We start from the raw sequence: 56235 nt of genomic DNA, 5'->3' as shown, positions 1-56235 counted from the left end.
CATGACCTGCAGCTGCTCGGCGGCGGTCAGCGAAGCCAGCAGGTTCGGCTGCTGGAAGACGACGCCGATCTTCTCCCGCCGCAGGGCCGACTTCTCGGCGGGGCCGAGCCGCGTGGTGTCCTCACCCGCGACGACGACCCGGCCGCTGTCCGGGGTGACGAGGGTGGCGGCGACCGCGAGGAGGGAGGACTTGCCGGAGCCGGAGGGCCCGATCACCGCCGTGAGGGTGCCGGCGGGCACCTCCAGGCCGACCGCGTCCAGGGCGGTGAGCCGGCCCTCCCCGTCGGGGTAGGTGAGCGTGACGTCGTGGACGAGGAGGGTCATCGGGCGCTCCCGAGGGCGGTCAGCGGGTCGACGGCGGTGATCCGCCGGATGGACAGGGCCGCGCCCAGCGCACCGAGCGCGATCATGATCGCGGCCGGGACGAGCACCGTGGCGGCGTCGAGGACGAAGGGCACGTCGCCGCCACTGATGAGTGCGCCGAAGCCGGCGGCGAGCGCGGTGCCCAGCCCCGTGCCGAGGGCGAGCATCACCACGGCCTGGCCGAGGGCGTCCCGCAGGAGGTAGGGGGTGGAGGCGCCCAGGGCCTTCAGGACGGCGACGTCGCCGCTGCGCTGGATGGTCCACACCGTGAAGAAGGCGCCTATGACCAGGGCCGAGATGGCGAAGAGGAAGCCGCGCATCAGCTGGAGCGAGCCGTTCTCTGCCTGGTAGGAGCCTATGGCGCCGAGGGCCTCGTCGACGGTCTGTGCCCTGGTGCCCGCCGCCCGGTCGGCGGCGGCGAGGTCCATGCCGCTGCCGGAGACGGCGACGACGGTGGCGAGGGTGTCGATGGAGGTGCCGGGGTTGCCGATGCGCTGCCAGTCGTTGAGGTCCATCCAGACGACCGGGGTGTGGCTGTGGGCGGCGGTGCCGGCGACGGCCGCCACGGTCAGCTCGAGCGGGCCGATCTTGAGCTTGGCGCCGGAGGTGAGGCCGCCGAGCTCCTTCGCCGCCTTCTCGGCGAGGACCACCCGGCCCTGCGCGAGGCCCGCGCCGCGCGGCGCGAGCCCGCCATCGGGGTCCACGCCGAAGACCGAGACCGCGGCGGTGCGCTCACCCGAGACGGCGTTGGTGGTGCGGATGCCGAGGGGCTGCGCCGTCCTCACCCCGGGCTGCTCGCTCCAGGCCCGCCAGGCAGACTCGGGCACCTGGGAATTGCTGAACGACACCTTCTGGTCCCCGGCGGGCGCGGCGAAGGCCAGGTGCGAGGCGGGCAGGCCGGTGACGGCCGAGACGTTCTCCCGGGCCAGGCCGGCGGTGAGCCCGGACAGCAGGCCGACCAGCAGCGTGATCAGCAGCACGACCGAGCCCATCAGGGCGAAGCGGCCTTTTGCGAAACGTAGATCTCTCCATGCGACGAACATGTCCCCCACCCTGGTCTTCCGCGTGGACACAAGGCATCGCGCCACAGTAGGGATCCTCGTATCGAAGGGCGCACCGGGACATCGAACTTTCGGTTGACCGGGGCCCGCCGGGACCGCTTTACGCTGGTTCGGACATGACTGCTGCCGCTCCCCCCGTCCCGCCCGGTGCCTGCCCGCCCCCGCCCGGGTCCGTGGCCACGCCCGCGACCGCCCCCACGACCGCACCCGCCACCCGGCCCCTGACGCCGGTGTCGAAGGTGCTGACGCTGTGCCTTCACGCCCTGCTCCTCGGGCTGCTCGTCCTGGCCGCCGGCCGGGCCGTCGCCGACTCCGCCCCCCGGGCCGGCTGGGTGATCGCCGCCTGCACGCTGCTCGCCGCCGTCTACGCGGCGGGCGTACGGGCACCGGCCGTGCACCGCTCGCCCCGGGCCGGCGCGGTGTGGCTGGCCGGGCTGGGGGCGGCCTGGGCGGGCCTGCTGGCGGTCTCCCCCGACGGGCTGTGGATCGCCTTCCCGCTGTACTTCCTGGAGCTGCACCTGCTGCGGCTGCGCTGGGGGGTCGCAGCCGTCGCGGTGACCGCCTGCGCCGCCATCGGCGGCTTCCTCGCACACAGCAGCGCGGCGACCCCCGGTGCCTTCCTCGGACCGCTGCTGGGCGGTGCCGTGGCCGTGGCGACCGTACTGGGCTACCAGGCGCTGTACCGCGAGAGCGAACGGCGGCGGGAGCTGATCGAGGAGCTGATCACGACGCGGGCCGAGCTGGCCGCGGCCGAACGCAGCGCCGGGATCCTGGCCGAGCGCGAACGCCTGGCCCGGGAGATCCACGACACCCTCGCGCAGGGCCTGTCCTCCATCCAGCTGCTCCTGCGGGCCGCCGAGCGGGCGCTGCCGGAAGGGGCCCCGGCCCTGCCGCACATCGCGCAGGCGCGGGAGGCCGCCCAGGAGAACCTCGCCGAGGCGCGCCGCTTCGTACGCGCCCTCACGCCGCCGGACCTGGAGCACGGCTCACTGGCGGCGGCGCTGGAGCGGCTGTGCGCCGGGGTGCCGGGGCCGCGGGTGCGGTTCTCGCTGAGCGGCCGGCCGCGGGTGCTGCCCACCCCGTACGAAGTGGCGCTGCTGCGGATCGCCCAGTCGGCGCTGGCCAACGTGGTACGGCACGCCCGGGCCGGGCGCGCGGAGATCACGCTGACCTTCATGGACGCCTCGGTCACGCTGGACATCGTCGACGACGGGCACGGCTTCGACCCGTCCTCGGCCGCGACGGGCCAGGGCTCCGGCTCGGGCGACGGGGGCTTCGGGCTGCCCGCCATGCGCTCGCGCGCCGAGACCCTGGGCGGGCTGTTCACCGTGGAGTCCGACCCGGGCCAGGGCACCGCCGTGGCCGTCACCCTGCCGCTGCCCCTGGAACCACTGGACGCCATGGACCCCGTGGAGGCGCCGTGACCATCCGTCTTCTGCTCGCCGACGACCACCCCGTGGTCCGGGCGGGCCTGCGCGCGGTGCTGGACACCGAGGCGGACTTCGCGGTGGTGGCCGAGGCGGCGACCGCCGAGCGGGCGGTGGAGCTGGCCGCCCGCGAACCGGTGGACGTGGTGCTCATGGACCTGCAGTTCGGGCCGGGCATGCACGGCTCAGAGGCGACGGCCCTGATCACGGCGCGCCCGGCCGCCCCCCGGGTGCTGGTGCTGACCACGTACGACACGGACGCGGACATCCTGGCGGCGGTGGAGGCGGGCGCCTCGGGCTACCTGCTCAAGGACGCCCCGCCGGAGGAACTGGCGGCGGCCGTACGCACGGCCGCCGCGGGCCAGTCGGCACTGGCCCCGGCGGTCGCGCTGCGCCTGATGGACCGGATGCGGACGCCGGCGGAGGCGCTGACGAAGCGGGAGCTGGAGGTGCTCCAGCTGGTGGCGGACGGCCTGTCGAACCAGCAGATCTCCAAGCAGCTCTTCCTCAGCCAGGCCACGGTCAAGTCCCACCTGGTCCACGTGTACGCGAAGCTCGGCGTCGAATCCCGCACGGCGGCGGTCGCCGCAGCCGCCACCCGCCGCCTGATCCGCACCCCGTAGTCCGGACCCGCAGGGGCCGGCGTGCGGGGGCCGTCCCCCGGGCGGACCGGCGGGGAGGCGGGCGGGCGCCGGGAGCGCCCGGTTCCGGCGGGCCGGGCAGGCGGGCCCGGCAGGCGGGCCGGGCGGGCCGCACGGTCACGCCACCCAGTGCGGCCGGTTCACCGACGGGGGCAGGGGTACGCCGTCGTGGAAGGCGGCCGCCAGGCGGCGTACGCCCTCGTCCAGGCGGTCGGCGGGAAGGGTGTACGGGATGCGGAGGCGGTGTTCGAAGGTGCCCGGGTCGACCCCGAAGCGGGCGCCGCGGCCGATGTGGACGCCGGCGGCCGCGGCCCGCTCGGCCAGGGCCGAACTCACCGGCTCGCCGAGGTCGACCCAGAGCGAGAGGCCGCCCGGCGGCACCTGCCAGGACCACTCCGGGGTGTGCCGCTGGAGGGAGTCCACCAGGGCCGCGCGTCGGCCCCGCAGTTCGGCGAGCCGTGCGGGCAGGGACCGTTCCATGCCGGCCAGCAGCGGGAGTGCGACGAGCTGGTCGAGGACGGAGCCGGTCATGTCGGCGGAGACCCGGACGGCCGTCAGCTCGGTGATCATCTTCGCGGTCGCCCGGACCCAGCCGACGCGCAGGCCGCCCCAGTGGGTCTTGCTGAGCGAGCCGATGGTCACCACGTGGTCCGCGCCGCCGCGCGGGGCCAGGGAGGCAAGCGGCGCGGGGGCCGGCACGTCCAGGGCGATGTCGGCGATGGTCTCGTCGACCACCAGCCAGGTACCGGTGCGCCGGGTCGCCGCGAGCAGCCGCAGCCGCTGCTCCTCGGGCATGAGGGCGCCCGTGGGGTTGTGGAAGTCGGGGATCACGTAGGCCAGCCGGGGCACGGTCTGGCGCAGCGTGGACTCGGCGATCTCCATGTCCCAGCCGGCGTCGGAAACGGCGATCGATCCGGTGCGCAGGCGGGCGTGGCGCAGGGCGTCGAGGGCGTTGGCGTAGGTGGGGTTCTCGGTGACGACCCGGTCGCCGGCCCGGCAGAGCAGGCTGACGACGAGGCTGAAGGCCTGCTGGGCGCCGGAGGTGACGAGGATCTGCCCGGGGCGGGTGGGCAGGCCGCGTCGGGTGAAGCGCTCGGCGACGGCCTCCCGCAGGTCGGGCAGGCCGAAGGGGTGGTAGCCGGGGGTGCGGGCGGCCTCGGGCAGCCGGGGGGCGGCCCGGGCGACGGCGTCGGCGAGGAGGCCCTCGGGGGCGCCCATGGCGGCGATGGCCAGGTCGATGCCGGTCTCGCCGTCGGCGGCGTGGCCGTCGGCGCCGACGAGGGCGTGGGCTCCGACGGGTCGGTGGCCGTCGGGGAGCTCGGTCCAGGTGCCGGATCCGCGCCGGCTGCGGACGTAGCCGCTCTCGCGCAGCAGGTCGTAGGCGCCGGTGACGGTGGCCCGGCTCGCGCCGACGGCTTCGGCGAGCTCGCGTTCGGCCGGCAGCCGGACGTGGAGGGCGATGCGGCCATCGAGGATCAGGGTGCGCAGGGCGTCGGCGAGCGACCGGTAGCCGGGGCGGGCCAGTACCCCGGCGGGAAGCAGGGCCGCGAGCTGGCGGCTGCCGATGGTTCTGTCCGCTGTCTGGACCACTCGCCCGTTCGCCATGCCAACCTCCCTCGATTGGCTCTGACGGCCAGGCCAATCCAGGTCCACACTCGCGGTATTGGCCCCTGATTGGCAAGGAGACGCCGCAATGCTGACCGACCGTGACGAACGCGCCCTGCTGGCCGCCGCCGAGAACCGGCTCTCCCGTCCGCTGCGGATCGGGGCCGTGCTGGCCTCCGTACGGCGCGCCTTCGCACGGCGGCCGCAGGACCGGGACCGCACGCAGGAGCGAGAATCGGTGGCATGTCAGCCACCACGCACTCCGATGCGCCCGTGATCGCGGGACTGCTCCTGGCCGCAGGCGGCGGCCGCCGCCTGGGCGGCCGCCCCAAGGCCCTGCTGCCGTACCGCGGCCGACCGCTGGTCGAGAACGCCGTACGGGTCCTGCGGGAGGCGGGCTGCGGTCCGGTGCACGTGGTCATCGGCGCCTCGGCGGCCGAGGTCCGCGCGCGCGCCGACCTGAGCGGGTGCGTGGTCGTGGACAACCCGGACTGGGCGGAGGGGATGGGTTCCTCGCTGCGGGTGGGCCTGGCCTCCCTGGCCGGTACGGACGCCCGTGCCGCCCTGGTGTCGCTGGTCGACCAGCCGGGCATCGGCCCGGCGGCCGTGGCGCGGGTCCGGGAGGCCTACCGGTCCCCCGCGAGCCTGGCGGCGGCGGCGTACGGCGGGGAGCGCGGACACCCGGTGCTGTTCGGCGCGGACCGCTGGGCGGACATCGCGGCGACGGCCACGGGTGACAAGGGCGCCCGGGTCCACCTGGCGCGCCACGCCGGGGAGCTCATGCTGGTGGAGTGCTCCGACGTCGCCGAGGCCTTCGACATCGACACGCCGCCCGACCTGGCCCGACTCCTCTGAGCACCGCGTGACGACAGTGGCACTGAGGGCCACCGGAAAGTGGAATCTGTCGACTCAGAGAATCTCGACATCAACAAACCATTGAACTTCCACCATGAGGAAATTACTATCCACTGGTCAGAAGCGCCCTGAACCCACAGACGGCGCCCGCGACCGTATTTCGGAGCTCTCCACACCCGACGGCACTGCGTGCCGTCTCGCGCGAGCATTCCCCGCGGCCGCCAGGCACCGCCGCTGAAGGAGTGACAGATATGTCCGCACCAGCGCCGTCCCCGCTGGCCATCGTCGACGCCGAGCCCCTGCCCCGGCAGGACGAAGTCCTCACCGAAGCGGCCCTCGCCTTCGTGGCCGAGCTCCACCGGCGGTTCGCCCCCCGCCGAGCCGAGCTCCTCGCCCGCCGCGCCGAGCGCCGCGCCGAGATCGCCCGCACCTCCACCCTCGACTTCCTCCCGGACACCGCACAGGTCCGCGAGGGCGACTGGAAGGTGGCGCCGGCCCCGGCCGCACTGAACGACCGCCGTGTGGAGATCACCGGTCCGACGGACCGCAAGATGACCATCAACGCCCTGAACTCGGGCGCCAAGGTCTGGCTCGCCGACTTCGAGGACGCCTCGGCCCCCACCTGGGAGAACGTCGTCCTCGGCCAGCTCAACCTGATCGACGCCTACGAGCGCCGCATCGACTTCACCGACGCCCGCACGGGCAAGGCCTACGCCCTCAAGCCGGCCGCCGAGCTCGCGACCGTCGTCATGCGGCCGCGCGGCTGGCACCTGCAGGAACGCCACCTGCAGTTCGAGGGCGACCCGGCCTCCGGCTCGCTCGTGGACTTCGGCCTGTACTTCTTCCACAACGCCAAGCGTCTGATCGACCTCGGCAAGGGCCCGTACTTCTACCTGCCGAAGACGGAGTCGCACCTGGAGGCGCGCCTCTGGAACGACATCTTCGTCTTCTCCCAGGACTACGTCGGCATCCCGCAGGGCACCGTCCGCGCGACCGTCCTGATCGAGACGATCACCGCCGCGTACGAGATGGACGAGATCCTCTACGAGCTGCGCGACCACGCGGCGGGCCTGAACGCGGGCCGCTGGGACTACCTCTTCTCCATCGTGAAGAACTTCCGCGACGGCGGCGAGAAGTTCGTCCTGCCGGACCGCAACGCGGTGACGATGACCGCCCCCTTCATGCGGGCCTACACCGAACTGCTCGTCCGGACCTGCCACAAGCGCGGCGCACACGCCATCGGCGGCATGGCGGCCTTCATCCCGTCCCGCAAGGACGCCGAGATCAACAAGATCGCCTTCGCGAAGGTCAAGGCCGACAAGGACCGCGAGGCGGGCGACGGCTTCGACGGCTCCTGGGTCGCCCACCCCGACCTGGTCCCGATCGCCATGGCCTCCTTCGACGCCGTCCTCGGCGACAAGCCCAACCAGAAGGACCGCCTGCGCGAGGACGTCTCGGTGGCCCCGGGCGAGCTCATCGCGATCGACTCGCTGGACGCGAAGCCGACGTACGAGGGCCTGCGCAACGCGGTCCAGGTCGGCATCCGCTACATCGAGGCCTGGCTGCGCGGCCTCGGCGCCGTCGGGATCTTCGGCCTGATGGAGGACGCGGCCACCGCCGAGATCTCCCGCTCGCAGGTCTGGCAGTGGATCAACGCCGGGGTCGTCTTCGAGAACGGCGAGAGGGCCACGGCCGAGCTGACCCGCAAGCTGGCGGCGGAGGAACTGGCCGCCCTGCGCGCCGAGGTCGGCGAGGAGGCCTTCGCGGCCGGCAAGTGGCAGCAGGCCCACGACCTCTTCCTCCAGGTCTCCCTGGACGCGGACTACGCGGACTTCCTCACGCTCCCCGCGTACGACCAGCTCATCGGCTGACACCCCGGATCCGGCCGACACGCACAGCGGCCCGAACCTCAGGCTCCGCCCCCGCTGCCGACGGCAGCGGGGGCGGAGCCGTGTGATCACCGGACAGGGCGTCAGCCGGTCCGCGCAGAAGAGGAGCCGGGAGGAAGCGGAACGGGCCGACCCGAACGACCGATCGGTCGTTACCGGTTCGTAACGTGACTGTACCTAGCGGTAACAAGCGGCCCCGTGTCACCTTTCCGGTGCCACCGGCCGGCGGTAACCCCCACTTCCCAGCCACGTCACGGGCGACGCGTTCGTCGCCCTGCTTCGGCGTGGCCGAGCGCAGGAGTTCCGCAGTGATCGGATTCCGCAACGTCAGCAAGGACCGGGACCCCAGTCGGGTGCGACGACTGGCCCGTGCCGCCGTGACCGTGCCGCTCGCCGCCGGCGCACTGCTGGCCGGCGGCGCCGGAACCGCCGGGGCCGCCCCCGGGACCGGACCCACGGCCGTGGTGTCCATGGGCGACAGCTACATCTCCGGCGAGGCGGGGCGCTGGAAGGGCAACAGCCTGACCAACACCGGCAACCGCAACGGCACCGACCGGGGCTGGGTCAGCGGCAGCACCTACGACCCGGCCAAGGTGTACGGGGCCACGGCCGGCGGCTGCCACCGCTCCGACTCGGCCGAGGTGCACAGCGCCGGGGCGATCGCCGACGTCGCCGTGAACCTCGCCTGTTCCGGGGCCGTCTCGCAGAACGTGTTCCGGGCCTCCAACGGCGGGGTCTCCTACAGGGGCGAGGCTCCGCAGGCCGATCAGCTGGCCGCGGTGGCCGCGAGGAACGACGTCAAGGTCATCGCGCTGTCCATCGGCGGCAACGACCTGGGCTTCGCGGACATCATCAAGGACTGTGCGCTCGACTTCGTCATCTGGAACTCGTACTGCTACGACGACCAGCAGTACGGCGTCGACCAGAAGATCGACGCCGTCATGGCCGACGTCGGCAAGTCGGTCGACGAGATCCGGGCCGTCATGCGCACGGCCGGGTACGCCGACTCCTCCTACCGGATCGTGCTCCAGTCCTACCCGTCACCGATCCCGCGCGGCGCGGAGAACCGGTACACCCAGAGCGACTGGAGCCGGCTCAACACCGGTGGCTGCCCCTTCTGGAACCGGGACTCCGACTGGGCGCGCGACTCGCTCGTCCCGCAGATCGCGAACCGCCTCAAGGGCGTGGCCGCGGCCAAGGGCGTGCAGTTCCTGGACCTGCGGGACATGCTCCAGGGACGCGAGGTGTGCGCGAAGGCGAGCAAGCAGGTGAGCTCCACGGTCCCGGCATCGGGCCGGACGAGCGAGTGGGCGCGCTGGATCGACAACAACGAGTCACAGGGCCTCATCCAGGAGTCCATGCACCCCAACCACTACGGCCAGCTGGCCGCCGGCCGCTGCCTGGCCCTGGCCGTGGCGCAGCCCGCGAACTCCGCCTCCGGCTGCCGGAACACGGCGGGGGGCGACCACACCGGGATGTTCCTGACGCCCGCGCCACAGGGGTGAAAACCGGATGATCGACAGCGGTGGGGGCTGGCATGCTCTCGCGCATGGCAGCCCGCACCGCACGACCCAGTCTGTACATCTCCGTCGACATCGAGGCCGACGGACCCATTCCAGGACCGTATTCGATGATCAGCTTCGGGGCCGCCGTCGCGGGCCGGCAGGAGGGTGACTCGTATACGGCCGCCGACCCGGAACGGCGGACCTTCTACCGGGAGTTGCGGCCGATCAGCGAGGCGTGGGTGCCCGAGGCGCTGGCCGTCAGCGGGCTCGACCGTGACCGGCTGGTCCGGGAGGGCACCGATCCTGCGGCCGCGATGGCCGCCTTCCGCGCCTGGGTGCGGAAGGTGTCCGAGGGCGCCCAGCCGGTCATGTGCGGCTACCCGGCGTCCTTCGACTGGACGTTCCTGTACTGGTACCTGATGCGGTTCGGCGGCGACAGCCCCTTCGGCCACTCCGGATGCCTCGACATGAAGACCCTCTACGCGACGAAGGCGCGGGTGCCACTGCGGGCCGCGGTCAAGGGGCGGATGCCCCGTGAACTGCTGTCCCGGCGGCGCCACACGCACCACGCACTCGACGACGCGATCGAGCAGGCCGAGCTGATGAGCAACCTGATGCTCTGGCGGCCCTGACCCGACGCGCCGTCACCAGCCGTACGGGCGCACGGCGGTTCGCCCGTACCGGACGCGGCGGTGCGCTCGCCACACCCGCAGTGGGTGGCGAGCGCACCGCCGTCGTTCCTCCCGTCAGTGGACCGGGACCGGTTCGGGTGCGGCCCCCGAGGCCGCGCCCTTCCTGGCGCCGAGGTGGTTGAAGGCCAGGTTCAGCACGATGGCCACCACGCAGCCGGTGCTGATGCCGGAGTCCAGGACGACCAGCAGGTCCTTGGGGAAGGCGTGGTAGAAGTCCGGCGCCGCGATCGGGATCAGGCCGATGCCCACGGAGGCGGCGACGATCAGGGCGTTCTCCCCCTTCTCCATGGCCGCGCCGGCCAGGGTCTGGATGCCGCTGGCGGCCACCGAGCCGAACAGGACGATGCCGGCGCCGCCGAGCACGGGCAGCGGGACCACTCCGATGACGGAGGCCGCCATCGGGCAGAGGCCCAGCAGGATCAGGATGCCGCCGCCCGCGGCGACGACGAAGCGGCTGCGCACCTTGGTCATGGCGACCAGGCCGATGTTCTGGGCGAAGGCGCTGCACATGAACCCGTTGAAGAGCGGGCTGATCGCGCTGCCGAGGGTGTCGGCACGCAGGCCTCCCGCGATGGCCTTCTCGTCCGCCGGCCGTCCGACGATCTTGCCCAGCGCCAGGATGTCGGCGGTGGACTCGGTCATGCAGACGAGCATCACGATGCACATCGAGACAATCGCGGCGACCTGGAACTGCGGGGCGCCGAAGTGGAAGGGGGTGGGGAAGCCGATCACCGAGGCGTTCGCGACGGCGTCGAAGCTGGTCATCCCCAGCGGAAGGGCGATCAGGGTGCCGGCGACCAGGCCGAGCAGGATGGAGATCTGCTGGAGGAAGCCGCGCAGGAACTTGCGCAGCAGCAGGACGATCACCAGGGTGGCGGCGGCCATGCCGATGTTCTGCATCGAGCCGTAGTCGGTGGCGGTGCGGTTGCCGCCCTGTGACCAGTTGAAGGCGACGGGCAGGAGCGAGACGCCGATCAGGGTGATGACCGTGCCGGTGACGACGGGCGGGAAGAAGCGGACGAGCTTGCCGAAGTAGGGGGCGGCGACGAGGCCGATGGCTCCGGCGACGATGATCGCGCCGAAGATGACGGGGAGGGCGTCCGCGCCCTGCCCCTTGCCTATGGCGATCATCGGGGTCACGCCGGCGAAGGAGACGCCGTTGACGAAGGGGAGTTTGGCGCCGATCTTCCAGAAACCGAGGGTCTGCAGGAGGGTGGCGAGGCCCGCGGTGAAGAGCGAGGCGCCCATCAGGAAGGCGGTCTCGGTGGCGGAGAGGCCGACCGCCGGGCCGACGATCATGGGCGGGGCCACGACACCCGCGTACATGGCGGCCACGTGCTGAAGGCCGCTGGTGAACATCTTCAGAGGAGGCAGGGTCTCGTCGACCGGGTGCTTCTCCTCCGGAACTGCGACTGCGTCTTTGCGAAACCTGGGCGGGTTGGCCACGGCTTCCTCCGGTCGGGTAACACGTCGGCAGGGACGTGGGTGTCATGGAGGTGGTGCGAAAGCGGTGCGAGTCGAGCGCTGTATGAAGTTGTGGGTGGAGCGACTACTGGTCCCAAGGGGTGCAGAAACGATTCGCCCAATCGCCGCTTCCGCGCTGCGCCGTGGCGCAGGTGGCACGAGTCACCGCTCCCGGGGACGCCTTCGGATCTCCTCGGGCGCCACCCGGGAACGGCTGCCCACGGACCCCGCTCGGGTCCGCGGCCGCCGGCCGGGGGCCGTCCCCCCCGGCCGGACTCCGGGGGATCAGGCCTGCGCGATCCGCGCGAGGCGCTGGGCCTCTTCCCGCGTGGACACCGCGATGGCGTCCTCGTCGGCGAAGAGCAGCCGGTTGTTCTCGACGATCTGCTTGCCGTTGACGAACGAGGCCGTCACCGGGGCGGCCGCACCGAAGACCAGGGCGGTCACCGGGTCGGCGATCGAGGAGTGCAGGAAGGTGTTCAGGTTCCACAGGACCAAGTCGGCGCACTTGCCGACCTCCAGCGAACCGATGTTGTCGGCGCGGCCGAGGACCTGGGCGCCGCCGTACGTACCGAGGCGCAGGGCCTGGCGGGCGTTGAGCGCGGCCTCGCGGTGCACCGGGTTCAGACGGTTGATCAGCAGCGCGTTGCGCAGCTCGGTGTGCAGCTCACCGGACTCGTTGGAGGCGGTGCCGTCCACGCCGAGGCCGACCGGTACGCCGGCGGCGAGCATGTCCGGGACGCGGGCGATGCCGGCGGCCAGACGGGCGTTGGAGGACGGGCAGTGCGCGACACCGGTCCGGGTACGGGCGAACGCGGCGATGTCGGAGTCGTTCATGTGGACGCTGTGCGCCATCCACACGTCCTCACCGAGCCAGCCGGTCGACTCGAAGTAGTCGGTCGGGCCCATGCCGAAGAGCTCGTGGCAGAACTTCTCCTCCTCGACCGTCTCGCTGCCGTGCGTGTGCATGCGCACGCCGAGGCGGCGGGCCAGCTCGGCGCCCTGCTTCAGCAGCTCGGTGGAGACGGAGAAGGGGGAGCAGGGGGCGACGGCGACCTGGGTCATCGAGTCGAAGGAGGCGTCGTGGAACTTCTTGACGGTCGCCTCGGTGTCGGCCAGCGCGCCTTCGAGGGTCTCGACGGCGTGGTCCGGGGGCAGGCCGCCGTCCTTCTCGCTGCGGTCCATGGAGCCGCGGGCGAGGGTGAAGCGGACGCCCATCTCGGACGCGGCCCGGATGATCGAGCCGGACAGGTCGCCGGAGCCCTTGGGGAAGACGTAGTGGTGGTCCATCGCGGTGGTCACACCGCCCCTGGCCATCGCGGCGAGGGATCCCTGCGCGGCCGTGTACGTCATCTGCTCGTCGATGCGCGCCCACGTCGGGTACAGCGCGACGAGCCAGTTGAAGAGGTTGTGGTCGGTGGCCAGGCCACGCGTGATCCACTGGTAGAAGTGGTGGTGCGTGTTGACCAGACCGGGGGTCACGAGGTGCCCGGTGCCGTCGATCCGGCGGACCACGTTGTCGAGGTTCTCGGGGGCCTTGCCCGCACCGATGAACTCGATCTTGTTGCCCGCGACGACGATGTGGCCCGAGGCGTACTCGGTGTCATGGGCGTCAACGGTCGCGATCGCACAGTTCTCGATGACGATGCGCGGGGCGGCGCTGTCAGGGGCTGCCGATGCTGCCATGGGACTTCCTCGTGCTTTCAGTGGCGGTGCGGGCACGGCAAGACCCAGGGGATTTGAGTGCCGGAGCCGGGGTCCAGGCAGCTGACAGTACTGCCGCCCCATGGGGTGCGTCCGGGTGCCGATTCAGGAAGTGGGGCCGTGTCGCACGGTCCCGGGGCCACTGCGGTGCCCCGGGCCGCGCGTGCCGCGCTCAGAGGTTGGTCATGTCCACCGGGATGCGCGCGTCGGCGCCGTCCCGCAGGATCGTGGCCTCGATCAGACCGTAGGGACGGTCCGCGGCGAAGTACACCTCGTTGTCGTTCTTGAGGCCGAAGGGCTCCAGGTCGACGAGGAAGTGGTGCTTGTTCGGGAGCGAGAAGCGGACCTCGTCGATCTCCGAACGGTGGTTGATGATGCGCGAACCCATCTGGTACAGGGTCTGCTGCAGCGACAGGGAGTAGGTCTCCGCGAAGGCCTGCAGCATGTGCTTGCGGGTCTCGGCGTAGGACTTCTCCCAGTTGGGCATCCGCTGCTCGTCGTCCGACCAGTTGAAGCGCCAGCGGCTCGACACCTGGGTGGCCAGGATGCGGTCGTACGCCTCCTGGAGGGTCGTGTACTTGTCCTTCACGTAACCCCAGAACTCGGAGTTCGTGGAGTTCATGACGACCAGGTCCTTGAGGCCGGAGATGACCTCCCAGTTCTGGCCGTCGTAGGTGATCTGGGTGACGCGGGTCTCCTGGCCCTGGCGGACGAAGGAGTGCTTCACCTCGTCGGCGCCGATGAACTTGGAGTTGGCGTCGGACGTGGCGATCCGGTCCCAGCCGTACTCCTCGATACGGATGCGCGCGCGCTGGATCGGCTCCTGGCTGTTCACGAACCAGCGGGCCAGGTGGATGCCGAACTGCTCGGCGGACTCGATGCCGTACTCCTTGGCGAACGCGTACACCGTGTTCTTGGTGGTGTCCGTCGGCAGGACGTTGGCGTTCGAGCCGGAGTAGTGGACGTCGTCCATGTCGCCGGAGAGGGCGACCGAGACGTTCAGGTCCTTGATGTGGTGGGTGTCGCCGTCCCGCGTGATCTTGACGACGCGGTTCTCTGCCTTGCCGTACTGGTTCTGGCCCAGAATCGTGGCCATGCTAGCTCCCTCGGTAAACGGAGTAGCCGAACGGGTTGAGCAGCAGCGGTACGTGGTAGTGCTCGCCCGGGTTCACCGCGAACGTGATGGTGACCTCGGGGAAGAACGTAGCGCTGTCCCTTACGCGGGGGGCGTCCTGCTGCGCCTCGGCTTGCTTCTTCGAAAAGTACGTCTCGGTCTCGAAGTCGAGACGTACGTGGGTGGTGCCCTCCGGCAGCGCCGGCAGGTCCTTGCAGCGCCCGTCCGCATCGGTGGCGGATCCGCCCAGGGCCGCCCACTCGCCGTCGAGCCCCGTACGGGCCGACAGCGCGATGGCGACACCCTCGGCGGGCCTGCCGATGCTGGTGTCCAGGATGTGCGTGGACACCGACGCGGTGGTCTCGGTGCTCATGGCGGGGCTCACTCTCCTTCTACGAGGCGGGTCAGGCGGATCCGGTTGATCTTGACGAGCTCGCCGCGGGCGATCTCCCGTTCCTGCTCCGGCGAGTTGTCGATCCGGACCTTGACCGCGTCCCGCATGAACTCACCGGTCGCACCGGTGGCGCAGATGAGGAAGACGTGGCCGAACTTCTCCTGGTAGGCCAGGTTCAGTTCGAGGAGTTCGTTCCTGAGCTCCTCGGAGGCACCGGCCATACCGCGCTGCTCGCGGGCGGAGGTCGGGTCTCCCGGCTTCGGCCGGCCGATCGGCGCGTGGCCTCCCATCGCCTCGGCCAGGTCCTCCGCGGTGAGCTCCGCCATGGCGGCCTCGTTCGCGGCGAACAGGGAGTCGGCGGTGGTGAAGGGGCGCTGGGCGAGCATCTTGCTCCCCCACGCCGAACTGGCGCACACCTCGTGCAGCTCGGCCGCGGCCGCACTGTCGTCCAAGGTGTTGATCCGGGTGAGACCCGGGTTCGGACTCGAAGTCACGGTAGGCCTCCGTGGCCTGTTGTTGCTTTGACGGGCTGCGCATAGCTAACGCTCTCCACAACACGGCGTCAACACTTTGTTGAAACTTCGCGTACACAAAAGCCGCCGCCCGGGTGAATCGGGCGGCGGCTCGTCACTGTGAGTCAGAATCTGCTCACGCTTGGCTGCTCTTACCGGGGTTTTCCCTGTTCAAGTAGTTGTAGACCGTGAAGCGGCTCACGCCCAGCGCCCCCGCGACCGTCTCCACACCGTGCCGTACGGAGAAGGCGCCCCGCGCCTCCAGTATCCGCACCACGTCCTGCTTGGACTTCCGGTCGAGCTGGGCCAGCGGGACGCCGTGCCGGCGCTCCAGCGCGGCCAGGATGTGGTCCAGCGAGTCCGAGAGCTGGGGCAGGCGCACCGCGAGCAGGTCCTGGCCCTCCCAGGTGAGCACGACGTCGTCGGGCGTGGCCTGGGCCGGGTCCATCAGCTCGCCGCCCATGGCGTCCACGAGCGGCTTGACCGCCGTGACGAACGGGTGGTCGCGGGGCTCGGTCATGGCGTCTCCTCGCCGATCACGTTGACCTGGAGGGTGACGCGCGTGGCCCCGGCCTCCAGGGAGTCGCGCAGCAGGGCGCCCACGGCGGACAGCACCCGGTCGGCCTCACCCTCCGCGGTGTTGCCGAACGGGCCGACGTCCACCGCCTCCAGCTGGGCCTTCTGGATGACCTCGCGGGCCGCCACGGCATGGTCGGGGGCCTCTTCGAGGTCGAAGGGCTCGGTCGTGAACTCCACTCTCAATCGCACGCCGTCAAGCTACCGCGCGGTCTCGATTTTTCGGCAGTCCGCACTTGACATCCGCGCGGAACCCCATGCAGTCTTCCATCAAGCAGAAAATAACTTCCGCAATACGGAAGGAGCGCACACCCCTCATGGGATACACGGACCAGCGCTTCGATGTGAACCTGTCGATCCTCTTCACGGAACTCCCGCTCCTGGAGCGCCCCGCGGCCGCCGCCGCGGCGGGCTTCACGGCGGTCGAGCTGTGGTGGCCCTGGATCGAGACCCCCACCCCCGCCCAGGAGGAGCTCGACGCGCTCAAGAAGGCTCTTGAGGACGCGGGCACCCAGCTGGTGGGCCTGAACTTCTACGCCGGCCGGCTGCCGGGCCCGGACCGCGGCGCGGTCTCGGTACCCGGGGAGGAGTCGGACCGCTTCAACGCCAACATCAACGTGGCCGCGGACTTCGCCGCCTCGGTCGGCTGCAAGGCGCTCAACGCCCTGTACGGCAACCGCGTCGAAGGCGTGGACCCGGCCGTCCAGGACGAGCTGGCCCTGAAGAACCTGGTCGTCGCGGCGCAGGCCGCGGACCGCGTGGGTGCGATCCTCCTGATCGAGACCCTCAACAAGCCCGAGTCGCCGCTCTACCCGCTGGTGAGCGCCCCGGCCGGCATCGAGGTGGTGGACAAGGTGAACGAGGCCACCGGCCTCGGCAACGCCAAGTTCCTGCTCGACCTGTACCACCTGGCGATGAACGATGAGGACCTCTCCGAGGCCATCGAAAAGTACGCCGCCAAGACCGGACACGTCCAGATCGCGGACAAGCCGGGACGCGGTGCTCCGGGCACCGGCGAGCTGCCCCTCGAGGAGCTGCTCGACCAGCTGAAGAAGGCCGGATACGAGGGCTACGTAGGCCTCGAGTACAAGGCCGCCGACGCTGCCGCCTCCTTCGCTTGGCTGCCGGCCGAGGCCCGCGCCGCCAAGTAGGAGGACGAAGTCCGGGCGATCCGCCAGGCACCTCACGCACTTTTCGTACGAAGCATTAAGAGAAGGACCCTCATCATGAGCAACCCCGCTGCGCTCCCGTCGATCGCCTGGATCGGCCTCGGAATCATGGGCTCCCCCATGGCCGAGAACCTGCTGAAGGCCGGCTACTCGGTCACCGGCTTCACCCTGGAGCAGGACAAGCTGGACCGCCTCGCCGCCGCCGGCGGCACCGCGGCCGGCTCGATCGCCGAGGCCGTCAAGGACGCCGACGTCATCATCACGATGGTGCCCGCCTCTCCGCAGGTCGAGGCCATCAGCTACGGCCCCGAGGGCATCCTCGAGAACGCCAAGTCCGGCGCGCTGATCATCGACATGTCGTCGATCACCCCGCAGACCTCGATCGACCTGGCGAAGAACGCCGCCGAGAAGGGCATCCGCGTCATCGACGCCCCGGTGTCCGGCGGCGAGGCCGGCGCCATCGAGGCCGTGCTGTCGATCATGGTGGGTGGCGAGCAGGCCGACTTCGACGCGGCCCTGCCGATCCTCGAGGCCCTCGGCAAGGTCATCGTGCTGTGCGGCCCGCACGGCTCCGGCCAGACGGTGAAGGCCGCCAACCAGCTCATCGTCGCGGTGAACATCCAGGCGTGCGCCGAGGCCGTCGTCTTCCTCGAGAAGTCGGGCGTGAACCTCCAGGCCGCCCTGGACGTCCTCAACGGCGGTCTGGCCGGCTCCACGGTGCTGACCCGCAAGAAGGACAACTTCCTGAACCGCGACTTCAAGCCCGGCTTCCGGATCGACCTGCACCACAAGGACATGGGCATCGTCACCGACGCCGCCCGCAACGTCGGTGCGGCCCTCCCGGTCGGCGCGGTCGTCGCCCAGCTGGTCGCCTCGCTGCGCGCCCAGGGCGACGGCGGCCTGGACCACTCGGCCCTGCTGCGCGCCGTCGAGCGCCTCTCCGGCGCCCAGGTCTGAGGTCCCCCGCCGGGCCCGCCCAGGGCCCGGACCGCCCCCTCCCGCAGGGGGCACTGAGTCTCCGGACGGTGCCGGTGCTGACACCTGTCCTGTCGCGCCCAAGCGCCGGCACCGTCCGGGTTCACCTCACCCCACAACTTCGTTCAACAAACTGTTGACGTTTAGTTCTTGCCGAATTTAGGCTGTTCCGCATGACGGAAGACGCTTTCCGTCAGCAGTTACCCGTACGGAAGGTCACCATGTCGAAGCGCACGCTGACGACCGAGTCCGGCGCCCCGGTCGCCGACAACCAGAACTCCGCCACCGCCGGCGTCGGTGGCCCGCTCCTGATCCAGGACCAGCAGCTCCTGGAGAAGCTCGCCCGCTTCAACCGCGAGCGCATCCCGGAGCGCGTGGTGCACGCCCGCGGTTCGGCCGCGTACGGCTACTTCGAGGTGACCGACGACGTCACCGCGTACACCAGCGCCGCCTTCCTGAACACGGTCGGCAAGAAGACCGAGACCTTCCTGCGGTTCTCCACCGTCGCCGACTCCCTCGGCGGCGCGGACGCGGTGCGCGACCCCCGCGGCTTCGCGCTGAAGTTCTACACCGAAGAGGGCAACTACGACCTCGTCGGCAACAACACCCCGGTGTTCTTCATCAAGGACCCGATCAAGTTCCCCGACTTCATCCACTCCCAGAAGCGCGACCCCTTCACGGGCAAGCAGGAGCCGGACAACGTCTGGGACTTCTGGGCGCACGCCCCCGAGGCCACGCACCAGATCACCTGGCTGATGGGTGACCGCGGCATCCCGGCGTCGTACCGCCACATGAACGGCTACGGCTCCCACACCTACCAGTGGACGAACGAGCAGGGCGAGGCCTTCTTCGTCAAGTACCACTTCAAGACGAACCAGGGCATCCGCTGCCTGTCGAGCGAGCAGGCCGCCGAGCTCGTCGGCAAGGACGCCAACTCGCACCAGACCGACCTGCTCCAGGCGATCGAGCGCGGCGTGAACCCGAGCTGGACCCTCTACGTCCAGATCATGCCGGCCGCCGAGGCCGCGGACTACCGCTTCAACCCGTTCGACCTCACCAAGGTGTGGCCGCACGCCGACTACCCGCTGCAGCGCGTGGGCCGCCTGGTCCTCGACCGCAACCCGGACAACGTCTTCGCCGAGGTCGAGCAGTCCGCCTTCTCCCCGAACAACTTCGTCCCGGGCATCACCGCCTCGCCGGACAAGATGCTCCAGGGCCGCCTGTTCGCCTACGCCGACGCCCAGCGCTACCGCCTCGGTGTGAACCACACCCAGCTGCCGGTCAACGCCCCGAAGGCGACGAAGGCCGACAACTACGGCCGCGACGGCGTCATGGCGCTGCGCAACGGCTCGCGCCACGACAAGAACTACGAGCCCAACTCGTACCAGGGCCCGGCCGAGACCGGTCTGGCACTGGGCGCCCCCAAGGCCGTCTCCGGCTACACGGGCACCCACGAGGCCCCGGCCCACACCAAGGACGACGACTTCTTCCAGGCCGGTGAGCTCTACCGCCTGATGTCGGAGGCCGAGAAGCAGCGTCTGGTGGCGAACATCGCCGGCGGCCTGTCTCAGGTCACCCTCGAGGACGTCATCGAGAAGAACCTGGCTCACTTCCACGCCGCCGACGCCGACTACGGCCGTCGCGTCGAGGAGGCCGTCCGCGCCCTGCGGGACGCCTGAGCCGCACAGATGTACCGGGGGCCTGACGGGAGGTCAGGCCCCGGGTGCTGAGCCCGACCCGTGGACCCGGATGAGGGGTGGTACGCGGTGAGGGCAGACTGCGCCAGTCCATGCGGCTGGCGCCGCGTGAGGACCGTGGCGGGCGTGCGAGCCAGTGCGGTGGTAATGGGTTCCGAGGCCCGTCTCTTGACCTGAGGGGGACGACGCCGGAGTTCTCGTCGCCCGCCCGCCACGGTCCCAGCCGCTCCTCTTCTTACAGGGGCTACGCACAGAGCCCCTGTGAGGAGGGGAGATCTCCTCCCCACACACTCCGCCCGGCGGTGCGAACGTCCTGTCGCGCCAGCCTCGCACCGTCGGGCGGTAACAACCAGAGCGCCGAGTCACGGACGGTCCCGTGACTCGGCGCTTTGTCGTACCCGCCCTCGGCGAGCCGGCCGTACGAAGGCGGGCCGCAGGCCGGGCGGCAGGGTGGCGCCGTGGACGAAGGAAGAGCGTCACGAGGATCCCCGCGGCGACGACCGGTGCCGCGGTCGCGCGGGGGACGCTGCGGTGGGGGTTCTCGGCCTCGTCGGCCAGGTTCGGGGCCGAGTGGAGGCCCACGAGGGTCGGGAGCCCCGTGATCATCGCCGGCAGGAGCCCGCCCCCGACGGCGGAGTAGCCGGGTTCGTGGGCGGCGGCGCCGCGTGGGGCGAGGGTGGCCGCGGGGCCGTCACCGTGACCACCACGGCGGCAATGCGAGGGCGATCGCCACGACCACGACGAGTGCCCCTGTCCGGCCCACCGCAGCCGGGTTGACCCGGCCGGCCAGGCGCGCCGAGGCGACGTCGTCGCCGGGCTCCGCGGGACCGCATCACCTCGCTCTCCGCCGGCCCCCGCGGGAGCGGCGGAGCGGCGGAAGCCGGGAGCCGGGAGCCGTCCGTACCGGGGCGGAACGCGGAGCGACCCCCGCCCTCCTCGCGGAGGGGCGGGGGTCGCCTGCGGACGGCCGGGGCCTGCGATCAGACCTGCAGGGCCTTGATGGCGGTCGGGGCGTGACCGGGCTCGGTCGCGAGCTCCTCGAACTCGGTGACGTCGCTCATGTCGACGGTCTTGCTCATCGAGATGTTGGTGACGCGCTCCAGGATGGCCTCGACGACGACCGGGACCTGGAACTCCTGAGCCAGCTTCTTGGCCTGCTCGAAGGCGGCGCCCAGCTCGTTCGGGTCGGTGACGCGGATGGCCTTGACGCCCAGGCCCTCGGCGACCTTGACGTGGTCGACGCCGTAGACGCCGATCTCCGGGGTGTTGATGTTCTCGAATTCGAGGTTGACCTCGAAGTTGATGCCGAGACCGCCCTGCGCCTGACGGATCAGGCCCAGGTAGGCGTTGTTCACGAGGACGTGGACGTAGGGGACCTTGTGCTGGGCGGCGACCGCCAGCTCCTCGATCATGAACTGGAAGTCGTAGTCGCCCGAGAGCGCGACGATCGGGGTCTCCGGGTCGGCGGTGGCGGCACCGATGGCGGCCGGGATGGTCCAGCCGAGCGGGCCGGCCTGGCCGCAGTTGATCCAGTGGCGCGGCTTGTAGACGTGCAGCATCTGCGCGCCGGCGATCTGGGAGAGGCCGATGGTGGTGACGTAGCGGGTCTCGGGACCGAACGCCTTGTTCATCTCCTCGTAGACGCGCTGCGGCTTCATGGGGATGTTGTCGAAGTGCGTGCGGCGCTGCAGGGTGGCCTTGCGCTCCTGGGCGGAGGCGGCCCAGGCGGAGAAGTCCGGCAGCTTGCCCTCGGCCTTGAGCTCCTTGGCGACCTCGACGAAGAGCTCCAGCGCGGCCTTGGCGTCGGAGGCGATGCCGAAGTCCGGGGCGAAGATCTTGCCGATCTGGGTGGGCTCGATGTCGACGTGGACGAACTTGCGGTCGCCCAGGTACGCGTCCAGGTTGTAACCGGTGTGACGGTTGGCCCAGCGGTTGCCGATGCCGAGGACGACGTCCGACTCCAGGAAGGTCGCGTTGCCGTAGCGGTGCGAGGTCTGGACACCGACCATGCCGGCCGCCAGCTCGTGGTCGTCCGGGATGACGCCCCAGCCCATGAGGGTCGAGATGACCGGGATGTTGGTCAGCTCGGCGAACTCGACCAGCAGGTCGGAGGCGTCGGCGTTGATGATGCCGCCACCGGCGACGATCAGCGGGCGCTCGGACTCCAGCAGGAAGCTCAGGGCCTTCTCGGCCTGGGCGCGGCTGGCCTGCGGCTTGTAGACCGGCAGCGGCTGGTAGGTCGCCGGGTCGAACTCGATCTCGGTCAGCTGGACGTCGATGGGCAGGTCGATGAGGACCGGGCCGGGACGGCCGGAGCGCATGAGGTGGAAGGCCTGCTGGAAGACGCCGGGGACCTGCGCGGCCTCCAGGACCGTCGTGGCCGCCTTGGTGACCGGCTTTGCGATCGCGGCGATGTCGACGGCCTGGAAGTCCTCCTTGTGGAGCTTGGAGACCGGAGCCTGACCGGTGATGCACAGGATCGGGATGGAGTCCGCGATGGCGGAGTACAGGCCGGTGATCATGTCGGTGCCGGCCGGGCCCGAGGTACCGATGCAGACGCCGATGTTGCCCGCCTTGGCACGGGTGTACCCCTCCGCCATGTGCGAGGCGCCCTCGACGTGGCGGGCGAGCGTGTGGTTGATGCCGCCCACGTTCTTGAGCTCGCGGTAGAAGGGGTTGATCGCAGCACCGGGAACACCGAACGCTTGTTCGACACCCTCGAGCTTGAGGATCTCAACTGCAGCAGCGGCGGCTGTCATACGAGGCATCAGGTTCTCCTGCGGGTCTGGCGGTCAGGCACTTTCCGTCATACGGAAGTTTTGTTCTGCTATACGGAACAAGCTAAGCGGCGACTTCTCCGACGTCAAGGCGGTACGGGACCCCGGAAACCACCAAAAGCCGCATCTCGCTCGACGACTTGTACAAATCACCGATCCGCCGGCGCGAACGGGACGGAAATGGCGCGCTCGCTCCCCCCGGCGGTCGCCGGTGGTGGAGCATGGACCCACGTACGGCGACGGAGGGGGTCAGAGGTCATGGCGGAAGCGGTACCGGTGCGCTGCCCGGCATGCCTGCGCGAGAACGGCTACACCGCGCCGGTCTTCCCCTGCGCCTGCGGAAGCCCGGTCCATCCCCCACTGGACCTGTCGGCGCCACCGGTGCTGATGACCCACCGCACCTGGTCGGACAGCTGGGTGGCGGTACGGTGCACGGCCTGCGGGCGGGAGAGCGAGTGGCCGCATCCCGAGGTGGGGTGCGGATCGTGCGGCACGGTGGTGCGCCTTCCGGTGCACCCGCTGGAGCAGCCGGAGGACGGTACGGGGCCCGGTGCGGGACCGGCAGCCGCGGCGGGTCCGGCGCGCTCGGCCGACCCTGCCGACCCGGCGGGCTCTGCGGGCGCGGACTCCGCTGGTCCTGCGGGCTCTGCTGGTCCCGCGGGCTCTGCTGGTCCCGCGGGCTCTGCGGGCTCCGCGGGTCGGGAGGGCCGGAGCGGGCAGGCCGGTCCGGCGCACATCGGCGGGGACGGGCCGGCGGACCTGCGCGGGGACGGAACGGCGGCCGGGCCCGACGGGGACCCGTCACACCTGTCGGCGCCCCCGGCCACGGCCGTGCCGCGCCCCGCGTTCCGGCCGGTGACCATCCGTACGGCCCGGGACGCGGTGGCCACCGCAGCGCTGTACCTGCGCTGGCTCGGCTTCCAGGACGTACGGCAGCCCGACGGGCGGCCGATCCCCTCGGCGGCGGTGGACCTGCGGGCGCCGGGACTGGTGGCCCAGGTGGACCCGACCACGGCTCCGGCCGGGCTGCGGGCGGTGGAGTGCGTCTGGCTGAACGGGCTCACGGCCTCGGCGACCAGCGTCTACTTCTCGCTCGCCGGTTACACGGAGGACGCCCGCAGCCGGGCGGACGCGCTCGGGATACCGCTGTTCGTCATGGATCTCACCGGCATGCCGCAGCCGGTCAACGACCCTGCGGACGCGCTGGTCGGATCGGGGGCCTGGCCGCAGACCCCTTAGGCTCGTGGCGATATCCGCTGCCTGTCGAGGAGAGTCCCGTGAGCCTGTACGACATCCCGCTGACCACCCTGTCCGACGAGCCCACCAGCCTGGCGGCGCACAAGGGCAAGGCGATCCTCCTGGTGAACACCGCCTCGCAGTGCGGGCTCACCCCGCAGTACTCGGGACTGGCCCGGCTGCAGTTCGCGTACGAGGCGAAGGGCTTCACGGTCATCGGCGTGCCCTGCAACCAGTTCGGCGGGCAGGAGCCCGGCAACGCCGAGGACATCCAGACCTTCTGCGCGGCCGGCTTCGGCGTCACCTTCCCGATGCTGGAGAAGTCCGAGGTCAACGGCGAGAACCGGCACCCCCTCTACCAGGAGCTGGTGAAGACCCCCGACGCGGACGGCGAGGCCGGGGACATCCAGTGGAACTTCGAGAAGTTCCTGATCTCCCCCGCCGGTGAGGTCGTGGCGCGCTTCCGTCCGCGTACCGAGCCGGAGGCCCCCGAGGTCATCGCCGCGATCGAGGCGCACCTGCCCGCGTAAGGCCACGCGGACGGGCGCTCGCGGCCGGGACAGGTCAGGCGGACGAGCGCTCGCGGCTGGGACAGGCCAGGCGGACGCCCGAGCGGGCGCGCGGGTCCGGGCGGGGCCGGGCGGGGCCGGGCGGGCGCGCCGCATGGGCGCGCCGCATGGGCGCAGGACCGCCCCGTCGGCCCCGGCACCGGGCACCGGGCTCAGCGCAGGTCGGCCTCGCGGTACTCGGCCGCTGAACCGGCCGCCGTGAGCTCCCGCAGCTCCACCCGCCGGATCTTGCCCGACACGGTCTTCGGGAGCTCGGCGAACTCGATGCACCGGATCCTCTTGTACGGGGACAGCACGGCGCGGGAGTGCTCGAACAGCACCCGGGCGGTCTCCGGGCCGGGCTCCCACCCGCCCGCGAGGGTGACGTACGCCTTCGGGACCGCGAGCCGCAGTTCGTCCGGGGCCGGGACGACGGCGGCCTCGGCGACCGCCTCGTGCTCCAGCAGGGCGCTCTCCAGCTCGAACGGGCTGATCTTGTAGTCGGAGGCCTTGAAGACGTCGTCGGAGCGCCCGACGTAGGTGAGGTACCCGTCGGCGTCGCGCGCGGCGATGTCGCCGGTCCGGTAGAGCCCGTCCGCCATGGCCTCCGCGGTGCGCCCCGGGTCGTCGCGGTAGCCGGTCATCACCCCGGCGGGCCGTACGCGCAGGTCCACGCACAGCTCGCCCTCCTCGGGGGACTCCTTGCCCGTGACCGGGTCCAGCAGGACGATCTCGTAGCCGGGCGCCGGGCGGCCCATGGAGCCGGGCTTGACGGGGACGCCCGGGAAGTTGCCGACCTGGAGGGTGGTCTCGGTCTGGCCGAAGCCGTCGCGGATCGTGATTCCCCAGGCCTCGCGGACCTTCTCGATGACCTCCGGGTTGAGCGGTTCACCGGCGGCGACGGCCTCGCGCGGCGGCCTGGCGAGCCGGGTGAGGTCGGACTGGATCAGCATCCGCCACACGGTGGGCGGGGCGCAGAAGGTGGTCACCCCGTGCCGGTCCATCTCGTCCATCAGGCGTTCGGCGTCGAAGCGGGTGTAGTTGTGGACGAAAACGGTCGCGCCCGCGTTCCACGGGGCGAAGAGGTTGGACCAGGCGTGCTTGGCCCAGCCGGGCGAGGCGATGTTGAGGTGCACGTCGCCGGGGCGCAGGCCCAGCCAGTACATGGTGGAGAGGTGGCCGATGGGGTACGAGGCGTGGGTGTGCTCGACGAGCTTGGGGCGGTCGGTGGTGCCGGAGGTGAAGTAGAGCATCAAGGGGTCGGTGGCGAGGGTCTCCCCGTCGGGGGTGAACCCGCCCTCGGGGTCCGGGGTGTCCGCGGCGTCGGCGAGCGGCAGCCAGCCTGCGGGGACCTCTTCCCGGTCCCCGGCGGCGATCCGGGTGTAGGCGCCGGGCACCTCGTCGAACTTGGCCGTGTCCTCGGCGCGCGCGACGACGTGGCGCACGTGGCCGCGTTCGACCCGGTCACGCAGGTCGGCCGAGCCGAGCAGGGGCGTGGCGGGGATGACGACGGCGCGCAGCTTCATCGCGCCGAGCATCACCTCCCACAACTCGCGCTGGTTGCCGAGCATGACGAGGATCCGGTCGCCGGGTGCCACGCCCCGGGCGCGCAGCCAGTTGGCGGTCGCGTCGGACCGTACGGCGAGCTGCGCGAAGGAGACGGCCTCGCTGGTGCCGTCCTCCTCGACGATGCGCAGGGCGTCGGTGTCGTTGCCGGCGGCGATGTGGTCGAACCAGTCGAGGGCCCAGTTGAAGCGGTGGGGGCGGGGCCAGGTGAATCCGGTGTGGGCGGCTTCGTAGTCGCCGCGTCGCTCCAGCAGGAAGTCCCGCGCGGCGAGGAACTGGGCGGTGGCGCTGTTCCGGTCACTTTCGGTCGTCATGGCAGGTATCGTGCCGCGTCCGGCGTGCGGACCACCAGGGCCGCGTCAGCCGTGAGTTGACCGTATGCGGTGGTTCGGCTGCGGTGCGGCGACGGGTCGGGATGCGGTGTAGCGGCGGGGCCGGGATGCGGTGTAGCGGCGGGGCCGGGATGCGGTGTAGCGGCGGGGCCGGGATGCGGTGCGGCGGCAGCTCAGTCGCGGATCGGCGCGAACCGTACGGACGGGGCGGGGCGGCCGGTCCCGTCGGGCAGCGCGCCCATGTCGGCGATCAGCTTCTCCCCCTCGGCGACGATCTCCTCCTCGGCCGCCTTCGGGACCCGGTCGAACAGTTCGACGGTGAGCGTCCCGCCCTCCAGCTTCCACAGTCCGGCGAGGAACCCGTCGACGAGCAGGGTGCAGTGGGCCTGATTGCCGGTCCAGCTGCGCCCCTTGACCTCGGGGGCGACCACGCGGGTCCGGTCGGCGTGGGAGAGCAGGAGGTTGTCGAACTCCGGCAGGAAGCGGGGCGGCGCCGGGGTGTCGGCCTCGGGCCGCGGCGCGTCGGGCAGGTCGAACAGCTCCACGCCGTTCTCGTCGCGGAAGACCGCCAGGCCCGGCCGCAGCCGCTCGAACGCCTCGCGCAGCCGGGTCAGCCCGGCCCAGGTCTGCATGTCCTTGACGGAGGCGGGCCCGAAGGCGGCCAGGTAGCGCAGTACGACGTCGTCCACGGGCTGCGCGGCCCCGGCGGGCTCGCCGAGCCAGTTCTCGACGGTGGTGAGCCGCACCTGCCCGCTGCGTCCCCAGACGCCGCGGGGCGTGACCTGGACCAGCGGCAGCCGGCAGCGTGCCGCGACGGACAGGGACTGCGGGTCGGCGTCGGGCCATTCCTGGAGCAGGTCCTCGCGGATCTCCGCCATGGTGCGCGGCGCGCTGTCGACGAGGGCGCGGGCCCGGTCGGCCAGCCGGTCCAGGTCCACCCCGACGAGGCCCTGACGAAAGTAGGCCACCTCGCGGTCGCGGGCGGGCTGGACGAGCGGGCGCAGGGTGAGGGCGTCGTGGGCGGTGTGGGTGTGGATGGTGGAACGCATGGTGACCATCCGGACCACCTCGCGTGACTCCATCAGCCCGGCCAGTTCGGCGGGCTCGAAGCCGGCCAGCCGGGCGTGCAGTTGGAAGTACGGCGGCTTGACGTTCTGCGCCTGCAGCCCGAGGAGGTGGGCGACGGCGTCCCGCGCGGACATCTCGGCGCGGCTCAGCAGCAGCTGGCGGGCGAGCGTGGCACGGTTCAGTGCGCGGGTGTCGAGTACGGGATGTGTCGTCCTGGAGGCCATGGCAGCAAGCTATCCCTCCTTGCGGACAGCTTCTGTCCGCAACTCCGCCTCGTCTCTCGGCCGGAACACGGGCCGGCCACCGGCTGGATCCCGACCGCACCCCGCCCGCCTCCTTATCCCCCTATATCCTGCCCCTTGCCCGTAAACACACGTTCGACCGGGAGCTGACCTGCGATGCCGGAGCGTCCTGACCGCCGCCCCTCGCCGCCGTCCGCCGCGAAGCGTTCGGGTTGGCGCCGCACCACCTCCCCGGCCCCGGCGCCGCCGTCCGCACGGAAGTCCGTACCGCCCCCCGCTCCGGCCGCCCCGGCACCCCCGAACCACCGCAGCGTGATCGACTCGGCCCTCTACCGCGACGGGCGCCGGGTGGCCTCCCCGGCCACCCTGGCCGACACCTTCCGGCAACTGCGCGAGGAGCCGGACGGGATGGCCTGGATCGGCCTGCACCGCCCGACGGAGCCCGAACTGCATTCCCTCGCAGCCGAGTTCAACCTCCACGAACTCGCCGTCGAGGACGCCCTCGAAGCCCACCAGCGCCCCAAGCTGGAACGCTACGGCGACACCCTCTTCGTCGTCCTGCGCGCCGCCCGCTACCTCGACGCACAGGAGGAGGTCGAGTTCGCCGAGCTCCACATCTTCGTCGGCCCGGACTTCCTGATCACGGTCCGCCACGGCAGCGCCCCGGACCTCTCGGCGGTCCGCCGCCGCATGGAGGCGAACCCTGCACTCCTCTCTCTGGGCCCGGAGGCCGCCCTCTACGCCATCCTGGACGCGGTGGTCGACGGCTACGCCCCCGTCGTCGAGGGCGTCCAGACGGACATCGACGAGATCGAGACGGAGGTCTTCCGCGGAGACCCGGCGGTGTCCCGGCGCATCTACGAACTCTCCCGGGAAATGGTCGAGTTCCAGCGCGCGACCCGCCCCCTGGTCGGCATGCTGCACGCCCTGATGGCGGGCTTCGCGAAGTACGGCACGGACGAGGAACTCCAGCGCTACCTGCGCGACGTGGCGGACCACGTGACGCACACGAGCGAACGCGTCGACGGCTTCCGCCAGGCCCTGACCGAAATCCTCACGGTGAACGCCACCCTGGTCTCCCAACAACAGAACGCAGAGATGCGCGCCCTGGCCGAAGCCGGCTTCGAACAGAACGAGGAGATCAAGAAGATCTCCGCCTGGGCCGCCATCCTCTTCGCACCCACGCTGGTGGGAACGATCTACGGCATGAACTTCGACAACATGCCGGAGCTCAAGTGGGCGGCGGGGTATCCATTCGCAATCCTGCTGATGGCGGTGGTCTGCGTGAGCCTGTACGTCATCTTCAAGAAGCGCGACTGGCTGTAGACCACACATCAAAACCGCTGATCAACTCAGCTCTTGCGAACACCCGAAATTGACCCGCAGGGCCCCTGGGGAGAATCCGCAGCCCGCCCATCGGGCGCTCCCCCCGCACCTTGGGGCTGACACCATCATGGGGCTCTGCCACTGAACCCGGCGTCATCACCGGCACAACGGCCGAGATCATGGAGCGCGCCACGACCGACGAGCAGCGAACCCTGCTGCTCCGCCCGGCCTAGGTGATCCACGAGGCGGCGGCCTGGCGCTCCATCACGCCGACGGTCACCGGTCAGTGCGTCGTACGGGTACCCGTACGGGTACGAGTGCGGGTACGGCTGCGGGCGAGGCTGCCGAGGGTGACGGCGGTCAGGCCGAGGAGGATCGCGACGTAGGCACCGCCGAGGCCGTTCCCGGTGCCGAGGCCGCCTCGGGCGGTGGCTGCGACCGTGGCGCCGATGGCCACCGCTATCGGCCCCGACACCAGGGCGGTGACCGCTCCGTTCCGCCGGGCCCAGGTGAGAACGCGTCCTCTGGCGGTGCTGCGGGCCAGCGCGAGGCCGCCACCCACCGAGCCGAGGAGGCCGAGCAGGGCCGACAGGACGGCCCCGATCCGGCCGGCGCTCACGGTGTAGACGTCCGCGGCGACCGTGTGGACGGTGGTGTCGGCGACGACGGCGGCGACGGAGAGTGTGGATTGGACGGACACGGGTGGTCCTGCCTTTCGGGGAGTGGTCTGGACGGGGTGCTCGCCGTGCGGGTGGGCGTCGGCGAGCCGCGTGCGCCGCGGTTCGCCCTGCGGCTAGTGCTGTGGCCGGGAAGGTTTGCCGGGTCGCGGCGTCCGGTGCGGTGCATCGCAGGGCGGAGGGCCGCGGCTCGTACTGGACGTACGTGCGCGGTCCGACAACGCGGCGAGGTACCGTGCGGGCGTCGCGACCCGGTGAACCTTTCCGGTCACAGCACTAGGTACGGGCGGCCGGGCGCAGCACCGGGCTCGGGGCCAGCGATCCGACCAGGGCCAGGGTGCTGAGGGCGAACATCACCACGCCCAGGGGGACGTGCAGCGAGGCCACGTGCGCCACGCCGAGTGCGACCTGGGCCGAGGCGAGGACGAGGAAGCCGGTGGAGTACAGGATGGGGCGCGGGGACCCGCCGCCCGGGCGCCATGCGAGGACCGTGGCGAGGACGTACAGCAGGGCTGCCGCGTACATCACCTTCGATCCGTAGTCGTGCATCACATAGGCGCGGGACGAGGTCAGCAGCAGGCCCGCGGTGGAGGCCTGGAAGAAGAGTGCGAGGGTCTGCAGGACCGTCGCGGTCTTGAGGAGGGTGCCGCCGCGCGGCGCCGCGGTCGTCTGTCCGGTCATGGTGTGGGTCGGCCCTTCCGATCGTGTGCGGTGGTGAGGATGCCTGCGGTCGTCGGCGTCGGGCCTCGGGTCGCGGGTAGCGGGTAGCGGGTAACGGGGTCATGGGGGTCGCAGGTCAAGGGGTGGCGTCTCGCTGTGTGCGGCCTCAAGACACCGCGTCGGCCGCCCTTGTGACAGCCTGTGGCGCAGATCACCCGGAGCGACGGCGGACCCGGGAGGGGGAGGGACCCGGGAGGGGAGAGGGAGCGGGGCCAGGAGCGCGAGCGGGAGCGGTACGCCGCCACGGGAGCAGGAGCGGGTTACGCCGCTACAGGAGCGGGTCGAGGGTGACGTGCGGGGAGAGCGCGCGCAGGAAGTCGCGGGCGTCGAACATCTCGCCCGCGGCGGCGACGCCGACGGTGCGGGTGCGGCCCGTGAGGACGCGTTCGAGGGCTTCGACGACGAGCGGTGCCGTGACGGCGTAGATGTCCTGGCCGTGGGCCACCGCCCTGCGTTCGACGCCGCCGCGCCGGACGACCGCGTCGACGACGAAGGTCTGGTCGGACCGGCCGCTCTCGTCGGCGGCGGCCGGCGCGGGCGTTGCGGGGGCGGCGATGTCCTGGACGGCGTTGGCCGTCATGTAGGTCGTGACCTCCGGGACGGAGAGGTGGGTGGGCACGGTCACCACGTCGGCCATCGTGAACTCCCCGATCACGGGCCGGGTGCCCGTCGGCTGCGGGAAGCGCCATTCGAGGGTGGGCGGGGCGTCGGTGCGGTACTCCCACCGGCCCCCGGTGTAGCGCAGGCGCCGCTCGCCGCGGCGTTCCCGGGAGACCGCACCCGAGAGCCGCGTCCCCGCGGTGGGGTGCCAGTTGCTCAGACCGTAGGCGATGTGCACCTCGTCGGCCTCGTCCCAGTCGCCCATGGCAGCGGTGGCCAGCAGGTCGCCGAGGCCGCCGAAGAAGGCCATCGCGGGGACGACGACCGCGTCGGCGGCCCGTGCCCGGTCCGCGAAGTGGGCGAAGGTGTCGATGTTGGCCTCCAGTTCGGCCGCCACGTCCAGGTACGGGACCCCGGCCCGCAGGGCGGTTTCGATCACGGGGGCGGTCGTCGAGGCGAACGGTCCGGCGCAGTTGACGACGGCGGCCGTACCGGCCAGCGCGCGGTCGAGCGAGTCCGGGTCGTCCACCGTCGCCGGGCGGGCGTCCAGACCGGTCTCGTCCGCCAGCACCTCCAGCCTGGCGCCGTCGCGGCCGGACAGCACGGGGACGAACCCCCGCTCCACCAGCTCCCGCACCACGAACCGACCGGTGTGCCCGTACGCGCCGAACACCGCAACCCGCTGTCCCGATCCCATGAACCCGCTCCTCCGCGTGCCGAGTTGTGCGCCGCGGGCCTTGATGGTCCGCCGCGCTCCGTCAGGAAGATCCTGGCGTGGAGCGACCCGGCACACGAGTGTCCGGAACGACACGACCCGTACACTTCCGGACGTGACCACTGTTGCGCTGGCCATCACCGACGGCATGCTGCACTTCGAACTGTCCCTGGCGATCGAGGTCTTCGGCTCCGACCTGACCCACATCGTCGATCCCTGGTACGACTTCGCACTCTGCGGCCCGAGCGCCGTCCAGGTCGACCGTTTCCGCCTCGTCCCCGACCACGGACTCGACCGGCTCCGGCGGGCCGACACCGTGATCGTCCCCGGCTGGGCCGACGTCGACCGGGACCCGCCCGCCGAACTGGTCGACGCCCTACGGGCGGCCCACGAGGCGGGGGCCCGCGTGGCCTCGCTGTGCACGGGCGCCTTCGTGCTCGCCGCCGCCGGCCTCCTGGACGGCCGCCGCGCGACCACGCACTGGGCGCACACCGAGGAGCTGACCAGGCGTCATCCCCGGGTCACGGTGGATCCCGACGTCCTCTACGTCGACAACGGCAGCGTGCTCACCTCTGCGGGCAAGGCCGCTGCCATGGACCTCTGCCTGCACCTGGTGCGCCTCGACCACGGCTCGGCCGTCGCCAACACGATCGCCCGGCGCCTGGTCGTCCCTCCGCACCGCGACGGGGGCCAGGCCCAGTTCGTGACCACTCCCGTGCCCACCCCGGGCAACCATCCGCTGGCCCGCCTGTTCCCCTGGGTGCTGCAGCGCCTGGACCAGGCGCTCACGGTGGAGGACCTGGCCCGTCAGGCAGGGATGAGCTCGCGCCACCTGGGGCGGCACTTCAGGTCGGTGACCGGCACCACCCCGCTGCAGTGGCTGCTCACCCAGCGCATCCGGCATGCGCAGGAACTGCTGGAGACCACCGATGACACCGTCGACACCATCGCGACGGCCACCGGCATGGGCACCGCCACCACCCTGCGCCGTCACTTCGCCCGGACGGTCGGTGTCCCGCCGGACACCTACCGCCGCACCTTCCGCACCCGGAGCCGTTCCCGTACCGGGACCGGGACCGGGACCGGGACCGGGACCGGGACCGGCTCCGCCCCCGCCCTGCCGGGCGACACCGCCGCCGAGGTCCTCGTCCGGCTCGGGTAGCGGTGGTCCGGTCTCCCCTGCCGTCGAGGTCCTGCGGGCGCGGCCGCCGTCGACCTGGCCGTCAGGGCCCTCGCCGGCAGGAGCCGACGCGGGCCCCGACGGCCGCCTCGGGCCCGGCGGGCACCGGCCTCACAGGCCGGCGAACGTCAGGGCCGCCGTGATGACGGAGCGGGCGACGGCCGCCGCGAACTCCGTGTCGTGGTCCTGGTCGTGGAGGGTGTCACCCGGGGTGTGGTACTGCCGCGTGCCCGTCCCCGGGTCTCCGTCGGGCGTGGAGAACAGGTCCTCGGAGACGGCGACGGCCGCCCACCCGCGCTCGTGGAAGCTCGCGTGGTCGCTGCGCCCAGCCGCCGGGTCGTCGAGACCCGTCAGCTGCTGGACCTTCGCCTCGGAGTCGATGACCGGCACGGTACGGGCGACACGCTCGCCCAGCGCGTCGGAGGCGCTCACGACCGGGCCCGACACGAGGGAGCCGGCGTGGATCTCGACGATGGGAGTGCTCCCCTGTTGCCGGCCCGCGATCATGTCCATCTGGAAGACGCCGGCGATGCGGTCGCCCGCCGCCGCGGCGGCGCGTGCGTAGTACTTGCTGCCGACCAGCCCCTGTTCCTCGGCGTTGAACAGCACGAAGCGCACGTTCCGGGTGGGCTCCCGGTTGCTGTCGAGGATCTGCCTCAGGCATTCGGCCGCGGCCATGACGGCGGCCGTGCCGCTGCCGTCGTCGTCGGCGCCCGGCGCGGGGTCCACCGCCGGATCGTAGGGGCGCGGATCGCCGTCCGCGTCGACGAAGAAGCCGTTCGCGGCGGTGGAGTCCATGTGCGCGCTGATGAGCACGGTGGAGTCGGCTCCGGCAACCGAGTACTCGGCTTCCACGTTCAGCAGCCGGTGGTCCCGCCACCGGAACGGGTGCAGGCGGACGGTCAGCCCGAGCTGCTCGAAGTGGCGCGCCAGCGCCTCGACGACCAGCGCGTTGTCCGCGGCCGCCGCGTCCCGGCTGAGCACCTTCACCGATCCTTCCTCCTCCAGCGGTTCGATGCCGGAGATGCGCGCCACGTGCCCGCCCAGCACGTCTGCCGTCACGGCCGCACGGACCGCGGCGACCGTCTGCGGGGAGGGCGCTGTGTCCTCGAAGGCCTCCACGAGTCCTGCGGGCGGGGCCTCGGCGGGGCGGGCGAGGAGCGACGGGTCCGGCAGCAGCCGTTCGGTGTGTCCCGGTTTCGCGCCGGGCAGGTGGACCTCCTCGACCGGGGCGCCGGCCGGTGCGGCGAGGTAAACACCGCCGGGCGCGGGCCCCAGCGGAACGGCCGACGGGGCTGCGGCTGCCGCCAGTTCGGCTGCGACGAAGGCGAAGACGGTCGTGGCGCGCAGTGCCGCTTCGGCGTCCGCCCGGGTCGCGGCGGGCGCGTCCGCGAGGGCCTCGACGGGCGGGAGCGGACGGTTGTCGCGGACGAGGAAGGCCGCCGTCTCCTCGACGCTCCCCTGCAAGTCCACGGCGAAGCCCGCTTGTTGGAGCGCTTCCACCCCGCTGGTGCTTGCCATGGCGAGTACGAGCCGTGCGGAGGCGACGTGCACCGGAACGGCCTCGGTCGCGTTCACGACGGTTGCCAGGTCGGACAGGTTCCGGCTTTCCGGCAGCCCGATACGGGCCCACAGGACGGGACGGTCCTCCAGGGCCGCGAGGGCGAAGGCGGGGTGGGCCGCCGTACGCATCCCCGCCTCCCGGGCGAAGGCGCGCTCCTGGGGGTCCTCGCCCACGAAGACGCAGCCGCCGGGCTCCACCGCCCGCGCCTGCGCGCTCGCGATCGCCCGGTCGAAGAGCGTCCGGCTGTCCTTCGGCCCCCAGTGCACGAGATCGTCGTCCGTGAAGCGGCCGGGGAACGCCTGGTGCAGGGCCGCCACCACGGTGGCCTCCTCCAGCGGCCCGGGGTTGGAGAGGATGCCCTCGGGAACGTCACCGAGGGAGTCGAGGGCCGCCATGACGCGCGGCAGCGGGTGGAGCGTCAGCGAGTCCCCCTCCAGGCGGGCATCCGCCAGAGTTCCCCCTATGTCGAAGAAGAACACAGGCATCTGAAGTCCTCCGTGACCCGGAAGCCCGGGGGGCCGGCGGCCACGTGTCCGGCCGGTGGCCGGGCACGCTGCTCCGAGGACAGGCTCCCGACCACTCCATCGTGGTCCTGTGGCCGGGCCCCCGCAATACCCTGCGAATGCCGTTGAACGTCGCACAGTTGAAGCGAACACGGGTGCGGGGAGGGTACGGGTGAGGGCCCGGGTCCGGGCCGGATCGGGGGCCGGATCCGGGTCCGGGGCCGGGGCCGGGGCCGGGGCCGGGTGCACCGTGCATCCCGGCGGGGTCGTCCGCTTGCCACCGGTGTCACCTGATGTGACGTTTGAAGTGGGTGTGCGAAGAGAACGCGCGCGCGAAGGGGCGGGGCAGCAGCAGCCGGGGGGCGATCACGGAGGGTCGTGTGATCAGCCATGTCACAGCTGGAAAGATTCCGCTATCACTTCACCGACGACCCGCAGGCGGACGCCCCTCCCGGGCCCGAGTCGGTTCGCGGTGTGGGCGCCCCGGAGGGCGTTGAGGAACGGAGTTTCAACTCGGCCGAGTCCGCCGCGCGCTTCTACCTGGCGGAGAAGCTCGCCGTGGAGGAGGCACCGGCGCTGCGTGAGGCCGTACGCGAGGACCGGCCCGAGCGGGTACCCGATCTCGTACTGAGCACGGAGCGCCGACAGGCCGGTACCGGCACCACCCTCGTCCGCTTCGAGCAGACCCGGCAGGAGATCCCCGTCTTCGGCGCCGAGGTGCTGGTCGAGCTCGACGAGAACCAGCGGCTGGTGTCGATGGACGGCAGGCTCGGCGAGGTCGCGGGCATCGGCACCGTGCCGGAACTGTCGGGCACGGAGGCCCTGGAACGGGTCAGGACGGCGACCGGCACCACGGTCGACGCCGCGGCACTGCCGCCGCCCACCCTGACCTACGTCAACAGCAACGACCAGTGGCACCTGGCCTGGCACCTGCGCGAGGTACCGGCCCAACTGCCGGAGAACCGCCGGGAGCCGGGCCAGCGCGGCCATGGCATGGGGGCGTCGCCGCGCGAGGCATTCCCGCTCACCGGATACCTCGTCGACGCGCACTCCGGCGAGATCCTCAAGTCCTACGGCATGTCCCCCACGATCACCGTACCGATCAGGCTGGAGGGCGAGGACGAGGTCAGCGCCCGGCAGCAGTTCCACGGAAGCCGGCAGAACGGCTCCTTCCTCCTGCACGACAGGTGGCGGCAGATCGCCACCTACGACATGGATTTCGCGGACATCGACACCACCCCGCCGCCGACCGTGGCGATCGGCTCGCCGCAGGCGGACTTCGGCGCCGGCCACCGGGCCGGGGTCTCGGCGCACGTCAATGCCGAGCGGGTGGACAAGTTCTACCGCAGCCAGCTCTTCCGCAACGGCATCGACGACGCCGACATGGACCTGGTCTCCCTGGTCAACTGCACGTATCACCCCGATGGGCCGGGGCCCGAGTGGTTCAACGCGTACTGGTCCGAAGGGCGGATGTGGTACGGCCAGGTGTCCGAGGGAGGCCGGCTGGTCAGCCTGGCCCGGCATCTCGACATCATCGCGCACGAGCTGACCCACGGCGTGATCGAGACCTCCAGCAACCTGATCTACCAGGACCAGTCCGGGGCGCTGAACGAGTCGCTGGCGGACACGATGGCCATCCTCATCTCCAACTGGTACGAGGCACCGGACCGCAACGACGTCGGCACCTGGAGCTGGGAGATCGGCGCCGGGATGGGTGGCGACGGGATACCGCTGCGCGACATGAGCGATCCCACCCGGACCGGCGATCCCGACCACATGGACGACTTCCTGTTCACGTCGCGCGACAACGGCGGGGTGCACACCAACAGCAACATCCACAACAAGGCCATGTTCAACCTGCTCACCTCGGTGGACGCCGAGGGCCGGCCGGTCCTCAGGGTCGAGGAGTGGGCGCTGCTGATCTACCTCGCCCTGGTGCGGCTGCTGAGCGAGTCGGACTTCTCGGACATGCGACGCGCCCTGCGGGACGTCACCGGCACGTACCTCTTCGGGAACCCCGAGCTGCTGACCGCCGCGCAGGCCGCGATCGACCAGGCGTACGACAAGGTGGGCATCGCCGCCTGACCGGACCGGCCGGCTCAGCCGGGCCCGCGCGGTCCGTACGACGTCGGTCCGTACGACGTCACAGTGCGCGCAGTGCGGGCAGCAGGGCCGAGCGGGCCCAGGCGAGGAAGGGTTCCTGCTGGTCGCCGCCGATCTGGACCAGGGCGACCTCGGTGAAACCGGCCTCCGCGTAGCGGCGTACCGCTTCGGTGACGGCGTCCACGTCGTCACCACACGGAATGGTGCCGGCCACGTCCTCGGGCCGTACGTACCGGGTCGCCTCGGCGAATCCGGCGGGGTCCGGAAGTTCGGCGTTGACCGGCCAGCCGCCCACCGCCCAGCGGAACTGGTCGTGGGCCCTGCGTACGGCGGCCTCCCGGTCGGGGTCGTAGCTGACGGGCAGCTGTCCGACGCAGGGCTTGCCGGAGCCGCCGTGCTCGCCGAACGCGGTCACCAGGTCGCGCTCCGGCGCGACGGCGACGAGCAGGTCGCCGAGCCGCCCCGCGAGCGCGCAGGAGGCCGGGCCCGAGGCCGCGATCCCGATCGGCGGAGGTACGTCGGGGAGGTCCCACAGTCTGCCGTTCTCGACGTCGAAGTGGGTGCCGTGGTGGTTGACGAGGTCGCCGTCCAGGAGGGACCGCACGATCCCCACCGCCTCTTCGAGCCGCTCCAGGCGCACGTGGGCGGCCGGCCAGCCCGGGCCGACGACGTGCTCGTTCAGGTTCTCGCCCGAGCCGAGCCCGAGCCGGAAGCGGCCCTGCGACAGGACCTGCATCGTGGCGGCCTTCTGCGCGACCACCGCGGGGTGGTATCGGAAGGTCGGGCAGGTCACGTACGTCATGAGCGGGATCCGGGTGGTGGCCTGCGCGGCGGCGCCCAGGACGCTCCACGCGTAGGGGGCGTGGCCCTGGGAGTCCAGCCAGGGGAAGTAGTGGTCGGAGATCACCGAGAAGTCGAAGCCCGCCCGCTCGGCCCCGACCACGTGGTCCACCAGGTCCCCGGGGCCGGCCTGCTCGGTCATCATCGTGTAGCCGATGCGCACCATGCCAGGCGCCTTGCCACTGCCGCCGCGCCGAAACCTCCCGGCCCGGGGCGCTCGGGGCTCTCGGGCGGCGGCCCGGCATGGGTACCGTGTTCGGGGGGAGCCGCACCCTAGGAAGGCGGTGGCTGCCATGGCACACGTGACGGTGGAAGGGGATGAGGTCGTCGTACGGCTGGGGCTGCGCGAGGGCCTGGCCGCGCGGCGGCGACAGGTGCGGGTACCGGTGTCGGCGCTGCGCGAGGTCCACGTCGAGCGGAGCTGGTGGCGCGTCCTGCGCGGCCGGGCCGGTTCCGGAACGTGGTCACCGGGGCGGTGCAGCGGGGTCCGCAGCCGGCCCGACGGCGAGGACTTCGTCGCGGTGAAGGCCGAGAGCACCGTGCTTTGCCTGGAACTGGCCGAGGGCGCGCCCTTCCGGCGGGTGGCCGTCTCGGTCCCCGATCCGGAGCGGGCCGAGCGCACGGTGCACGAGGCGATGCCGCATGGCTCCGGGCCCGAGACCGAGACCGACCCGGGGCCCGAGCCAGGTCCCCGGGACGCATCGCACAGGCCACCGCTCCAGCACGAGGGCGGCACGGCGGACGACCACGGCCGACAGCCGGGGGTCCCGTCGCGGACGGGCAGCGGCGCGGGGCGGCCGCCGCTGGACGCCGAGCGGGTGGAGCGGGCCAACGCGGACCGCGTACGCCACGACCACGTCGTCCACCCCCAGGACCACCCGGAACCTCCCGGCGCCGCCGGCTGACACCCGGGCGCTCCGTGGCTCAGAGGCTCCGCCGGAGCGAGGAGGAGTCACCGACGCCCACCAGCAGTTCGAACTGCCATTCCGGCTCACTGCCGCCACTGACCGGGTTGGCCGCCGGCAAGCGCGGGACCCGACCCGCCCCGCCGGCCTGATGTGGACGAGCCGGCAGCGAGCGGCGCGACCGGTCCGGCCAGCGCGACGTGTCGTCGAAGACCTGACGGGTGTCCCCGCTGCGGCACCCCGTACCGGCTCTGCAGCGGGGACGTTCGCAGGCGCTAGGGCCGACGGCCCGTGGCGGAGGCGAAGCCGAGCCAGGTGTGGCGGTTGCCCCACCAGCACCAGCCGACCTTGGGTGCGTTGCGCCGCTCCCGGCCGTCGCGTCCCGAACCGTTGCTGATCCAGATCGCTGGGGTGCGTGTGTCCAGTACGCCGTTCGCCTTGCGGAGCCGGGAGCCGATGGTCATGAAGCAGTGGTTGCGCTCGAGAGCCGCGGGCTGCTGGAGCACCCAGTGGATGCCTTCGGTCAGCAGCAGGGGGCTGCGGTGCTCCTCGGTGAGGGCGGGCAGCGCTTCTTCCGGGCTCCAGTTGGCCATGCGATCGCCGCGGTCGATGCCGGTGACCAGATAGAGGGGGGCGTCGGGCAGATCCACGTCGTTGGGGGCGAAGTCGTCGACGTCGGGCATGTCGACGACGACGAAGCCGGACTTGCCGTCGCGCTGGAGCAGGGGCGCGAGGGCAGAGGCGGCGACGCGGCCGGGATGGACGGCGAGCAGGGTGTCGTTCTCGACGGCGGCGCTGCCTGCGGCGGCGCTGTCCGGGGCGCTGTCTGCGGCGAAGGCACGCAGGTCGTCGGCGGTCATCCCGGCGAGCTCGTGCACCCCGAGCTCGATCAGGCGCTCGGCCTGAGAAGCGAGCGGAGGCAGGGGGGTCACGGCGGCGGACGCGGTGTCGGGCAAGGGACTCCTCGGTCTGCTGAAGGACTTGACGATCTTTCAACGGGGCGCTGCGCCGGAATGTTCCCGGTGCGGCACCGGGTCCGCCGGCCGCTCGGACGACGCAGGATGCGTCGACCGGGCACCGTGGCCGAGGCGCCGGCCGTCCGGGCCGGTTCCCCTACGGGGCGCTCCGCCCTCCAGCTCCTCGGGGGCCACGACGGACCGTGTCAGCGCAGCCGCCCGGGCTGGCCTCACCCCTACCCGGCGTACCCGGCAGACCCCGGGTGGCGGTCTGCGCATTCTCCGGTCTGCGCATTCTGCGGTCTGCGCATTCTGCGGTGTCCACAGCGGCGGGAACCTCTCCTACGCGTGGCTCCGCGAGCCGGGGCACCTGCCGGGCCGGCCCTTGCCCGGCCCCCGTGTCCGGCGACGCCATCCCTGAAGGGTCCCCCGCGCTCCCTGGAACCGGGCCGGGTCGGTGTCGCTTCCCCGCCCGGGTTTGGACGGCGACGGAGGGGTAGCCGCAGAGTGGGGACCTGCGCGCACGGAAGGGGTGTGAGCGGTCATGGGTGGCGACAGGGGCCAGAAGAGCAGCCGTACACCGGGCAGCGGGCGCGAGGAGCGGAGCCGGGGGCGGTCCCCGGATCCGGACCGGATGAGGACCGGCGGCCGGCCGCGTTCCCCGGACGAGATCGCGCACGAGCGCGGTCGCGAGGACGCGACGATGCGGGACGTGATGCGGGACCTGGACGAGCGGGACCTGGACGACCTGCGCGACGACCGCTGACCGCTGACCACCTTCGGCTCCCGCCCGGCCACGCCGCGGCCCGGCGGGAGCCCGGCCGGGGCGGGCGCCGGCAGGCGGGGGGCTTCAGCAGATTCGAGGGAGTTGTTCGCCGATCGGGAGGTCTACCACTCGGGTGCCGCCGAGGGCGGTGCGGGCCACCACCAGGCCCGGGTGGGCGTCCACGGCCTCGCCCACGACCGCCGCGCCGCGGCCCAGTGGATGGGCGCGCATGGCCTCCAGTACGGCCTCGGCGTGCTCGCGCGGCACGAAGGCCACCAGCTTGCCCTCGTTCGCCACGTACAGCGGGTCGAGCCCGAGGATCGCGCACGCGTTGGCGACGGCGGCGGGGACCGGGACGGCGCGTTCGTGGATCACGACGCCGGCGCCCGATGCCGCGGCGATCTCGTTCAGTGAGGCGGCCAGCCCGCCCCGGGTGGGGTCGCGCAGGACGTGCAGGTCGGGGGTGACGGCGAGCATGGTCCGGACGAGACCGCCGAGGGCGGCGCAGTCGCTCTCGACGTCCACCCCGAACTCCAGACCCTCCCGGACGCTCATGATCGCCACTCCGTGGAGGCCGATCTCCCCGCTGACGATCACGACGTCGCCCGGCACGACCCGCTGCGGGCGCAGGTCCACTCCGTCGGGGATGATCCCGATGCCCGCGGTGTTGATGTAGACGCCGTCGCCGTGGCCCGCCTCGACGACCTTGGTGTCGCCGGTGGCGACCTCCACTCCCGCCGCCCGCGCCGCGGCGCCCATGGCCTCGGCGACACGCGCCACCACGGACATCTCCACCCCCTCCTCCAGGATGAAGCCGCAGGACAGGTACGCCGCCTGCGCTCCGCTCATGGCCAGGTCGTTCACGGTGCCGTTGACCGCGAGGTCCCCGATCGACCCTCCGGGGAAGAAGAGCGGGCGCACCACGTACGAGTCGGTGGAGAAGGCCAGCCGCACGCCGCCGAGGGTGACGGCCGCGGAGTCCCCCAGCTGGGCCAGCACGTCACCGCCGAAGGCGGGGGCGAAGAGGTGCTGGACCAGTTCCGCGGAGAGCGTGCCACCGCCGCCGTGGCCCATCACCACGCGCGGGCGGTCGCGCAGCGGCGCCGGGCAGGTCCAGCCCGTGATGTCGAGGGCGGGGGTGGTCGCGACGTCAGACAACGGGGCTCGCCTCCAGGGCAGTGGTCGCGGCGGCGGGAACGGTCCCCAGCTCCAGCCGCCGGTAGAGGTAGTACGCGGCGCAGGCCCCCTCGCTGGAGACCATGGTGGCGCCGAGCGGGCTGCGCGGGGTGCACAGGGTGCCGAAGGCCTCGCACTGGTGCGGCTTCAGCAGCCCCTGGAGCACCTCGCCGCTGCGGCACTCGGCGGGCTCGCGGGTGTTGATGCCGCTGACCGAGAAGCGGTGTTCGGCGTCGAAGTCGCGGTAGCGGGCGGACAGCCGCCACCCGCTGTCCGGGATCACGCCGATGCCGCGCCAGGCCCGGTCGGTGACCTCGAAGACGTCCTCCAGCATGGCGAGGGCCGCCGGGTTGCCCTCGGGGCGGACGGCGCGCGCGTAGGCGTTGTCGACGGTGTGCTCGCCGCGTTCCAGCTGCCGCACGGCCCGGCGTACGCCCTCCAGGATGTCCAGCGGCTCGAATCCCGTGACCACGATGGGCACCCGGTGGCGCGCGGCCAGTTCGGGATACTCGCTCACGCCCATCACGCTGCACACGTGCCCGGCGGCCAGGAAGCCCTGGACGCGGCAGCTCGGCGACCGCATGATCGCCTCGATCGCCGGGGGGACCCGGACGTGGGAGACGAGCAGGCTGAAGTTGTGGATGCCGAGCTTCTTGGCCTGGTGGACCGTCATGGCGTTGGGCGGGGCGGTGGTCTCGAAGCCGATGCCGAAGAACACCACCTGGCGCTGCGGGTTCTCCCGGGCGAGCCGCAGGGCGTCGAGCGGGGAGTAGACGACGCGTACGTCGCCGCCTTCGCTGCGCACCTGGAAGAGGTCGCGGCCGGTGCCGGGGACCCGGAGCATGTCCCCGAAGGAGCAGAAGATCACGTCGGGGCGGGAGGCGATCTCCAGTGCCTTGTCGATGACCTCCAGCGGGGTGACGCACACCGGACACCCCGGGCCGTGGATCAATTCGACCTGTTCGGGCAGGAGTTGGTCGATCCCGTGCCGGATGATGGTGTGGGTCTGGCCACCGCACACCTCCATCAGGGCCCAGGGGCGGGTCACGGTGGCATGGATGTCGTCGAGCAGCCGGCGGGCGAGGGCGGGGTCCTGGAACTCCTCGATGTACTTCACGGCCGGCCTTCTTCCTGGGCGTGCTGGTCCTGGGCGTGCTGGGGTGCGGTGGCCTCTCCGGCGAACGGCGCGTCGGAGCACGGGGCGTCGGCGAACGGCCAGGGGGAGTCGGCGCCGGCCTGCGCGGCAGCCTGCTCCCACGGGTCGCCGAACTCCTCCTGGAGCATGCCGAGTTCCTCGAAGAGCGCGAGGGTCTGCCGGGCCGACTCCTCGTCGAGGCGCTGCAGGGCGAATCCCACGTGGACGATGGCGTACTCGCCGACCTGGAGGTCCGGCAGGTACTCCAGGCACACCTCCTTGTGCACACCGCCGAAGTCGACGGTAGCCATGCGGGTGCCGTCCTTCTCCCCGATGTCAAGCACTCTGCCGGGTACCGCCAGGCACATGGGCTTCTCCTTGCTGTGGGTGGTTCTGCGGTGCGGCGGCGGCCGCCACCATGAGCTGGCCCAGGGACAGTCCGCCGTCGTTCGGGGGGACCCGGCCGTGGCGCAGGACGGTGAACCCGGACGCCCGCAGCGTGCGGGCGCACGCGGAGGACAGCAGGGTGTTGGCGAAGACGCCGCCGGTCAGCGCGACGGTGTCCAGGCCGTGCCGTTCGCGCGCGAGTCCGCACAGCTCGACGACGAGGGCGGCGACACCGGCGTGGAAAGCGGCGGCGATCAGCCCGGCACCGGTGCCCGCGCGTACGTCGGCCACGACGGCCGCGAGCAGCGGCGCCGGGTCGGCGACGACCGGGCCGGTGCCGGGGTGCGGCGGGACGCGCAGCCCGAAGGCGTAGCCGGGGCCGGCGGTGCCCGCGGCGAGGGCCGCGGCCTCCAGTTCGATCGCGGCCTGTGCCTCGTAGCCGGCGTGGTGGCAGACGCCCGCCAGGGAGGAGACCGCGTCGAAGAGGCGCCCCATGCTGGAGGTCGGCACGCAGTTCAGGCCGCGCTCCAGCTGGCGTTCCAGTACGCGCAGTTCCCCGGCCGGGCAGGCGGCGACGCAGGGCAGGTCCGGGGTCCGGGCCAGGCCGGCCGCCCGCAGGTGGGCCAGGGCCATCCGGTACGGGCGGTGCACGGCCGCGTCGCCGCCGGGCAGCGGCACGTAGCCGAGGTGGGCGAACCGGGTGTAACCGGCGTAGTCGGCGAGGAGGACCTCGCCGCCCCACACGGCGCCGTCGTCGCCGTAGCCGGTGCCGTCGAAGGCGACGCCGATCACCGGGTGTTCGCCGTCCAGGCCGTGCTCCGCCAGGGCCGAGGCGATGTGCGCGTGGTGGTGCTGCACGCGGACGAGCGGCCGGGTGCCGGCGGTGCGCAGCGCCCACCGGACGGAGCGGTAGCCCGGGTGGCGGTCCGCCGCGAGGAGTGCGGGGCTGACGCCGGTGATGGACTCCAGCTGCCGCTCGGCGCGTTCGAGGGCGTTCTGGGTGGCGAGGTCGTCCATGTCGCCGATGTGGGCGGACAGCCAGGCCTTGCGCCCCTCGCCGAGGCAGAAGGTGTTCTTGAGGTCGCCGCCGACGGCGAGGGTCGCGGGGACGGTCCGGGGCAGCGTCATCGGCAGCGGGGCGTAGCCACGGGCGCGGCGTACGGTCAGCGTCTCGCCGTCGCAGACCCGCACCACGGAGTCGTCACACGGCACGTGGATGGGGCGGTCGTGGGTGAGCCAGGCGTCGGCGAGGCCGGCGAGCCGCTCCAGGGCCTCGTCGTCGTCGGTCACGATGGGTTCTCCGGCGAGGTTCCCGCTGGTCATGATGAGCAGGCGGGGGCCCGGCGGGTCACCGGGCAGGCCGAGCAGCAGGTGGTGGACGGGGGTGTACGGGAGCATCACGCCGAGGTCGGGACAGCGCGGGGCGACGTCCTCGGCGAGTGCTCCGGGCGCAGCCCCGGGGTCCGTGGCGCCGCGGCGGCGCAGCAGCACGATGGGACGTACGCCGCCCTGGAGCAGGGCGCGCTCCTCGGGGCCGATGTGCGCGTACTGTTCGGCGTCCGCGAGGTCACGGGCCATCAGGGCGAAGGGCTTGTCTCCGCGGGCCTTGCGGCGGCGCAGCTCGGCTACGGCTCCGGGGTGGGTGGCGTCGCAGGCGAGGTGGTAGCCGCCCAGGCCCTTGATGGCGAGGATCGCCCCGGCCGCCAGGAGCCGGCGGGCACCGGTGACCGGGTCGTCGTCCGGGGTCTCGCAGGGGGGCCGACCGGTGAGCAGGGTCAGCCGGGGGCCGCAGGCCGGGCAGGCGACCGGCTGGGCGTGGAAGCGGCGGTCGGCGGGGTCGGCGTACTCCCGGGAGCAGTCCGGGCACATGGGGAAGCGGGCCATGGTGGTGTGGGCGCGGTCGTAGGGCAGCCCGGTGACGATGGTGAACCGCGGCCCGCAGTGGGTGCAGGTGATGAAGGGGTGCCGGTGGCGCCGGTCGGCGGGGTCCGCGAGTTCGGCGAGGCAGTCGGCGCAGGTGGCGACGTCCGGGGAGACGAGCGTCCGGGCGGGGCCGCCGGTCCGGGAGGCGATGATGGTGAATCCGGTGCCGCCCGCGACGGGAACCTCGTGGTGGTCGACCGCGTCCACGACGGCCAGGGGCGGTGCGTCCGCCGCGAGGTGTTCGCAGAACAGGGTGACGGCGGCCGGTGCGCCCTCGACCTCGGCGACGACGCCCTCGGGGGTGTTGGTGACGTGCCCGGCGAGGCCGAGCCCGGTCGCGCGCGTGTAGACGTAGGGGCGGAAGCCGACGCCCTGGACCACGCCGCGGACGGTGACGCGGCGGCGCTGCACCGCCTCCATCAGCGGGTCTGCGCGGCGGGCTCGGCGTGCGGGGGCCGCTGATCGAGGTCGGGGCCGTGGTCGTGGCCGGGACCCCCGGCACGGCCGTCGGCATGGCCGCCGGTGTGGCCGTCGCTGTGGCCGTCGGCTGGGGCGTGGGTGTGGCCGGGCCCGTGGTGGTGATGGTGGTGGTCGGACCCGTGCTCGTGATCGTGTCCGTGGCCGTGCCGGTGTCCGTGGTCGTGGCCCTGCGCCTGCTGCCGGCGGGCCATCACCGGTGTGTGCGTCCCGGCGCCCGATCCGGCCGCCAGCGCCCGGTCCAGCAGGATGCCCAGGCCTCCGCCCGCGCGGGCGGAGGTCATGACGATCTCCACGCCGGGATTGACCCGTTCGACGTTGGCGCGGAAGGCCGCCTCGTCGAACTCGACGGCCCGCGCGATGTCGGTCTTGGTGACGACCACCAGCTGCGCGAGTCCGAACGCGGTCGGGTACTTCAGCGGCTTGTCCTCGCCCTCGGTGACCGAGGCGAGCACCACCCGCAGCGTCTCCCCCAGGTCGTAGCTCGCGGGGCAGACCAGGTTCCCCACGTTCTCCACGAAGAGGATCCGGGTGTCCTCGGGCAGCCAGCCGTCCAGGTGCCGGCCGAGCATCCCGGCCTCCAGGTGGCACAGCCCGTCCGTGAGCACCTGCTTGACCGGCACGCCCGAACGGGCGAGCCGCAGCGCGTCGTTCTCGGTGGCCAGGTCCGCGGTCAGCGCGGCGACCGCCACCCCCCGCTCCCGGGCCAGGAGCAGTTCGCGCTCCAGGAGCGCCGTCTTGCCGCTGCCGGGGCTGGAGAGCAGGTTGACCACCGTCGTACCGCGGGCGGTGAGTCCGGTGCGCAGGGCCTGGGCGGCACCGTCGTTCTTGGCGAGTACCGCCTGCCGCAGATCGACCACTCGGCACATGGTTCAGGCCTCCTCGGGAATCGGTTCGCGGGTACGGGCACCGGCACGGCCGTCCTCCCAGCGGACGCTGAGGATCTCCAGCTCGCGGCCCGACAGCAGTTCCACGTCGGTGGCCCTGTCGCATGCGGGGCAGCACAGATCGGGGGGCATCCCCACGGCCCAGGTGCCGGGGCAGGTCCCGCAGCGGGCACGGGCCGCCACGGATTCGGTGAGGAGCTCGGCGCCTTCGAGGACCGTTCCGGCACAGGCCAGTTCGAAGCAGAAGGCCAGCGCGTCGGGCACCACCCCCGCCAGCTCGCCCACCTGGAGCCGTACGGACGTGACGGCGTGCGCCCCGCCCGCCCTGGCGGCCTCTTCCACCTGGCCCACGACGGCCATGGCGATCGACATCTCGTGCATCGGTCTCCGTCCTGCCGGGGCTCATTACACCGGCGGGGCGGGGGTGCGGCGGTCGGGCACGCCGGTGCGCCGCGCCCCCCGTACGCCGTTCGGCGGGGGGCGCGGCGGCAGCCGGGTCACATCCGGCGGATGTGCAGATAGCGCCTGATGTCGGGGAGTACCTGCAACAGGACGGCGGCCAGGGCGGCGACGGCGGCCCCGCTGATGATGGCCTTCTTCATGGGGTTCTCCTCAGTTCGCGGCGGGGAGCGCCGGCTTCGTCGGGGGCTGGACGGTCGAGCAGGTCCAGGGCCATGCGGACGGCTTCCGGTACGGCGGCGGCCACGGGCGCGCTCAGTCCGATGCCCTCCTCGACGCGGGCCGGTTCGCAGCCGAGGACCAGCGTGCGGCGCGGAGGGGTGGCGCCGGTCCCGGCGCACAGGGTGCCCAGCAGGGCCAGGACGGTGTCGGGTGACATGTGGTGGCCGTCGAGGACGGGGCCTTCGCCGGGTCCCGCGGCCGGTGCGCCCGGGGACGCGGCAGCGGCTCCCGTGCCCGTCTCGACCTCGATGAGGTAGAGGGTGCCCGGTTCTCCGCCGCGGGCGGTGGCGTCGACCAGGACGAGCGTGTCGTAGCCGTCGAGGAGCTGGTAGGCGAGGTGGACTCCGCGCACGCCGAAGTCCACCACCTCGACCCCGTCGGGCAGCGGGTGCGCGGACAGGGCTCGTACGGTCTCCACGCCGAAGCCGTCGTCGCCGAGGAAGACGTTGCCGATGCCCGCGATCAGGACCCTGGGGTTCACGCGTCCTCCAGCGGGGTGACCTCGTCGGGCTGGAAATAGAGGAAGCGGCCCTGTTCCCGGCGGATGTCCGCGCCGGGGTCGTCCTCCACCGTGACGGCGAGGTGCACTCCCCCGTCGACGTCGTGCAGGACGGCTTCGACGCGTGCGGCGCGGCCGTGGAGGAAGAGGTCCTGGGCGTCGGTGCGGCGCGGTCCGGGGCGGAGCATGACCCGGCTGCCGGGTCCGACGGGGGTGCCGTCCACGCTGATCCGGTCGCGGGCCGGGTCGGCGGTGTCGGCCCCGGCGGGGTCCCACCAGGGGGTGTCAGGCCTGAACACGGCCTCCTCGTCGGGGATTTCGGTGAGCTGTTCCGGCCCGTCCGGGCCGGTGACCTCGCGCAGCGAGCGCACCGCGCCGTGCAGCCGTTCCAGGACCTCGGGGGGCAGGGAGTCGGCGAGGTCGATGACGGCGGCCGCCCGGGCGTCGGTGCCGCGTGCCTCGCGCTTCTCCTGCTCGGTCAGGGCCGCCGTGCGCAGGGCGAGGATCTCGTCGATCTCGGTGGCGTCGTACATGGCGCCCGCGCTCTCGGGGGCGATGGCCGGGTGGTCCTCCAGGATGATCGGGGAGGACAGGACCACGTCGGCGCGGCCCGCCCCGCCGGCGAGGACCGGCCAGGTGTGGCGGTTGTCGCAGGCGGCGACGGCCTCCCTGGCCCATTCGGGCGGGTCGGTCATCGACAGGAAGGAGCCGGAGTCGAGGCCCAGCAGGAGGTGGGCGGCGACCAGTGAGCGGGGCAGGGCCGCCTCGCGGTCGGCGTCGGCCGCGGCCGCCGGGGCCCACGGGCTGGTGTTCTCCACGACCGCCGTGAGCCGGAACACCCGGTAGGCACCGTCGAGTTCCACGGCGCGCAGCCGCAGGACGCCCTCGACCTCCTCGGTGCGCCGCACCAGGCGGCCCGCCGTCCGCCCGTCGGCGTCGAGGACGGCCTCGGTGTCGTCGCGGGCGGGGCGGGTGAACGGGACGGTGACGCCGTCGCCGGTCAGCTCGGACACCGGGAAGGAGAGTTCGACGTGTTCCTCGGTTCCTTCGTCCCAGGGGACGAGGACCCGGTCGGCCAGGTGGAGCTCGTCGACGTCGGCGAAGCCCCCGTCGTCCAGGGCCCGCTGGACCGTACGCCGCTGCGCGTGCAGGAATCGCAGCTCCAGGGACAGCGTCGCGTCGCCCTTGGGCTCCATCAGGACCTCGGTCCGCTGGAAGGCGTGTTCGCCGTGGGCGGGCCCCCATGCGGGGGGTACGAGGACCCCGAACTGCCAGCGGAGCCGGTTCTTCGCGGCGGAGGCCCGGTAGGGGTAGAGGACGTACCCCTCCAGGAGCACGGCGTCGGCCACCTGCCGGGCGGCGGCGAAGCGGGGGTCCGCGGTGGTGGCCGTGGTCACGGGGAGGTCCTCTCGGTGAGGCGCGGACGCAGGGCTCCCGGCCGGACGGACCCCGGCCGGGGCGGGGACGGCCGGTCGGTACCGGCCGCGTCCAGCAGGGCCCGTACGGTCGCCTCCCAGGAGGCGAGCGCGTGGCGGGAGCGGTAGGCGAGCAGCTCGGCCATCATGTCCGCGGGCAGCCGGAGCCAGCCGCAGCCGGGGAAGTGCTGCTCGACCATCTCGCGCCAGACGGCCACGGGCATGCGGTACGCGGCCTCGCGGTCCCAGGGCACCGGCTCGACCCGGAAGCCGCCGTCACCGGTGAAGGCGGTGCCGGAGAACAGCATCAGCAGCGGCACCTCGCCGTCCTCCAGGGCTTCGAAGTACCGGGTCGCGGCGATGTCCATGTCGTAGGTGCAGGGCACGACCAGGTCCGTCTCGGTCTCCCCGGTGAAGCCGGGCACCATCACCGACACCTGGGCGAACTGCACGGGCTGGAGCGTGGTGCCCCATCGGGAGCGTTCGCCGAACAGGTCCGCGAGGCCCTCGGCCTCGGCGGGGCCGTAGCCGCGCCGGGCCGGTTCGATGCGGATCTGGCAGCGCAGGGCCATGGCGTGCACGCGGGTGTCCGGGTCGGCGGTGATGCGCAGCCGGAAGACGAGGGTGGGACCCGCGGCGTACGGGTCGGCCCGGACCCCGGTGCAGGAGAAGCCGAATCCGGTCATGAACGGTCCCCCGTGGGCGCCACGGGCCTGGCCCGCCGTCCGACGTCGTCGAAGAAGGCGCCGAGCGCGGCCCGCGCCTCGGCTCCTCCGTCGAAGCCCTGCCACAGCATCCGCATGCGGCCCACCAGTTCGTAGCAGACGTCGATCGGCACCAGGTAGCAGCCGGAGCGGCCCTCCCAGCGGTGCACGAGCAGCGCCTCCGTGTCGGGTTCCAGCATCGCGGCCAGCGGCGCGCCGTCGAGGACCTGCTGCCAGGTCTGCGGATCGAGTTCGCTCTCGGTCGCCCCGGCCGGGCTGGGATAGAGCGCGACCAGCCGGTCGAGTGCGGCGTTGCGGAAGAAGAAGGCGACGCCGACGGGGATCTGGAGCCGTTCCCACAGCCCCTCGTCGAGGTGGTGGCCCGGATCGGTCAGATACCGGTCGGGGACCGCCCGGTAGCGGCCGGTCCGGGTGCCGGGCCGGTCGAACAGCAGGGAGCAGGCGGTGCAGGCGCAGACCAGCGTCCGCTTCTCGGTCTCGACGAGGTGGCGGTGCCCCTCCGGGGACACCGCCACCCCGCACAGTTCACAGGTCTCGGGCCGGGGCGGGCGCGGGCCGGTGAACCGGCGCAGCCCGCGCGGGTTCACCGTACGGACGGCGGGCCCCCTCACGGCACCCGCGCCGGGCTGTGCGGCCGGGTGCCGATCTGCAGGAGTGCGGGCTGCGGGGCGGGAGCGGGCTCCATCTCCACGGCCGTGACCTCGGGGGCGAAGCAGGTGAGGGTGTCCTCCAGGGTGCGCCGGCCGGCCTCCTCGCCGCCGGAGCCGCAGCCGCAGCCGGTGGGGGCGGCCGCGGGGCGCAGCCGCAGGACACCGGTGCTCTCGTCGAAGCCGAGCAGTTCCACGGGGTCGGGGGCACCGGCCAGGGCGCGGGTGATCCGGGTGTGCACGTCCTCGGGGTGCAGGCCGTGCAGGGAGAGCAGGCTCGCCACGAGCTCGTCGTCCGCGGCCGCCGCGAGCGGGCCGTCGCCCAGCTTCGCCGCGATCCGGGCGAGCCCGGCTCCGTAGAACTCCATGAGCACCCGCACCAGTTCCTCGGCGGCCTCGCACGCCTCGCGGTCGCCGGTGGCGGCCAGCCGGTCGAGGACCTCCTCGACGCGGCGGCCCGCCTCCCGGGCGTCGACGGCCGCGCTCATCCGCCCAGTCCGCTCAGGCCGGTGGGGACGTGCATCGTCTTCACCGTCTTGCCGCCGCCGACGTACATGTGGACGCCGCAGGGCAGACAGGGGTCGAAGCTGCGCACGGCGCGCATGATGTCGATGCCCTTGAAGTTCTCCGGGGTGTTCTCCTCGAAGATCGGGGTGTTCTGCACGGCGTCCTCGTACGGTCCGGGCGTGCCGAAGGTGTCGCGGGTGCTGGCGTTCCACGGCGTCGGCGGGTAGGGGTGGTAGTTGGCGATCTTGCCGTCGCGGATGACCATGTGGTGCGAGAGGACGCCTCGGACGGCCTCGGTGAAGCCGACGCCGATGGACTCGTCCGGCACCTCGAACTTCTCCCAGGTCTGGGTGCGTCCGGCGCGGACCTCGGCGAGGCCCATCTCGGCGCAGTGCAGGGCGATGCCGGCCGCGTACGCCTGGAAGTAGGTGCGGGCGCGGTTGCGTTCCAGCGCGTTGCTCCACTTCGGGATCTTCCACTCGAAGCGGGTCTCGGGCTTGGTCATCGTGCGGGGCAGGTTGATGACGACGCTGTGCCCGGTGGCCTGGACGTAGCCGACGTCGACGAGGCCGGACAGGGCCGTGGACCACAGGCGGGCGATGGGGCCGCCGCCGGTGTCGAGGGCGAGGTGGTCCTTGCCGTCGAACCAGCGCGGGGACATCACCCAGCTGTACTTGTCGTCGAAGTTCCGCTTCTGCGGGGCCGGGATGGTGTGCTGGTTCCACGGGTGGCGGGGGTCGACCGGGTTGCCGAGCGGGTCGTGCGTGACGAACTGCTCCTTGCCCTCCCAGTCGTCGTAGTACGAGCTGCCGAGCAGGATGCGGATGCCGAGGTTGATCTCGGTGAGGTCGTTGGTGACGAGTTTGCCGTCCACGACGACGCCCGGGGTGACGAACATCTTCCGTCCCCAGTCGGTCATGTTGGCGTAGGTGAAGTCGCAGTGCTCGGGGTCGTTGAGGGCGCCCCAGCAGCCGAGCAGCACCCGGCGGCGGCCGACCTCCTCGTAGCCGGGCAGGGCCTCGTAGAAGAAGTCGAAGAGGTCGTCGTGGAGCGGGACGACGCGCTTCATGAACTCGACGTACCGCATGAGGCGGCTCATGTAGTCGGTGAAGAGCTGGACGGAGGCGATCGTGCCGACGCCGCCCGGGTAGAGCGTGGAGGGGTGCACGTGGCGCCCCTCCATCAGGCAGAACATCTCGCGCGTGTACCGGCTGACCTGGAGGGCCTCGCGGTAGAACTCGCCCTCGATGGGGTTGAGGGAGCGCATGATGTCGGCGATGGTGCGGTAGCCGTGGTCGCCGGCGTGCGGGGCCTCGGTGCGCTCGGCCAGGTCCAGGACGCCGGGGTTGGTCTCGCGGACCATCTTCTCGCAGTAGTCGACCCCGACCAGGTTCTCCTGGAAGATGTTGTGGTCGAACATGTACTCCGCGGACTCGCCCAGGTTGATGATCCACTCGCCGAGGTGCGGCGGCTTCACCCCGTAGGCCATGTTCTGCGCGTAGACGGAACATGTGGCGTGGTTGTCACCGCAGATCCCGCAGATGCGGCTGGTGATGAAGTGCGCGTCGCGGGGGTCCTTGCCGCGCATGAAGACGCTGTAGCCGCGGAAGACCGACGAGGTGCTGTAGCACTCCGCGACGCGCTTCTGCTTGAAGTCGATCTTCGTGTGGATGCCGAGACTGCCGACGATCCGGGTGATCGGATCCCAGGCCATCTCCACCAGGCCGCTGCCGTCACCGGCCGCCTTCGTGTTCGGTGCCATCGTGTCTGCCGTGACCCTTCTTCGGTGCGTTCTGGGCGTTGTCTGCGGGGGTGGGCGGGGCGGGGGCCGTCACCACGGCGGGCGGTAGCCCGTGGTCAGGCTGCGGCCGGTGCGCCGCCACTTCGGCTCCTCGTCCACGGTGTGGGCGGTGACCGACCGGAGCTTGCGGATCACCGCCCCGTACGCCCCGCTCGCGGTGGCGGAGACCTTCGCTCCGGGGGGCTCGTCCATGAAGGGCATGAACTTGTCGGGGAAGCCGGGCATGGTGCACGCGATGCAGATGCCGCCGACGTTGGGGCAGCCGCCGATGCCGCTCATCCAGCCGCGCTTGGGGACGTTGCACTTCACGACGGGACCCCAGCAGCCCAGCTTGACCAGGCACTTCGGCGAGTCGTAGGTGTGGGCGAACTGGCCCTGCTCGTAGTAGCCGGCCCGGTCGCAGCCCTCGTGGACCGTCGCGCCGAACAGCCAGGTGGGGCGCAGCTTGTCGTCGAGGGGGATCATCGGGGCGGATCCCGCCGCCTGGTAGAGCAGGTAGGTCAGGGTCTCCGAGAAGTTGTCCGGCTGGATCGGACAACCGGGCACGCACACGATGGGGATGCCGGCCTGCGACTTCCAGTCCCAGCCCAGGTAGTCGGGCACGCCCATGGCACCCGTCGGGTTGCCCTCCATCGCGTGGATGCCGCCGTACGTGGCACAGGTGCCGATGGCGACGACGGCGAGGGCCTTGGGGGCCAGCCGGTCGATCCACTCGCTGGTGGTGATGGGCTGGCCGGTCACCGGGTCGTCGCCGAACCCGCACCAGTAGCCCTCGGGCTTGATCGACTCGTTGGGGATCGAGCCCTCGACGACCAGGACGAACGGATCGATCTCGCCGCGCTCGCCCTTGAAGAACCACTCGATGAAGGTGTCGGCACCGCCGACCGGGCCGCATTCGAAGTCGATCAGGGGCCAGTGCACGGCGATCTTGGGGAGACCCGGCAGGGTGCCGGTGACGATCTCCTCGATGCTCGGCTGCATCGCCGCCGTCAGGGACACGGAGTCGCCGTCGCAGCTCAGACCCGCGTTGATCCAGAGGATGTGGATCACGGGGTCTTCGACCGGGTCCTTCGTCACTGCGGCCATGCGCTGCCTCCTCGGGGAGGGGATCAGGGTGTGAGGGGGACGGTGAGGCGGTCTGCCTCGGCCCCACGTTTCTTGCTAACAGCTGCGGGGGCCCGATGCCGCGTCTGGTACGGCCAGTCCAGTGACGCCGCCGCCTCCGCGGCGGTCCGCGGCGGCGCGGGCGAGGTGGGCCGGCGTCGCGGCGGGGTGCTCCTTGCGCACGAAGGCGCGGCGCAGGGCGTGGTACGGCGCGTCGGGGTCGAAGAAGGTCCGCCGCATCCGTGCCAGCTCGGCGGCCCGGTATGCGGCGAGCGGGCGGCGCGCCTCGTGCAGTTCCCGGTCGGCCTTCTTCGCGGCGATCCGGGAGGCCGTGGCGGGCAGGGCGGCCAGACGGGCCGCGAGGCACTCCGTCTCGCGGGAGAAGTCCGCGGGTGCGCAGTCGACCGTGCGGTCGACCAGCCCGACGCGCTGCGCGGCGGCGGCCCCCAGCGGCAGCGCCTCCGAGGTGAGGCGCACCGCCATGCTGGAGCCGACGCGGCGGGGCAGGGTGTACGTCCAGTACTCCGAGCCGAACAGCCCCATCAGGCGGTAGTGCGGGTTCAGGACCACGCCGGAACGGCACCAGACCTCGTCGGCGGCGAGGGCGAGCATGACCCCGCCGGCGGCGGCGTTGCCGCCGAGGGCGCTGACCACGAGACGGTCGGTGGTGGACAGCACCGCTTCGACCAGGTCGTCCATCGCGTTGATGTTGGCCCAGGACTCCTCGGCGGGGTCGTCGGCGGCCTCGATGACGCCCAGGTGGATGCCGTTGGAGAAGAAGTCACGGCCGCCGCCCAGGACCAGGACGGTGGTGGGGCGGGTGCAGGCGGTCCGGTACGCGTCCAGCAGGCGGCGGCAGTGCGCGGTGCTCATGGCGCCGCCGGGGAAGGCGAACGACAGGAAGCCCGTCTGCCCCTCCTCGTGGTAGCCGATGTCGGACCAGGCGGGGCGGTACGGGCCGGCGTCCGGAGGTGCGGGGACTTCGGGCAGCGGCGGCAGCCGGTCGCCGAGGGCGAGCGTCGCGGGCAGCCGGGGGCGGGCCGGCCGGCCCGCTGCGCGGGGGGCGCGCAGCTCGGGGATCCAGACGGCCCCGTCGGTCGTGGCCCGGCAGACCGCGCCGGCGCGGGTGGCGAGCAGCTCGCCGGGCCGGCCGCGCAGGTCGTCCTCGCGGTGGCCGCCGTGCAGGTACCAGTCGCCGCCGAGCAGGTGGTCGCGCACACCGGGCTGCGAGTCGGCGGCGCGCAGGACGCGCAGGACGCGTTCGGTGCCGTCCGCCGCCCAGTCGATGCGGCGGTCGTCCTGGCGCAGGAACGGACGGGCCCGACCGCCGTCCTGGGGGCGCGGGACGTACGTACCGGAGGCGAAGCGGTCCACGGCGAGCAGGACGGCCTCCAGTGCCGCGTCGGCGATCTCGCCGCGGTAGAGGTCGCTCTTGCCGACGGGGGGCACGGTGCAGTCGGCAGCGGCCCAGACGTCCCCGGCGTCCATCTCGGCGTTGGCCTGGAGGACGGTGACGCCCCAGCGGGTCTCCCCGTCCTGGACCGCGTGGTCGAGGGAGGAGGGGCCGCGGTCGCCGACCGGTCCCGGATGGACGACGAGACAGGTGTACGCGGCCCAGACCTCCTCGGGGAGGGCGGTGCGCAGCATCGGCGCGAGGACGAGGTCGGGGTCGTGGCGCCGGACGGTGTCGGCCAGCGGGACGTCGGGCAGGGCCAGTTCGACCGCCACCCGGTGGCCGTGGTCGCGCAGCTCGGCGTGGACCCGCTGGGTGAGGCTGTTGAACGCGCTCGCGACGAGCAGGACGTACACGTGGTCTCCCGGCGGCGGCCCGGCACCCCGCCGCGTCGCGGTGCCCGGCCTGATCGGCGACTGGTGACCGGAGCATGACCGGCCGCCTGCGATGCTCGTCCCCTCGGGGCGGGGGGCGGCCGAAGCGGAGCGGCGATGTCACCCGAAAGCGCGCCTTGGGGAGCCGCTCGGCCCACACCACTGCCCCTGCGGGGTTGCTCGGCGGGGTTGCTGTGCGGGGGCCCGGCGGGACCCCTGCGGGGCTGCTGTGCGGAGGTCCGGCGGGTCCCCTGCGGGTCCCCTGCGGGGTTGCTGTGCGGGGGCCCGGCGGGTCCCCTGCGGGGCTGCTGTGCGGGGGCCGGCCGAAGTGGGCGGCGGAACCCCTGCAGGGCTGCTTTGCGGGGGGCCCGGCCGAAGTGCGCGGGGTCCCCGCGGGGCTGCTCGGTGGTCCGGCCCACCGAAGTCGTGCTGCCGGGCCGAGTACCGGCGCGGTGGAGCCGGGTCGGGGTGCCGGGCAGGGGCGCGCCTCGTCCTGCGGGGACACCCCTCCCCGTCCCCCCTCCAGCAGTACGAGCCGGTTCCGCAAACAGGGTGTTGTTCGGACGGAGCTGCGGGGCCCCTGCGGGGGTGCTTCGCGGGGTCCGGATCGTGCTGCGGGTCCCCGCGGGGCTGCTGGGCGGTGGTCCGGTCCACCGGAGTCGTGCTGGCGGGGCCGGAGTACCGGCGCGGTGGAGCCGGGTCGGGGTGCCGGGCAGGGGTATCTCCTCGGCTCGGCGCGTGCGGCCCCGGCCCGGCCAGACGGCCCCGGTCGCGCCT

General features: G+C 72.3%; 52 protein-coding genes (1 of these 52 only partly in view). 17 read left to right on the top strand and 35 right to left on the bottom strand.

Features of this window, described 5'->3' with window-relative positions; all coding sequences use genetic code 11:
* Both IH80_RS0116330 and IH80_RS0116325 read right to left on the bottom strand, forming a co-directional pair.
* On the bottom strand, positions 1-324 hold the start of the coding sequence (locus IH80_RS0116330; RefSeq protein ID WP_030961175.1) for an ABC transporter ATP-binding protein. Its footprint begins 372 nt before the window's first position; 324 of the gene's 696 nt are visible here — the first part of the coding sequence; its start codon is at positions 322-324; its stop codon lies beyond the left edge, outside the window.
* Positions 321-1406 (bottom strand): ABC transporter permease, encoded by a 1086-nt coding sequence (locus tag IH80_RS0116325; RefSeq protein ID WP_030961173.1) that lies wholly within the window; start codon positions 1404-1406, stop codon positions 321-323. Before IH80_RS0116325 ends, IH80_RS0116330 begins: the two co-directional genes overlap by 4 nt.
* A gap of 134 nt (positions 1407-1540) precedes the next feature.
* On the opposite strand from IH80_RS0116325, the gene IH80_RS0116320 reads away from it, so the two are divergent.
* Together IH80_RS0116320 and IH80_RS0116315 are read left to right on the top strand one after the other, a co-directional pair.
* Positions 1541-2848: a sensor histidine kinase gene (locus tag IH80_RS0116320; RefSeq protein ID WP_078906566.1), complete on the top strand. Its 1308-nt coding sequence runs from the start codon at positions 1541-1543 to the stop codon at positions 2846-2848.
* Positions 2845-3474, top strand: coding sequence for a response regulator (locus IH80_RS0116315; protein WP_030961171.1), 630 nt, complete (start codon positions 2845-2847; stop codon positions 3472-3474). Before IH80_RS0116320 ends, IH80_RS0116315 begins: the two co-directional genes overlap by 4 nt.
* A 135-nt stretch (positions 3475-3609) precedes the next feature.
* Here the strand turns inward: IH80_RS0116315 and IH80_RS0116310 are convergent, their stop codons facing one another.
* Positions 3610-5097 carry a PLP-dependent aminotransferase family protein gene (locus tag IH80_RS0116310; protein WP_030961169.1) on the bottom strand — a complete coding sequence of 496 codons (1488 nt, stop codon included), beginning with the start codon at positions 5095-5097 and terminating at the stop codon, positions 3610-3612.
* 88 nt (positions 5098-5185) lie between these two features.
* On the opposite strand from IH80_RS0116310, the gene IH80_RS0116305 reads away from it, so the two are divergent.
* The 5 genes from IH80_RS0116305 (at position 5186) to IH80_RS0116285 (ending at position 9978) form a co-directional block, all read left to right on the top strand.
* On the top strand, positions 5186-5374 hold the full coding sequence (locus IH80_RS0116305; protein WP_030961167.1) for a hypothetical protein: 189 nt from the start codon (positions 5186-5188) through the stop codon (positions 5372-5374).
* Positions 5341-5952 (top strand): nucleotidyltransferase family protein, encoded by a 612-nt coding sequence (locus tag IH80_RS0116300; protein WP_030961165.1) that lies wholly within the window; start codon positions 5341-5343, stop codon positions 5950-5952. The genes IH80_RS0116305 and IH80_RS0116300 overlap by 34 nt, the downstream gene beginning before the upstream one ends.
* 251 nt (positions 5953-6203) lie before the next feature.
* On the top strand, positions 6204-7823 hold the full coding sequence (aceB, locus tag IH80_RS0116295) for a malate synthase A (protein WP_030961164.1): 1620 nt from the start codon (positions 6204-6206) through the stop codon (positions 7821-7823).
* A gap of 326 nt (positions 7824-8149) precedes the next feature.
* The gene (locus tag IH80_RS0116290; protein ID WP_234432258.1) at positions 8150-9346 is read left to right on the top strand and encodes a GDSL-type esterase/lipase family protein; all 1197 of its coding nucleotides are present in this window, start codon (positions 8150-8152) and stop codon (positions 9344-9346) included.
* 44 nt (positions 9347-9390) lie between these two features.
* Entirely contained in the window at positions 9391-9978 is a 588-nt protein-coding gene (locus tag IH80_RS0116285; RefSeq protein WP_030961162.1) for a 3'-5' exoribonuclease domain-containing protein, read from the top strand.
* A gap of 114 nt (positions 9979-10092) precedes the next feature.
* Here the strand turns inward: IH80_RS0116285 and IH80_RS0116280 are convergent, their stop codons facing one another.
* The 7 genes from IH80_RS0116280 to IH80_RS0116250 all read right to left on the bottom strand — a co-directional run bounded on the left by IH80_RS0116280 (position 10093) and on the right by IH80_RS0116250 (position 15994).
* Positions 10093-11484, bottom strand: coding sequence for a nucleobase:cation symporter-2 family protein (locus IH80_RS0116280; RefSeq protein WP_030961160.1), 1392 nt, complete (start codon positions 11482-11484; stop codon positions 10093-10095).
* Between the two features lie 303 nt (positions 11485-11787).
* The gene (locus tag IH80_RS0116275; protein ID WP_030961159.1) at positions 11788-13188 is read right to left on the bottom strand and encodes an 8-oxoguanine deaminase; all 1401 of its coding nucleotides are present in this window, start codon (positions 13186-13188) and stop codon (positions 11788-11790) included.
* 190 nt (positions 13189-13378) lie between these two features.
* Positions 13379-14302, bottom strand: coding sequence for a factor-independent urate hydroxylase (gene pucL / locus IH80_RS0116270; protein ID WP_030822359.1), 924 nt, complete (start codon positions 14300-14302; stop codon positions 13379-13381).
* Position 14303: 1 nt separating this feature from the next.
* On the bottom strand, positions 14304-14693 hold the full coding sequence (uraH, locus tag IH80_RS0116265) for a hydroxyisourate hydrolase (protein ID WP_030961157.1): 390 nt from the start codon (positions 14691-14693) through the stop codon (positions 14304-14306).
* Between the two features lie 8 nt (positions 14694-14701).
* Positions 14702-15208, bottom strand: coding sequence for a 2-oxo-4-hydroxy-4-carboxy-5-ureidoimidazoline decarboxylase (gene uraD / locus IH80_RS0116260; protein ID WP_030961156.1), 507 nt, complete (start codon positions 15206-15208; stop codon positions 14702-14704).
* 154 nt (positions 15209-15362) lie between these two features.
* Positions 15363-15746, bottom strand: coding sequence for a helix-turn-helix domain-containing protein (locus tag IH80_RS0116255; protein WP_030961155.1), 384 nt, complete (start codon positions 15744-15746; stop codon positions 15363-15365).
* Entirely contained in the window at positions 15743-15994 is a 252-nt protein-coding gene (locus IH80_RS0116250) for a thiamine-binding protein (RefSeq protein ID WP_076044676.1), read from the bottom strand. The genes IH80_RS0116255 and IH80_RS0116250 overlap by 4 nt, the downstream gene beginning before the upstream one ends.
* 125 nt (positions 15995-16119) lie before the next feature.
* Here IH80_RS0116250 and IH80_RS0116245 point away from each other — a divergent pair, with 125 nt between their 5' ends.
* From IH80_RS0116245 to IH80_RS0116235, 3 genes are all read left to right on the top strand, one after another.
* The gene (locus IH80_RS0116245; protein ID WP_030961154.1) at positions 16120-16953 is read left to right on the top strand and encodes a TIM barrel protein; all 834 of its coding nucleotides are present in this window, start codon (positions 16120-16122) and stop codon (positions 16951-16953) included.
* Between the two features lie 75 nt (positions 16954-17028).
* Positions 17029-17928 (top strand): 2-hydroxy-3-oxopropionate reductase, encoded by a 900-nt coding sequence (locus tag IH80_RS0116240; RefSeq protein WP_030961151.1) that lies wholly within the window; start codon positions 17029-17031, stop codon positions 17926-17928.
* 239 nt (positions 17929-18167) lie between these two features.
* Positions 18168-19625, top strand: coding sequence for a catalase (locus tag IH80_RS0116235; protein WP_030961149.1), 1458 nt, complete (start codon positions 18168-18170; stop codon positions 19623-19625).
* Between the two features lie 998 nt (positions 19626-20623).
* Here the strand turns inward: IH80_RS0116235 and gcl are convergent.
* Positions 20624-22411 (bottom strand): glyoxylate carboligase, encoded by a 1788-nt coding sequence (gene gcl / locus IH80_RS0116230; protein ID WP_030961148.1) that lies wholly within the window; start codon positions 22409-22411, stop codon positions 20624-20626.
* 317 nt (positions 22412-22728) lie between these two features.
* The gene (locus IH80_RS45370; protein ID WP_199819270.1) at positions 22729-22914 is read right to left on the bottom strand and encodes a hypothetical protein; all 186 of its coding nucleotides are present in this window, start codon (positions 22912-22914) and stop codon (positions 22729-22731) included.
* On the opposite strand from IH80_RS45370, the gene IH80_RS0116225 reads away from it, so the two are divergent.
* The gene (locus IH80_RS0116225; protein ID WP_199819269.1) at positions 22838-23659 is read left to right on the top strand and encodes a hypothetical protein; all 822 of its coding nucleotides are present in this window, start codon (positions 22838-22840) and stop codon (positions 23657-23659) included. The genes IH80_RS45370 and IH80_RS0116225 overlap by 77 nt on opposite strands.
* A 38-nt stretch (positions 23660-23697) precedes the next feature.
* Positions 23698-24186: a glutathione peroxidase gene (locus IH80_RS0116220; protein WP_030961145.1), complete on the top strand. Its 489-nt coding sequence runs from the start codon at positions 23698-23700 to the stop codon at positions 24184-24186.
* Between the two features lie 191 nt (positions 24187-24377).
* On the opposite strand, the gene IH80_RS0116215 is transcribed toward IH80_RS0116220, so the two are convergent.
* Together IH80_RS0116215 and IH80_RS0116210 are read right to left on the bottom strand one after the other, a co-directional pair.
* A complete protein-coding gene (locus IH80_RS0116215; RefSeq protein WP_030961144.1) occupies positions 24378-26084 on the bottom strand; it encodes an AMP-binding protein in 1707 nt (568 codons plus the stop codon).
* A 191-nt stretch (positions 26085-26275) separates the two neighbouring features.
* On the bottom strand, positions 26276-27394 hold the full coding sequence (locus tag IH80_RS0116210) for a winged helix DNA-binding domain-containing protein (RefSeq protein WP_030961142.1): 1119 nt from the start codon (positions 27392-27394) through the stop codon (positions 26276-26278).
* A 174-nt stretch (positions 27395-27568) separates the two neighbouring features.
* On the opposite strand from IH80_RS0116210, the gene IH80_RS0116205 reads away from it, so the two are divergent.
* Entirely contained in the window at positions 27569-28738 is a 1170-nt protein-coding gene (locus IH80_RS0116205; protein ID WP_030961140.1) for a magnesium and cobalt transport protein CorA, read from the top strand.
* Between the two features lie 283 nt (positions 28739-29021).
* On the opposite strand, the gene IH80_RS0116200 is transcribed toward IH80_RS0116205, so the two are convergent.
* From IH80_RS0116200 to IH80_RS0116190, 3 genes are all read right to left on the bottom strand, one after another.
* On the bottom strand, positions 29022-29438 hold the full coding sequence (locus IH80_RS0116200) for a DUF6223 family protein (protein ID WP_030961139.1): 417 nt from the start codon (positions 29436-29438) through the stop codon (positions 29022-29024).
* 253 nt (positions 29439-29691) lie between these two features.
* A complete protein-coding gene (locus tag IH80_RS0116195; RefSeq protein WP_051809396.1) occupies positions 29692-30096 on the bottom strand; it encodes a hypothetical protein in 405 nt (134 codons plus the stop codon).
* Positions 30097-30403: 307 nt separating this feature from the next.
* Complete coding sequence (locus IH80_RS0116190; protein ID WP_030961137.1) at positions 30404-31432, bottom strand: saccharopine dehydrogenase NADP-binding domain-containing protein; 1029 nt, start codon at positions 31430-31432, stop codon at positions 30404-30406.
* A gap of 133 nt (positions 31433-31565) precedes the next feature.
* Here IH80_RS0116190 and IH80_RS0116185 point away from each other — a divergent pair, with 133 nt between their 5' ends.
* Positions 31566-32612 (top strand): helix-turn-helix domain-containing protein, encoded by a 1047-nt coding sequence (locus IH80_RS0116185; protein WP_078906564.1) that lies wholly within the window; start codon positions 31566-31568, stop codon positions 32610-32612.
* A 129-nt stretch (positions 32613-32741) separates the two neighbouring features.
* On the opposite strand, the gene IH80_RS0116180 is transcribed toward IH80_RS0116185, so the two are convergent.
* Positions 32742-34679, bottom strand: a complete 1938-nt coding sequence (locus IH80_RS0116180) for a M20/M25/M40 family metallo-hydrolase (protein ID WP_030961134.1) — start codon at positions 34677-34679, stop codon at positions 32742-32744.
* A 408-nt stretch (positions 34680-35087) separates the two neighbouring features.
* Here IH80_RS0116180 and IH80_RS0116175 point away from each other — a divergent pair, with 408 nt between their 5' ends.
* On the top strand, positions 35088-36782 hold the full coding sequence (locus IH80_RS0116175) for a M4 family metallopeptidase (RefSeq protein ID WP_030961132.1): 1695 nt from the start codon (positions 35088-35090) through the stop codon (positions 36780-36782).
* Between the two features lie 58 nt (positions 36783-36840).
* Here IH80_RS0116175 and IH80_RS0116170 read toward each other — a convergent pair whose 3' ends face one another.
* A complete protein-coding gene (locus IH80_RS0116170; protein ID WP_030961131.1) occupies positions 36841-37806 on the bottom strand; it encodes an LLM class F420-dependent oxidoreductase in 966 nt (321 codons plus the stop codon).
* Positions 37807-37933: 127 nt separating this feature from the next.
* On the opposite strand from IH80_RS0116170, the gene IH80_RS45365 reads away from it, so the two are divergent.
* Entirely contained in the window at positions 37934-38545 is a 612-nt protein-coding gene (locus tag IH80_RS45365) for a hypothetical protein (RefSeq protein WP_051809394.1), read from the top strand.
* Between the two features lie 275 nt (positions 38546-38820).
* Here IH80_RS45365 and IH80_RS0116160 read toward each other — a convergent pair whose 3' ends face one another.
* The gene (locus tag IH80_RS0116160; RefSeq protein ID WP_030961129.1) at positions 38821-39501 is read right to left on the bottom strand and encodes a DUF5701 family protein; all 681 of its coding nucleotides are present in this window, start codon (positions 39499-39501) and stop codon (positions 38821-38823) included.
* A gap of 544 nt (positions 39502-40045) precedes the next feature.
* Here IH80_RS0116160 and IH80_RS44750 point away from each other — a divergent pair.
* A complete protein-coding gene (locus IH80_RS44750; RefSeq protein ID WP_158943488.1) occupies positions 40046-40267 on the top strand; it encodes a hypothetical protein in 222 nt (73 codons plus the stop codon).
* Positions 40268-40351: 84 nt separating this feature from the next.
* Here IH80_RS44750 and hypE read toward each other — a convergent pair whose 3' ends face one another.
* The 15 genes from hypE to IH80_RS0116080 form a co-directional block, all read right to left on the bottom strand.
* On the bottom strand, positions 40352-41425 hold the full coding sequence (gene hypE, locus IH80_RS0116150; RefSeq protein ID WP_030961127.1) for a hydrogenase expression/formation protein HypE: 1074 nt from the start codon (positions 41423-41425) through the stop codon (positions 40352-40354).
* On the bottom strand, positions 41418-42560 hold the full coding sequence (gene hypD, locus IH80_RS0116145; protein WP_030961125.1) for a hydrogenase formation protein HypD: 1143 nt from the start codon (positions 42558-42560) through the stop codon (positions 41418-41420). Before hypD ends, hypE begins: the two co-directional genes overlap by 8 nt.
* A complete protein-coding gene (locus IH80_RS39400; protein WP_234432257.1) occupies positions 42557-42946 on the bottom strand; it encodes a HypC/HybG/HupF family hydrogenase formation chaperone in 390 nt (129 codons plus the stop codon). The genes hypD and IH80_RS39400 overlap by 4 nt, the downstream gene beginning before the upstream one ends.
* On the bottom strand, positions 42915-45308 hold the full coding sequence (hypF, locus tag IH80_RS0116135; RefSeq protein WP_051809392.1) for a carbamoyltransferase HypF: 2394 nt from the start codon (positions 45306-45308) through the stop codon (positions 42915-42917). The genes IH80_RS39400 and hypF overlap by 32 nt, the downstream gene beginning before the upstream one ends.
* Positions 45308-46234, bottom strand: coding sequence for a hydrogenase nickel incorporation protein HypB (gene hypB, locus IH80_RS39395; RefSeq protein ID WP_078906562.1), 927 nt, complete (start codon positions 46232-46234; stop codon positions 45308-45310). Before hypB ends, hypF begins: the two co-directional genes overlap by 1 nt.
* A gap of 3 nt (positions 46235-46237) precedes the next feature.
* Entirely contained in the window at positions 46238-46633 is a 396-nt protein-coding gene (locus tag IH80_RS0116125; RefSeq protein ID WP_030961120.1) for a hydrogenase maturation nickel metallochaperone HypA, read from the bottom strand.
* 116 nt (positions 46634-46749) lie between these two features.
* Positions 46750-46854: a DUF6893 family small protein gene (locus IH80_RS47370; protein WP_386398398.1), complete on the bottom strand. Its 105-nt coding sequence runs from the start codon at positions 46852-46854 to the stop codon at positions 46750-46752.
* A complete protein-coding gene (locus IH80_RS0116115) occupies positions 46851-47414 on the bottom strand; it encodes a hydrogenase maturation protease (protein WP_030961118.1) in 564 nt (187 codons plus the stop codon). The genes IH80_RS47370 and IH80_RS0116115 overlap by 4 nt, the downstream gene beginning before the upstream one ends.
* On the bottom strand, positions 47411-48829 hold the full coding sequence (locus IH80_RS0116110) for a hypothetical protein (RefSeq protein ID WP_030961115.1): 1419 nt from the start codon (positions 48827-48829) through the stop codon (positions 47411-47413). The genes IH80_RS0116115 and IH80_RS0116110 overlap by 4 nt, the downstream gene beginning before the upstream one ends.
* Positions 48826-49533, bottom strand: a complete 708-nt coding sequence (locus tag IH80_RS0116105; protein ID WP_030961114.1) for a DUF6084 family protein — start codon at positions 49531-49533, stop codon at positions 48826-48828. The genes IH80_RS0116110 and IH80_RS0116105 overlap by 4 nt, the downstream gene beginning before the upstream one ends.
* Positions 49530-50183 carry a DUF5947 family protein gene (locus IH80_RS0116100; RefSeq protein WP_037880143.1) on the bottom strand — a complete coding sequence of 218 codons (654 nt, stop codon included), beginning with the start codon at positions 50181-50183 and terminating at the stop codon, positions 49530-49532. The genes IH80_RS0116105 and IH80_RS0116100 overlap by 4 nt, the downstream gene beginning before the upstream one ends.
* Positions 50180-50707, bottom strand: a complete 528-nt coding sequence (locus tag IH80_RS0116095; RefSeq protein WP_030961112.1) for a hypothetical protein — start codon at positions 50705-50707, stop codon at positions 50180-50182. Before IH80_RS0116095 ends, IH80_RS0116100 begins: the two co-directional genes overlap by 4 nt.
* Complete coding sequence (locus IH80_RS0116090) at positions 50704-52488, bottom strand: nickel-dependent hydrogenase large subunit (RefSeq protein ID WP_030961110.1); 1785 nt, start codon at positions 52486-52488, stop codon at positions 50704-50706. The genes IH80_RS0116095 and IH80_RS0116090 overlap by 4 nt, the downstream gene beginning before the upstream one ends.
* A gap of 69 nt (positions 52489-52557) precedes the next feature.
* The gene (locus tag IH80_RS0116085) at positions 52558-53613 is read right to left on the bottom strand and encodes a hydrogenase expression protein HypE (RefSeq protein ID WP_030961108.1); all 1056 of its coding nucleotides are present in this window, start codon (positions 53611-53613) and stop codon (positions 52558-52560) included.
* A 75-nt stretch (positions 53614-53688) separates the two neighbouring features.
* Positions 53689-55440, bottom strand: a complete 1752-nt coding sequence (locus IH80_RS0116080; protein WP_037880140.1) for a hydrogenase maturation protein — start codon at positions 55438-55440, stop codon at positions 53689-53691.
* Between the last annotated feature and the right edge of the window lie 795 nt (positions 55441-56235).

This window comes from Streptomyces sp. NRRL S-378, assembly GCF_000720645.1.
Taxonomy (GTDB): Bacteria; Actinomycetota; Actinomycetes; order Streptomycetales; family Streptomycetaceae; genus Streptomyces.
Note: the sequence above shows the minus strand (reverse complement) of the source record. Positions and strands in the feature narration are given on the sequence as shown.

What these genes read in the sequence shown, in the direction of transcription:
- IH80_RS0116305 (WP_030961167.1), top strand. Translation starts at nt 5,186, where the DNA reads ATGCTGACCGACCGTGACGAACGCGCCCTGCTGGCCGCCGCCGAGAAC.
- IH80_RS0116205 (WP_030961140.1), top strand. Translation starts at nt 27,569, where the DNA reads ATGCCGGAGCGTCCTGACCGCCGCCCCTCGCCGCCGTCCGCCGCGAAG.
- IH80_RS0116310 (WP_030961169.1), bottom strand. Translation starts at nt 5,097, where the DNA reads ATGGCGAACGGGCGAGTGGTCCAGACAGCGGACAGAACCATCGGCAGC.
- IH80_RS0116215 (WP_030961144.1), bottom strand. Translation starts at nt 26,084, where the DNA reads ATGACGACCGAAAGTGACCGGAACAGCGCCACCGCCCAGTTCCTCGCC.
- gcl (WP_030961148.1), bottom strand. Translation starts at nt 22,411, where the DNA reads ATGCCTCGTATGACAGCCGCCGCTGCTGCAGTTGAGATCCTCAAGCTC.
- IH80_RS0116125 (WP_030961120.1), bottom strand. Translation starts at nt 46,633, where the DNA reads ATGCACGAGATGTCGATCGCCATGGCCGTCGTGGGCCAGGTGGAAGAG.
- IH80_RS47370 (WP_386398398.1), bottom strand. Translation starts at nt 46,854, where the DNA reads ATGAAGAAGGCCATCATCAGCGGGGCCGCCGTCGCCGCCCTGGCCGCC.
- hypF (WP_051809392.1), bottom strand. Translation starts at nt 45,308, where the DNA reads ATGGAGGCGGTGCAGCGCCGCCGCGTCACCGTCCGCGGCGTGGTCCAG.
- IH80_RS0116325 (WP_030961173.1), bottom strand. Translation starts at nt 1,406, where the DNA reads ATGTTCGTCGCATGGAGAGATCTACGTTTCGCAAAAGGCCGCTTCGCC.
- uraH (WP_030961157.1), bottom strand. Translation starts at nt 14,693, where the DNA reads ATGAGCACCGAGACCACCGCGTCGGTGTCCACGCACATCCTGGACACC.
- IH80_RS0116170 (WP_030961131.1), bottom strand. Translation starts at nt 37,806, where the DNA reads ATGGTGCGCATCGGCTACACGATGATGACCGAGCAGGCCGGCCCCGGG.
- IH80_RS0116190 (WP_030961137.1), bottom strand. Translation starts at nt 31,432, where the DNA reads ATGGGATCGGGACAGCGGGTTGCGGTGTTCGGCGCGTACGGGCACACC.
- hypB (WP_078906562.1), bottom strand. Translation starts at nt 46,234, where the DNA reads ATGTGCCGAGTGGTCGATCTGCGGCAGGCGGTACTCGCCAAGAACGAC.
- IH80_RS0116300 (WP_030961165.1), top strand. Translation starts at nt 5,341, where the DNA reads ATGTCAGCCACCACGCACTCCGATGCGCCCGTGATCGCGGGACTGCTC.
- IH80_RS0116240 (WP_030961151.1), top strand. Translation starts at nt 17,029, where the DNA reads ATGAGCAACCCCGCTGCGCTCCCGTCGATCGCCTGGATCGGCCTCGGA.
- IH80_RS0116090 (WP_030961110.1), bottom strand. Translation starts at nt 52,488, where the DNA reads ATGGCACCGAACACGAAGGCGGCCGGTGACGGCAGCGGCCTGGTGGAG.
- aceB (WP_030961164.1), top strand. Translation starts at nt 6,204, where the DNA reads ATGTCCGCACCAGCGCCGTCCCCGCTGGCCATCGTCGACGCCGAGCCC.
- pucL (WP_030822359.1), bottom strand. Translation starts at nt 14,302, where the DNA reads ATGGCCACGATTCTGGGCCAGAACCAGTACGGCAAGGCAGAGAACCGC.
- IH80_RS39400 (WP_234432257.1), bottom strand. Translation starts at nt 42,946, where the DNA reads ATGTGCCTGGCGGTACCCGGCAGAGTGCTTGACATCGGGGAGAAGGAC.
- IH80_RS0116085 (WP_030961108.1), bottom strand. Translation starts at nt 53,613, where the DNA reads ATGGCCGCAGTGACGAAGGACCCGGTCGAAGACCCCGTGATCCACATC.
- IH80_RS0116320 (WP_078906566.1), top strand. Translation starts at nt 1,541, where the DNA reads ATGACTGCTGCCGCTCCCCCCGTCCCGCCCGGTGCCTGCCCGCCCCCG.
- IH80_RS44750 (WP_158943488.1), top strand. Translation starts at nt 40,046, where the DNA reads ATGGGTGGCGACAGGGGCCAGAAGAGCAGCCGTACACCGGGCAGCGGG.
- IH80_RS0116255 (WP_030961155.1), bottom strand. Translation starts at nt 15,746, where the DNA reads ATGACCGAGCCCCGCGACCACCCGTTCGTCACGGCGGTCAAGCCGCTC.
- IH80_RS0116180 (WP_030961134.1), bottom strand. Translation starts at nt 34,679, where the DNA reads ATGCCTGTGTTCTTCTTCGACATAGGGGGAACTCTGGCGGATGCCCGC.
- IH80_RS0116175 (WP_030961132.1), top strand. Translation starts at nt 35,088, where the DNA reads ATGTCACAGCTGGAAAGATTCCGCTATCACTTCACCGACGACCCGCAG.
- IH80_RS0116235 (WP_030961149.1), top strand. Translation starts at nt 18,168, where the DNA reads ATGTCGAAGCGCACGCTGACGACCGAGTCCGGCGCCCCGGTCGCCGAC.
- IH80_RS0116195 (WP_051809396.1), bottom strand. Translation starts at nt 30,096, where the DNA reads ATGACCGGACAGACGACCGCGGCGCCGCGCGGCGGCACCCTCCTCAAG.
- IH80_RS45365 (WP_051809394.1), top strand. Translation starts at nt 37,934, where the DNA reads ATGGCACACGTGACGGTGGAAGGGGATGAGGTCGTCGTACGGCTGGGG.
- IH80_RS0116275 (WP_030961159.1), bottom strand. Translation starts at nt 13,188, where the DNA reads ATGGCAGCATCGGCAGCCCCTGACAGCGCCGCCCCGCGCATCGTCATC.
- IH80_RS0116285 (WP_030961162.1), top strand. Translation starts at nt 9,391, where the DNA reads ATGGCAGCCCGCACCGCACGACCCAGTCTGTACATCTCCGTCGACATC.
- IH80_RS0116210 (WP_030961142.1), bottom strand. Translation starts at nt 27,394, where the DNA reads ATGGCCTCCAGGACGACACATCCCGTACTCGACACCCGCGCACTGAAC.
- IH80_RS0116095 (WP_030961112.1), bottom strand. Translation starts at nt 50,707, where the DNA reads ATGAGCGCGGCCGTCGACGCCCGGGAGGCGGGCCGCCGCGTCGAGGAG.
- IH80_RS0116245 (WP_030961154.1), top strand. Translation starts at nt 16,120, where the DNA reads ATGGGATACACGGACCAGCGCTTCGATGTGAACCTGTCGATCCTCTTC.
- IH80_RS0116105 (WP_030961114.1), bottom strand. Translation starts at nt 49,533, where the DNA reads ATGACCGGATTCGGCTTCTCCTGCACCGGGGTCCGGGCCGACCCGTAC.